This window comes from Ferrimonas pelagia (assembly GCF_039543565.1).
GTDB lineage: Bacteria > Pseudomonadota > Gammaproteobacteria > Enterobacterales > Shewanellaceae > Ferrimonas > Ferrimonas pelagia.
In genome coordinates this window covers 1-57,671 of record NZ_BAABJZ010000007.1, presented here as the reverse complement: position 1 = coordinate 57,671, position 57,671 = coordinate 1, and the positions used below count along the sequence as shown (strand labels likewise).

Sequence of the window (57,671 nt, the reverse complement as noted above, 5' to 3'; positions counted from 1 at the left end):
CTGATGGTGGAATCCGAAGCCGAAGTGCTGTCTGAAGAAGTGATGCTGGGTGCTGTGGTTTACGGTCACCAAGCTCAGCAGATCGTGATCAACGCGATCAACGAGCTGAAGGCCGAAGCGGGCAAGCCGGCTTGGGACTGGACTGCGCCAGAGAAGAACGTGACTCTGGCCGATAAAGTGGCTGAGTTGGCTGAAGCTAGCCTGGGCGATGCCTACCGCGTGACCGACAAGGTTGAGCGTGTTGCCGCCATCAATGCGGCCAAGACCGCGGCGAAAGAAGCGATCCTGGCTGCCGATCCTGAGCAAGATGGTTCCGAGATCTCCGGCCTGCTGGGTGCATTGGAAAAGTCCGTAGTTCGTCGCCGTATCATCGCCGGTGAGCCGCGCATTGACGGTCGTGACACCAAGATGGTTCGCGCCCTGTCTGTCCTGCCTGGCGTTCTGCCACGTACTCACGGCTCGGCCCTGTTTACCCGTGGTGAGACTCAGGCACTGGTTGCCGCGACGCTGGGTACCGAGCGTGACGGTCAGATCATCGATGAGCTGATCGGCGAGCGTACCGATCGCTTCATGCTGCACTACAACTTCCCTCCATACAGCGTCGGTGAGACCGGCTTTATGGGTTCACCGAAGCGTCGTGAGATCGGCCACGGTAAACTGGCGAAGCGCGGTGTTCAGGCCGTAATGCCCACCGCAGAAGAGTTCCCGTACACCGTTCGTGTGGTTTCTGAGATCACCGAATCCAACGGCTCCTCCTCCATGGCCTCCGTATGTGGTACCTCTTTGGCTCTGATGGACGCCGGTGTGCCGATCAAGGCTTCTGTGGCGGGTATCGCCATGGGTCTGGTGAAGGATGGCGACAAGTTTGCGGTTCTGACCGATATCTTGGGTGACGAAGATCACCTGGGTGACATGGACTTTAAGGTCGCCGGTACCACAGGTGGTATCACTGCGCTGCAGATGGACATCAAGATCGAAGGCATCACTCAGGAGATCATGCAGATCGCCCTGAAGCAGGCCAACGAAGCGCGTAACCACATCTTGGCTGTGATGGATCAGGCGATGCCGTCTCACCGCACCGAGCTGTCTATCCACGCACCTCGAATCACCACCATCAAGATCAACCCGGACAAGATCCGCGACGTGATCGGTAAAGGTGGTGCGGTGATCCGTGCATTGACCGAAGAGACCGGCACCACCATCGAGATCGAAGATGATGGTACCGTGAAGGTGGCTTCTACCGACGGTGCGGCAGCGAAAGATGCGATCGCACGCATCGAAGCGATCACCGCGGATGTGGAAGAGGGTCGTGTCTACAAAGGTAAGGTTGTTCGTATCGTTGATTTCGGTGCGTTTGTAAACATCCTGCCAGGTAAAGACGGTCTGGTACACATCTCTCAGATCTGTGAAGAGCGCGTCAACAACGTGGCTGATCACCTGAGCATGGGTCAGGAAGTGGACGTCAAGGTGGTTGAAGTTGACCGCCAAGGCCGTATCCGCCTGTCCATGAAGGAAGCCGCGGTTAAGCCTGCTGCCGAGTAAGGCAAACTGTGGTAAAAAGGAGAGCATTAGCTCTCCTTTTTTGTTTGATGGTGCGGGAACTCGTTTTCCTGAGGCCAAAAGGACCGAAATGACGATGAAGAAGTTATTGGCACCGGCGTTGATCGCCGGTTTGCTGTTAGGCGGTTGTGCGACTCAGCCATCGAGCGTGGGTTATGAGCCACAGTTGCTGCTGGCAACGCCACGACAAGCGGATCCTCAGGTTGAGATCCAACTGGCCAAGCTCAGCGAATTGTTGCAGGTGCCGGATCTGACCGAGCAACAGCGCGCCCGTTTCCTATATGACCGTGGCATTCGGTACGATGCGGTGGGATTGCGCACACTGGCTCGGATCGACTTTAATCAGGCGTTATCGCTGCAGCCCGATTATACCGATGTGTATAACTTCATCGGGATCTACGCTACTCAGGCGATGGAGTTCGATCAGGCTTACCAGGCGTTTGATGCCGTGCTTGAGTTGGATCCGGAATTTACCTTTGCCTATCTCAATCGAGGGATCGCGCTTTACTACGGCGAACGGGCCGATCTGGCGGTCCAGGATCTGACCACCTTTTTGCTGGAAGAGCCCAGCGATCCCTATCGCGCTATCTGGTTATATCTGGCGCAGCAGGAGCTGGACTCTGAGCAAGCCCTGATCCAACTGGCGGATCACCGCACTCGGATGGATGAGGACAATTGGGCGACCGGCCTAGTGGATCTGTTCTTGGGCCGGATCGGCGCGGGCGATCTGTTGGCCAGCAGCCGTGAGGGGCTGAGCCAGCAAGGCGAATTAGCCGAGCGCCTGTGCGAAGCCTATTTCTATTTGGGCAAGCGAGCGCGTCTGCAAGGTGACAATGGCAAGGCGATGAACCTGTACAAGCTGGCGCTAGCGACCAATGTGTATGAGTTTGTCGAGCATCGCTATGCCCTGATGGAGATGCGTCAGGTGGCCGAGAGCGCCATGGCTGAGGCCGAAGCTCGTACCCGAGACCGCGCGCCAACTTTCTGATCCCATCGATGTTCAATCGAGTAGGCGATACTGTTCGATGGCCGTAAGTAACGATTGCCCTTGCTGCTTGTAGCCGGGCAATCGGGCCATTTGGCGGTAGGCGATCTGCGCCTCGGGCCACTGGGATTCGAGCCAGTGACTCTGTCCTATCAATAGCAGGGCTTGACCTCGTGCGCGCTCTCGCTGCTGCCGCAATCTTCTTAGCTCGCCCTCAGACTCGACAGGCAGTGCTTGTGTTCCCACCTGCCACCAGGTTTGTCGCGCCAAGTGACGCTCGCCCGTGCGCTGCAACAGTTGTCCGAGTAACAGGTGATAGGCGTCCCAGTCCTGTAGGTTAGGTGTCCAGCGGGATGCGGCATCGATGCTGGCCTGATAACGCCCGGCCAGCAGGCCGAAGCGCAGACATTGCAGATTATCCTGATAGCTTAAGCACTGGCTGGCGAGATCATACGCGCCGAGGGAGGCATACAGCCCATGTAATGGCGCCACATTGCTGGGATCAAGCAACTCGCTGATCTGCAGTGCGAGCGTCGCCGCTTGCGGTTGCTGCAAGGCTAACTGTGCTTGCGCCATGAGCCGCCAGGCCGTGGCACTTTCCGGTACCTTTATGAGCCACTCTTCCGTCGTTGCCAACAACTCAGGCCAGCGCTCCAGTGCGGCCTGGCTGTGGGCCATGAGCGGCCAAATACGCTCGTTGCGCGGCAAAGGCGATAGGCTGGTTAGCGCGGCGGCATACTGCTCCCGTTGAACGTGACTGTAGGCCAAGAGGTAACGGAGTTCGTTATGCTGTGGCTCCGGGGCCGTCGCTTGTGCCAGATGTTGCTCGATCAGGGCGATGGCCTGATCAAATTGCGCGTTTTGGATCAGCGCTGTCGACAAGCCTTGCAGCAAAGCGGCATGGTGCGGGTGCGAGTCGTGACCCTGTTGCCAGCACGCCAGTGCTTCGTTCTGTTCCTGCTCGTGGGTATGCTGCTGAGCCAGCGCGTGGCAGGTGAATAGGTACAGGTTCGGGTGAGGGCGGTTTTGTTGCAGCCGAGGTTGCAGCAGTGCGATGGCATCGGAGGCACGATCCTGCTCCATCAGGCTTTGAGCACGTTGCAGGGCGGCGCGATCCAGGCTGGAAAGGGACGCGGCCACCGCCGGGCTAAGTACCGCCAGCAGCAGGCTAATTGACAGAAAAACTGAGCGGGACGTCGACATAGACACTGACTGGCCCTCCGTTGAGTTGGGCGGGTTTGAAACGCCATTGTTGGGCCGCCGTTAAGGCGGCCGATTCGAAGATCCCCTCGGGCTCGGCACTGAGCACTTCAGCGGCACTGACGGTGCCGTCGGCTTCAACCACCAATCGCAACTCCACTTTGCCCGGCAAGCGTCGTGAGCGTGCCACCACGGGCGTTCGCGGTGCCACGTAACGCAGCAGCTCCGGCGCTTCATCCACCTGGGTGAGATCGAGCAGGGCCGTGCCGAGCGACGGCAATAGGGAAGCGGACAGGGTGGGTGCCGCCAACGAGATGGCCAGTGGTGCCATCGATGGCGCGGGTGCCGTTGGCACGAGCCATTCGGTGCTGGCCAGGGCCTCAGGCGCGCTTGGCGCAAGCTCTACGGGGGCGTCATCGACGAGCTCTTTTTTGGCCGGTGGTGGCAGCCATACGGAGGGCGCCGTGGAGGCAGCCGCCGCTCGGATCTCGGTCGAGTTGAGGTTGAGCCAGGCAGGCAGAGCCAAGCTAAGCAGCACGGCTAAGGTGACGGCAAGACTCAGTCGCAAGAGAGGCATCAGGGTTTGATCCCGACCGAGGCCGCTATCGGGCTGTGCTGAATGCCGCTGCGCCGGGCAATGTCCAGCACCTCGATGGTGGCGCCCGTCGGGCAGTTTTCATCCGCCATGATCAGCAATTGAATTTGCGGGGTTTGTGCCACCAGTTGTCGCAATCGGCCCTCGAGGTAATAGACGTCGAGGGTTTGATCGTCCAAGTAGACGCGGCCGGCCGCATCAAGCACCAACAGCACGGGGGTCTGCTCCATCGACTCCGCCGTGCTGGCATGGGGACGCTCGATCTCGATCGCGGTCTGTGTGGTAAAGCTGGTGGAGACAATGAAGAAGATTAGCAGAATAAAGACCACATCCAACATGGGAGTCATGTTGATCTCGGCGTCTTGATCGACGTCAGGGCGTTCACTGAGCATTGCAGGCTCCTGGTAATTTGTCCTGTTCGTCCTGGCGGATTAAGCGACGTTGATACAGCCATCCCGCCAGCAAGCCCGGCAGGCCGATCAGCAGGCCGGTTTGCGTGGTGATCATGGCCATGGCGATCCCATCGGATAACGCCTTGGGGTTATGCAGGCCCGTATCCGAGAGGCTGGCGAACAGCGAGATCATCCCGCTGACGGTGCCTAACAGGCCCAAGAGCGGTGCGATCTTCGCCAGCAGCAAGACTCCCTGGATCCTCGAATGCCGAGCTAGGCTGCGCTGCTGCACAGCCAAGGCCTGCAGACGTTTGTCCAGTGCCGCTCGGCCCGTTGTGCTCGGTGGGGGACACTTGGGCAGTCGTTGCAGCGCCAACCCACTCAGTTGCCAGAGCATCAAGGTGCTGCACAGCAACATGGGCCACATCACCGGTCCCCCTGCTTGAAACTGGCGCACGAGGATCTCCGTCATTTTGTGCTCCGCTGGGGGTTAAGGCTCAGTGAGTGCGCCATCAACTGGGCACTGGCTTGCTCCATGTTCAGACCCAACGAGCGTGCGCGTCGCTTTAATGGGTGGTGCAACAGCATCAAGGGGACCGCGACGATCAGCCCGGCCTGGGTGGTGATCAAGGCTTTGCTGATCCCATCGGACAGCAGGCGTGGATCGGCATTGCCAAACTCGGTTAGGGCCTGGAAGGTTTGGATCATCCCGCTGACCGTGCCGAGCAAGCCCAGCATCGGCGCCAAGGCTGCCAACAGGGGCAGTAAGGTCAGGCCCCACTGGAATCGCTGCCAATGGGTCAGCATGCCGTGCTTCAACGCGTGCTCCATGGCGTCCAGATCGGCACCCTGCTTTAGGCCTTGTTGCAGTACGCTTTGGGCCGGTGTGCGGCGACAAACCGGGGCGGCTTTCAGTGCGGCGATCTCCATGAGCGCTTCGGGTAGCGGGCGCCACCAGCACAGACGGATGGCGCAGATCAATGCCAGGCTGAGGCCAAACAGCGCCAGCAGCAGAATGGGCCACAGCAGTTCCCCTCCTCGTGCGACCCAGTGCGCTAGGCCTCGTTGTGCGGTGAGGCTGTCCAGGATGGCGCCGTAGCTCAGATCCAGCGGGATGATCTGATTGGGATCCTGCCACCAAAGCGCTAACGGTTTGGCGGTCTCGCTCGATAATGGGCCGATCCAGGCTGCATGCTGCTCTTTGGGTTGTACCAAGCCAAATTGAGCATGGTGCTGAGCGGTGGCCATCAAGCCACCGATCACCCGCACCGTGCTGTCGGTCTGGGTGCCGTCGGCCAAGATCAGCGGATGCTCGGTTTGATGGACGCCTGCGGTGTAACGCAGATCGTTCAGCGCGTACGCCATCAAAGTGTCGAGCTCGGCTTGGCTAGGAAAGTGGGCTTGCTGCGCTTGATGTGCCATCCAAGCTTGACGGTTGGGGGCCAACAGGGTGGTTGGACTGGATTGCCAGCGTTGTTGCAGTCGTTGTGCCGCGTGGCGGTAGCCAGAATCGACCAGCGCCATATCTTCTTGGGCTTCGCTCAGTTGGGTCTCTAAGGCCTGACGTTTGAGCTGTAACGAGCTTAGTGTGGCTTGTTGCCGTACTAACTGTGCCTCTGCTGCCTCTTTGCGACTGAGCAATGACTGGGTTTGTCCTTGCACTTGCTGTTGTTCGTCGGTCAGCTGTGCCTGCCAACGTTGGTTTTCTTGTTGCATCTGTTGGCCCTGCAGCGCGATCATCGCTTCGAGCTCGTCACTGGCATGCGCTGCCGCTGCCGTGGCGTTGACCAAGATTAGCAGGGTGACAATGGCATGGCGGATCATAGCGTGTACCCCAAAGGCAATGGCACTAAGGTGGCGTTCTGACGTTGTGAAGCGATGGCAAACGCCTGACGAATGGCGTCATGCTGCGGCTTCGGCAGTGCTTGCCACTGCTGCGATCCTGGCTCGAACCAGCCGATGTGTTGGCCATCATAGGTTTGATAGAACTGGGCAACGCGGCCCAGCCGCAGGATCCGAACTTGCAGCGTTTGTGCCTCGACCGTGATGGCGCTATCGGAGATATGGTTGCCATAGCCCATGTCCACTTCGATCAGGAGTGCTTCAAATAACTGGCGTAGGCGTTCGGCGGTGCCGATATTGACGTCGTCCATCGCCTGACGTAGCAGTGTCAGGCGGCGCAGGCGACTCTCACGCTCAAACGGTCGGTCATTGAGAACCCAGCGCTCGAGATCGGCGTACCAGATCTCTAAGTTGGGCGCCAACTCGGACCTAACGGCGTTGATATTATCCAGATCCTGCTGCAGCTGGGCGATCTGCACCTGTTGTTGGTTGATGTAGCGCTCGGTTTGGGCTATCTGAAACTCCAACCACGCGAGCTCTGCCATGGCGGATTGCTGGGTGCCGAGCTCTTGGTTCGCTTGCTGCTGCCAGGCCAGTGCCTTTTCTCCCAATGCAATCGCGTCACTGAGAGGTGCTGCAAGTGGCGCTTGATAGTGTTGAACGGTCTCCGCTGGAGTCACAGCCAAGTGGGCCGTGAGCAGGATCATGTGGAGCATAAGACCCCCTTATTGCTGGGGTGCTGTGTCAGCAGATAGAGGCGATAAGCCACATGGATTAGTAAACTGGCGAACAGCAATCCGTAAAAGAGAAAAAAGACCTTAATTAACGGGTTATAAAAAACACTGAAAAACACCCCAGGCTGCCATTGACCATCCACTTCATGGGCAAAGACGTCGGTGATCACGACAAAGAAAGTTCCTTTGCTATAGGGGTTAAGGAAGTTTGCCTTGGCGATCTCTGGGGCACCCTGCTCATGGGTAATGACAAAACGACCGCCATGCAAACGGGGATCAAATTGTTCCACGGTGCGGCGTGTGATCCGCCCCTGTATGTGTCGGCCCTGCTCATCCAATGCCAGTCCTGACAAGGGTCCTTGATGGTACACCTCTTCTAAGGTCAGCGTCTTATCGGCGAATGTCAGGCTTTCACCGGGATGTAACCGGAACTCTTTGTGACCATGCAGAAACATCAGGTCGAGTCCGTGGCAGAGAAAAATGGTTACGGTCAAAACATGGACTGGGGCAAGTAGAATTTGATGGTGGCGCCACCGACGCTGGCGCCACATAGGCCACAGGCTTTTCCATGTACAGAGGCTTGTATTGATCACCAGGCCAGCCATCAACACAAACAAAACGAGGATCCAGCCAATCACTATTGGCGTTGCCGTCAGCGCTTCTGGCCATGCGAGCATTGGCAGCGTGTTCAGGCTTCGAAAAGCCGCTTTCAACTCTGCGCTTTGGCACAACCAAACGCCTAAGGCAAACCACAAGACCGTCAGAGCGATCAACCAAAAGCCGGCCATCATGGAAGCTAAAATACGGATCATAATATTCGATACCCCACTAAGGTCAGTGCAGTCAGAGCTAGAACTGCCGCTTGTGCCAAGTTGTGGTGAGCGCGTTTGCGCAGCACAGTGCGAGGCAGGTGAAATGCTAAGATGAGCATCAGATAGACCATGGCTGAGAACATGAAATTGTCGCTCCAGCCCCAACTGCGTCCCCAGCCTTCAAAGGCCCACCAGGCACCCGCGATCTCTCCTCCCAGAAATAGGGTCCCAGCCAACAGGGCGTAGATCTCACTGATCTCTTGAAGTCGACGATGGCGAACCGTTGCGGTGAGATAGAGACCCCAGGCACTAATTAGGGCGAAACCGACGGCCAATGGACGAGAAACAAAAAATAGGTGTGCCCATAGATAGGTCAACATGATGTTGTCGCTGCTATGGGGCACAACGAAGGTACTGATGATCAGCAAGATTGTCGCCATGGACAAAGCGCCGAGGGTGAGCCGTCTTTGTAAGGTTGGCTGACGTAATGGCACCAGAGCGCATAGGCAGATCAGCAGCGCAGCCAATTGCAGTAACACCTTTTTGTTGGAGCTGGCTAACAAGATAGCCCCGTCCAAGGTGTCGAATATCAGCCCCATCGACACCAATGCCAGAGACAGTAAGCTTAAGGGCTGGATCAGCGTAACGAGGCGATGAAAGGGCGGAGCGGCTCCGGCTGTGGATGAAGTCAGGCTCATAGGGCAACGAACTCCTTGAGTTGTGTTAGCGCATCACTGTCGGCTGCATCGATCACGGCTGCCGGTTGCAGTTGCCAGCGTTGGACCACCCGTTCAACGAGATCCGGTCGTACCACCCAGATGTGCTTACCACCGGGAAGGGCAAGCAGTGGTGCCAATGTCGAGCCATAGCCTTGCCCCTCTAACTCCATCGGACCCACTTCATCCATGATCCAGGTTGTGTCTGGATGATGGCTGGTGGGGGATAAGGCTTGCTGCCCGAGAGCCAACCCGTGTGGGTCAAAGCGAAAACGGGTGTTGGTGATGGGATCCAGCTCATCGGTGCGTTGGCCGAAAGGCCGCCGCTGACCATCCGCGAGGTTGATGATCTCACTGCTAAAGCGCCGGCCATCACGCATCGTGCCGGGGCACAGAATTCCGCGAACGGGCTGCTTTTGCTGCTGACAGTGTGCATATAGCGCCATCAAAGTCGTGGTTTTACCTGATCCTGAGGGGCCTGTGACAATAGCGATGTTCGTCGCAGAAGAGGGAGGCAGGGATTGGGGCATAAAGATCTCCTGATCCATGACGCGATGGCTACATGTCGGTAAGCCATAAAGCTGAGAAATGTTTTGGCTGGTCATTACGTCAGCGCTGGGACCGTAAGCCAAGGTGTGAGCTTGTGCCAGCATCAGCACTTGGTCGGCGTACATGCTGGCAAGGTTCGGATCGTGCAAAATCGCAATGACGGAGGTGCCGTGTTCGCGACATCGCTGTTTGACGGTATTTAGGATGTGGTAGCGGTTGCGAAAGTCCAGGTGGTTGGTGGGCTCATCGAGCAGCAGCACCGACTCGCTTTGGAGCATGGCCCGGGCCAACAAGACCAATTGGCGCTCGCCGCCTGAGAGTTGATTGAACTGACACCTGGCGAGATGGCCCGCGCCCAGCTCGTTGAGCGTTCGGCGTGCATGGTGCAGATCGGTCTGGCTGGGCGACTGAAAGGCCCCTAAGTGGGGTGTTCTGCCCATGAGTACCATCTGCTCGGCGCTAAAGGAGAACGCCACTTCCTGTTGTTGCGGCACCAGCGCGAGGGTACGGGCACGCTCGCTTCGGCTCATGCGTTCGAGTGGACAACCCTGCCAAAGCAGTGTGCCTTGGGTGATATCCGCGCTGCCGAGCAGGCAATTCAGTAAGGTGGATTTACCCACGCCATTGGCGCCGAGAACCGCCAGAAATTCGCCCGGCTTTAAGCTCAGCGATACGTCCTGGAGAATGGTGCGCTCGCCAAGGTTGCAGCACAGCTTGTTGATCTCAAGCATGATGACCTCCCTGGCTTTGGCGGCGAAACAGCAGGTACGCAAACAGAGGCGCGCCGATCAAGGAGGTTACGATCCCGACAGGCACCTCGACGGCAAACGCTGAGCGGGCAAAGCTGTCGGACAAGAGTAAAAAGGCGCCGCCAAAGAGGGTGGACAAGGGGATCAAACTGAGGTGATCGGAGCCGGTAAAGGTGCGCACCATGTGCGGGATCACCAGCCCGATCCAGGCGATCTGTCCCACGCTGGCGACGCAGGCGGCGACCACACAGGAGGCCATGGCGATCAAGCCATAGCGCAGCTTGACCGGATCCAGCCCCAAGCTTTGACTGGGGCGATCCCCCAGACAGAGGACGTTGAGGCGATAGCGATACAGATGGAACAGAGCATAACCAAACAGCGCCAAGGGCAGCACTTGTGCCACGTTTGACCAACTGGCCGCCGACAAGGAGCCCATTAGCCAGAAGACGATCGCGGGTAATTCACCATAGGGATCCGCCAGGGTTTTGAGGATCATCAGGCCGGCGCTAAACATCGATCCGACGATGATCCCGGTCATGATCAACAGCAACAAGCTGCCTTGCCCCAAACGCGCTGCGATGGTCATAGACGCAAAGGCGGCGGCGAGGCCAAACAGCAAGGCGCAAGCCTGAACCCATAACCAGCCGCCTTGAGGCCACAGCAGGCCCAGCGCCGCACCAAAGACGCAGCCCGAGGTCACACCGAGAATGTCCGGTGACACCAGCGGGTTGCGAAAGACCCCTTGGTACACGGCACCAGACAGCGCCAATCCGGCCCCGATCAGCAGCGCCAGAACGATGCGCGGCAGTCTCAGCAGCAGGAACACTTGCTGCTCCGGGGTCAGATCCTCAGGCAATGGACTTCGGCTTGCGAGGCAATAGAGCACCTCCGGCAAGCGGGCAAACGATTGGAAAATCGCCTGCACGCCAATTTCGTAACGCCCCATAAACAGCGCGAGCAGCAGCAGTGATCCCAGCGTCCACAGGGTGCAGAGGCGAACTTTAGTGGTCATGGCCACAGCGCCTTAGGCAGCAGATCGGTGCGGTTGAAGATCTGCTGATAGTAATCGGCTAATACATTCTGATCTTGCGCGGTTGCAAAGCGTTGTGGGTAGGCTTGGCTGGCCAGGTAATAGGCACCCGCCAACGCAAAGGGGGAGGGCATGGACCAGAGGCTGTCCGCCGGCAGGGTTAACTGCGGCAACTGGCGCAGCGGGACAACACCGGCATGCTGGAGCTGGCGTTGCGGACGATTGAGGCCATCATCTTCGATCACCAATAGCTGAGGCTGCCAGCGCAATAGCTGCTCCGCATCCACTTTTGGGAAAAAACCTCGAAGATCGGCGGCCACGTTGGTTAAACCGGCCAGTTGCAGCATCTGGTGCTGGTACATCTCGCCGCTGGCGGTCGAGAAAAGATCATCCCGCTTGACGTAATAGCTTCGATGTCTTGGCGCGACGCCTTGTAGGCGTTGCTCGAGCTCGTTTCGCAACGTGAGATTGGCCTGACGGACCCGCTGGGCTTGTGCCTGACGGCCGGTGGCTGTGGCGATCATGCCTAAGGTTGCGTCCACCTCTTCCAAGGTTTCGGCTTTGACCAACAACACGGCGAGGCCCAACTGTTCGAGCATGGCGGCTAGGCGGATCCCATCTTTTTTGTCGTGCATCAGTACCAGATCGGGCTGCAACGCAACGATGGTCTCCAGGTTGAGTCCCGCAGTGCGGCTGCCAACGGCGATAGGATCGTGCTCCCCTAACAGCTGATCAACAAACCGCTGTTGGCGATCGGACTGGCCGATCCCGACCAGCTGTTGTTCGAGTCCGAGGCTGAGGCTAAACAGTGTGGAGGGCAGATAGGTCGAGACGATTCGACTGGCAGGTTGGGGCAGGCTTACTTGCCGGCCCCGGTGATCGGTCAGCTCGATGGGTTGCCCCGCGGCGGTAAACGCCACGGAGCAAAGCAGAGCTGCGCATAGGAAAAGTGCGCGCATATCTAGCTCAATCTATTAGAAGCGGTAGGTGAAGCCAATGTCGAAGTAGCGGCCCCAGTTGGGTTGGCCGTAGCCTTCGTAGAAGAACTCATCCATCAGGTTGTAGACATTTGCATACACTGTCAGTTGCTGGTGTAAGAAGTCTTTGCGGACGCCCATGTCGAAGGTCAGCATGCGATCTTCCCAGACATTGCTGTCTTTGGTTGTGCTGTCATAGTCTTTGATCAGCACGTTGTTCTTGTAGCGCATCCGCACGTTGGACTGGATATTAAAGTAGGGATCGGTCCACTGCAGGATGGCACTGACCGAGTTCTGTGGCACATCGCGCAGGAAATCGGACTCGCGATCTTCCGAGGTATTGCGCGCGTGGGTGTAGGCGTAATCAACCGATAGATCGAGCGTGTCCGTTAACTGGCTGTGCAGTGCCAGTTCGACGCCATAGTACTCGGCGCTGCCGATGTTGCCGTAGATCTCGTCATCGACGGTGGCATCGTAGCCAGAGGCGATCTTGTCTTTGACGTCGTGATAAAACAGGCCCATGTCGACGTGGTTCAGCCAGTTGCTGTTCAAGTCCTTCTGCCAGCCCATGGTGTAGCTTAAGCTGCGCTCTGGATCGAGATCATGCACCTTGCCGATGGCGCGATCGTACATCTCATCGAGTGTGGCAAAACGGGTTTTCTGGGCGATAGAGCCGTACATCCGGCTACCGTCAAACAGGGCGTAGCTGGCGCCGATCATAGGATCCAGCGTGTTGCTGCTGTCATCGTCGTTGGCCGCTTCGTCTTGATCTTTTACTACGCGTTGATGGTGCCAGGCCAAGCCGGCCACCAAGGTCAAATTGCCCAGCTGTGAGGTGTTTTCGGTCGCCACTGAGAAGGTTTCCAGCTCGGAGTAAACCCAGTCGTAGGACTCGTCAGGCGCTACAAAGGCGTTGTTGTTTTTCTTGTGGACATCGTTCTTGTAGTTGAACGAGGTGCTCAGGGTATTCCAGTCGGCGAGTGCGAGATCGGCAAACAAGGCCGTGCCAATGGTGTAGTCATGGAATGAGCTTTCGGCTAAGACTTCGGCGTGATCCGGCCCTGAGAATGAGCGATAGGTATCCCGGTGCATGTGGTAGTAGGTCAATGCCCGCAGCGTTAAGGCATCGGTGACGCGGTGACTGAGGTTGATGTCCACCCCTTGGTCTTTGTATTCCGGAACCTCGGCAAAGCTGGAGAAGTCCTCAAAGACTCGGTTGGAGCGGGTGTTGTGCGGACGGCCGCGCTCGGTATCCAGGCTAAAGACGCTGATATATGCATCGGTACGATCGTCTGAGTAGCCGGCGCGGATCCAAGCATTGATCGATTCTAAGTGGGAGTTATCGCGTTTGCCGCCCTCCTCGATGATCACTTCGTTCGCCAGATCGCCATAAAACACGCGGTTGATTGAGGTCTCGGGCACGTAGTCGCTGGACAATCGATAGGCGTCACGACCTTGGTGTTCGAACGAGGCAAATACCGAGAAGCCGTTTTGGCCCCAACTTAGGCTGGCCGATTCGAAGTTCTGACCGTATTGGCCGGCGGAGGCGGAGACTTCACCGGAAAAGCCTTCCTGACCGGTGCGGGTAATGATGTTGATCACCCCGCCCATGCCGTTGGGGCCGTAGAGCACCGAGGAGGCGCCTTTGGTAACCTCGATCTTGGCAATGATGCTGGCGGGCAGTTGGTTCAGATCCAGCGCGCCGGAGTTGGTCTGGTAGTAGGGGACACCATCCAATAGCACCAGCAAGCGATCTTGCTCAAAGCCCTGCATGGTGACAAAGCGTTCGCCGCGGGAAGATTGGGCCACGTGCAGGCCGGGAATGTAGTCCAAAGCGTCTGCCGCGGTCTTGGCCCCGATCAGGCTGATGGTTTCTGCCGTCATCACATTATTGATAGCGATATCGCGTACACCACTGTCCTCACTGACGATGATCTCGCCCAGAGAAAAGGCTACTTTGTCGTCGGCGCTGGCGTGGCTGGCCAGGAGACCCGCGACAACCGCCAGGGCGATGGAGGATCGTGTGGGTAAGTTGACTGATTTCATCCGTAAAATGTCCTAAGTACGTGGCAGCAACGTTGCCAGGCGAAAAGTAGCGGCATGTTACGAGCGAATGAATGCAAAAAAGAGCCTAAAAACCAAACTACTAGAGGGCAGTCACGGTGAAATATTGTTCAAATCAAAGAGTCCGCCAAAGTCCGAGTGGGGTGGACAATGTGACCCATACCAGGCGTTTTTGGAGACGGGTTGTTGGGATCAGGCCCGATTGGGGCCGGTTTGTTGCGCATGCTGTCCTTTTACTGCTTCGGACTTCGGGTATAATGCCCGCCTTTGATTTTCCCTCGAGGCGGGTTTTTTATGTCTACGCTCCAGCAGGAAGTCGGTAAACGCCGGACTTTCGCGATCATTTCTCACCCGGATGCGGGTAAGACCACCATTACCGAAAAGGTGCTGTTGTTCGGACAGGCCTTGCAAAAAGCCGGTACCGTGAAAGGCCGGGGTGGCTCTGGTCAGCACGCCAAGTCTGACTGGATGGAGATGGAGAAAGAGCGTGGGATCTCGGTGACCACCTCGGTGATGCAGTTCCCGTACAACGATCGGCTGGTCAATCTGCTCGATACCCCGGGACACGAAGACTTCTCCGAAGACACGTACCGTACGCTGACGGCGGTGGACTCCTGCTTGATGGTGATCGACGCCGCCAAGGGTGTGGAAGATCGAACCCGCAAGCTGATGGAAGTGACCCGCCTGCGTGACACGCCGATTGTGACGTTTATGAACAAATTGGATCGCGACATTCGTGATCCAATGGAAGTGATGGACGAGGTGGAAAGCGAGCTCAACATGATGTGCGCGCCCATCACCTGGCCGATCGGTTGTGGCAAGGAGTTTAAGGGTGTCTACCACCTGCACCGCGACGAGACCATCCTGTACCAGAGCGGTCAGGGCCACACCATTCAAGATCTGAATGTGATTAAAGGTTTGGACAACCCAGAGCTGGACCAAGCCATTGGTGACGATCTGGCCGAGCAGCTGCGCGAGGAGCTGGAGCTGGTGGTAGGCGCATCCAACGAGTTTGATCTGGAGCTGTTCCTGCAAGGCGAGCTGACGCCGGTGTACTTTGGTACCGCACTGGGTAACTTCGGCGTTGACCACATGCTGGACGGCCTGACCGAGTGGGCGCCGGCGCCGCAGCCGCGCGCTACCGACGTGCGCGTGGTCGAAGCCAGTGATGAGAAGTTCTCCGGCTTTGTGTTTAAGATCCAGGCCAATATGGATCCGAAACACCGTGACCGCATCGCCTTTATGCGCATTTGTTCCGGCAAGTACAGCAAGGGCATGAAAATGCGCCATGTGCGCATTGGCAAAGACGTCAGCATCTCCGATGCGGTGACCTTTATGGCGGGCGATCGCTCCCATGCGGAAGAAGCCTTCCCGGGTGACATCATCGGTCTGCACAACCACGGCACCATTCAGATCGGTGACACCTTCTCTCAGGGTGAAGCGTTGAAGTTCACCGGCATTCCGAACTTTGCCCCTGAGATGTTCCGTCGGATCCGTCTGAAGGATCCGCTCAAGCAGAAGCAGCTGCTCAAGGGCCTGGTTCAGCTATCCGAAGAGGGCGCAGTACAGGTGTTCCGTCCGATCGATCGTAACGATCTGATCGTCGGCGCGGTGGGGGTGCTGCAGTTTGAAGTGGTGGTGGCGCGTCTGCGCACCGAGTACAAGGTGGAAGCCGTGTATGAGCCGATCAGCGTCGCAACCGCGCGCTGGGTGACCTGTGACGATGAGCGTAAGCTGGACGAGTTCCGCCGCAAAGCCGGTGTAAACTTGGCGCTGGATGGCGGCGACAGCCTGACCTACATCGCGCCGACCATGGTCAACCTGAACCTGACCATGGAGCGTTACCCGGACATCGAATTCCACAAGACCCGCGAACACTAAATACGAAAGATATCGATAGATATTGTCGACTAAAAGGCTTACACGACGATTTGGGCGTGTAAGCCTTTTTTGCATGGGGTTGTTGGGAGAAAAGGTGCGATAGCGGTTTAGAGTGAGACGGGCTTGAGTTTAACTTTATGAAAAGGGTAATATTTCAACTCATTGAACAAATGATGAGCGTGAAGGCATGGACTCGCCAAAGCACTTGCAAAAGTTTAAGCGCAAACAGTCAAAAGCATCTGCTCTGCAGGATACGGAGCAAGGGGCGCATTCTGCTGATGGCGCGCACCCTTCTAGGCGAAAATCACTGAGAGCTGTGTTATTGGTAGCAGCTATCGGGGTGTCTGTCGCTTTGTTGTGGCCTGCGGGTGGAAGCTCTGATGGTTACAGCGAAAGTGAAGTTATCCAAATGAACCAGCAATTCGAGCTTGCATTGGCTAACGGCAGCTCATTGCTTATTCCGGTTGACATCACGGATAACGCTCAACTCAAAGAAGCAAAAGCTGTGCTCGATTCCAGTGGTCTCGATTCAGCCAATCTTATTCAGCAAGCCGAAGGCGGTTATATAGCGCTGGCATGGGTGACGGTTTGGGACAACCTGGAAGAAGATGGCGACGTCATTGAAGTCAGTGCCAGTGGGGTGAGTTACACCGTTCCAATCCGTCATGCACCGACCAAGATAGTTGTACCCTACTCAATTGATACTCCTTCATTGTCACTAAAAGGCATTCGCGATGGCGGCGGTGGGATCACTGTATCGGCGAAAACTCAACAGGGAGAGATAAGCATTCCTCCTCTCACGGTGGGGCAAACTATGGATTTGAGGTTCTAGATTGTGACTAAGCAACGCATCATGAGATTGGGTATATGGGGAGTCCTCTTTCTTATTGTCAGTGTACTTTCCTACAAAGCTGCATTAGTGATTTGGCTTATCACACTCTTGCTTACAGTGGTTTTTCTTCTCACCTTTTCACAGGCGCTGAACGCTGATATGGCTGAGCTCGTGTTAAGTATCAGGAAGAAGCTGCCTTTTGCTTCTGATTCTGCCGTCTATCCAGCAGCAGTGACCGCGGAGTCCGTACGATCAGACAGTGAGCATGATCAGGAGCAACGCTCTCGCGAGTTGGCAAAGCAAGAGGTACAAGCCAAGCTTGAGCAACTTATCGGTCAGGATGAAGCGCTGGAACAGATCAATGATTTGGTTCTGCAGCTTGAAATGTCGACTCAGAGCGATGATGTGCCTTTGGGAGTCCACTCCCCTGGGATTCTTATCGTTCTATCCGGGCCATCCGGAACCGGGAAAAGCCAGATTGCCGGACTTTTGCCAAAACTGTTTTATGGGTTTGGTGGGTTAAGCAGCCCGAAGTCCATTGAGTTGGACAGAGTGCGCATTGGTGGTAATGATACTGCCGCAAGGCTGAGTCAAGAGCTTGAGGATTTTGGTCGAGGGAGCGTCATTATCGACAAATTTGATTTTCTTTTGGAATCATCTGCCTACTCTGATGAAAAACCTTTAAAGGATGCGGGCGAAGTCTTAGCGGCTTACGCCAAGCAGCATTTACATCAAACGTTGAATATATTGGTTGGCAGTCAGGCGGCTGCCGAGCATTTGCACCATGACGAAGAACAGCAAGGTTGGTTGCGGGACTTCCATTCTGTGTTTATCAATACGCGCGCTCTTAATGCTAGCGAGCTTAGTAAGATCACGTCTCAAATGTTAGCGGCTAAAGGGTGGCAGTTGGATAACGGTGTCCAGGCATTGCTTGAACGCAAAATGGGGCAAGAGATCGGCCGCGGTCGCAGTGAGTTTGATCATGGATTTGAGGCGATCAGAGTCAGTAATCAAATTACGACAGCCGCAGCGACTCGCCGGTCAACGACGAATCAGAAATTCCTTTCCAAGGATGATATTGAAGGAGTGTTGCAATCATGACGAAATTAGAGGGTTCCGGGTTTATCAAAACTTCTCGAAGTCGACAGCCCGAGTCATCTAAAAGGAATGGCTTAGAGGAAGTGCTCAAGGAGTTTGATGAGCTGGTGGGCCTTGAGAACGTCAAAGAAGAGATCAATAAGCTCATAGCCTTTGCCAAGGTGATTAAGCTGCGCAAGGATCGCGATATTCCCGTTGGGGCCATCAACCTTCATATGATCTTTTCCGGTCCCCCAGGCACGGGAAAGACAGAGGTGGCACGTAAGGTTGGGCGTGTATTAAAAGAGATAGGTCTGCTCCAGCGCGGGCACTGTGTTGAGGTTGATCGGGCCGCACTGACGGACGTCTATGTCAATTCCGGCGCGAAGCTCATCACCGACACGGTAAAACAGGCCAAAGACGGCGTGTTATTCATTGATGAGGCGTATACGCTGGCAGGAGGTGATGCGTTATCTGGCCCCGACAGTTCCGGCAAGGAAGTCATCGACACGCTATTGAAGCTGATGGAAGACAATCGAGAGCGCTTGGTGGTCATTGCAGCCGGTTACACTAATGAAATGCGGCGTTTTGTCGATAGCAATCCCGGCCTTCGTTCTAGGTTTTCGCGATTTATCGAGTTTCAGTCTTATGGTGGGGATGAGCTGTTTCAGATCTTCCTGTCGATGGTTAAACGGGGGCACTACGAACTGACACCGGACGCGGAAGAGGTGGCGCGTAAACATATCCAGTGGTTGGGCAATCAGTCCAACGATCCTGAGTTTGGCAATGCCCGAGCCATTCGTCAGTTCTTTGAAAAGATCCTACCTCTTCAGGCAGAGCGTATCGCCTTTACACCCAACTATGAATCCATGACCGACCGTGAGTTGCTGACCATTGACTACGACGACGTCGCATTGGCGACGGAGCTGGATTAATACCATGTTCAAGTCCGTAATTCAGTCTACGCAGCTCATTTACCACCAGGACAGGCTTTGGAAGCATCTGGCCGATTTTTGTATAGCGGCAACCATCGTATTGGCTCTTGGTGGGATGAGAGGTTGTTCAGGTAACTCGTCAAGCAACGCCTCTCAAGGGAGCAGTGCTGTCCCCCCCCCGGCGTTTGGCGCGAAGCAGCAGAGTTCAGGTTCAAGCACGGTAACTATGCCGGTGGATCGAAAGATCCTTGCGAGCGATCAACGGCTGAAGCGTTTCCAAGCGGACTATCAGAAGCTCCCCAAAGCCGCCAGTGATTACGCTCAGTGTCGGCAGCTGGATGGACTCGCAGCGGACATTACGGCTTATGACCGTCAGCGGGCCAAGCCGGTGCATCGGTCAATCCTCAGCCAAATTGAACAGTGCCAAAAAGATGTGGCCCAAAGTGACGCTCGGATGGCAGAATTAGCGACTTCAGCTGATCGCTACAGCGCTGACTCCTCTACCGCTTCTGTGCTTGCACTGAGTCAGTCCATGGACGCGCTGGAAGACTTTGACCAGCCCAGAGTGGATTCGGGAGTTGCCTCTTCCCATGTCGCCCTAGGGCAGCGAGCCCAAATGCTCCGTGATGCCAGTGACGCGCGACTGAATGATTTGAGAACGGTTTACAACCAATACCTCAGTGGCCCGTCATTGCAGGCCGAGAGTGAAGTAATTGAGCTGTTCGAAGCACTTGAGGTGATGGACTCGCAGCGTCAATCGGAAGCTTTAAGCGGACTTTATACCTCTGTCGAAGCCCTCGTGAAAAACGCCAAAATTCGACAAGACGAGTTTACGGCGTTGGAGCAGCTGTCGTTTTCACGCTTGTCGGATCGAGAGTTGGATAGCGCCAGTCGACGGTTGGGCGTGCTGACCGCCACTCCAAACGCGTTACTCTCCCAGTCCCAGCGCAGCAGCCTAACGCGCCTTCGTAATGAGCTGAACCAAGCTTATGGTGAGCGGGTTCAAAAAGCATTGGCAGCGCAGTTGGGTAAAAGCGACCCTCTATTGTTGCAGAGCTTGGCAGAGCGATACGCCATGGCCAATGAGCTCAAACTGGATCTTTCCAGCGTGCTCACAGCATCTGAGCAGCAGGAGCTGAAAGCGATTGCGGAGCATATGGCGAACAGTGACCGGCGGTTAGCGGCGCTGGCACAGGCGGCTGCGAAGGTGGACGCCTCGATGAACAGCGAGAACCTCAATGCATTGCTCAAGGCGCACCAATCTTTATCGGAGTTTGATCGGGAGCGGTTTAGCCAAGAGCATCATGATGCGCAAACGCTGGTGGAAAAAGCGCAAAGCGGTGTGCTGGAAAGCGATGAGCGGCTCAGCCACTACTACACAATGCAGGCTGCGTTTAGCCAATATGGTTGCACTAAGGATGGCCTTGCAAAACTTAGACGTTCGGTCAACGCATTGACCGATCTGGATCGTCAGCGCGGCGGTCAAAAGCTCAGCTCATCACTGAGCGCGATCCAAAGTGATATTTCACGCAGCTATTGTCTGCAATCTAACTCAATCAAACCAGCACTAAGCTTATAAGGATGTGCATATGTTAAAGGGAATTTTTGTGGTGGCAATGTTCTCGTTCTCCGCCTTGGGGTTGGCAGAAACGGTAAATGAAGCACCGAAGGTCTATAAAAAAGGATTGGTGGCCGACGTGTATGTTGAAGATGCCAAATCAGGAACCTGGGCAAACCCTGGCCCTACTGGAGTAATTATTGGTAGCTTCGTTGACGCAAAGCCGCCTTTATTTTCGTTTGGCAATATAAAGCAAGATGACACTGCGTGGTCAATGTTTGCAGGTAGTCACATAGGGCTCAAATGGTCTGGGTACTTTAAGGCTGAAGAAGTCGGAGATTACGTGCTCATGATTACTCGAGACGTGGTAAAGACCAACACGTATACAAATAGCTGTACGTTTGACATTTCTTTGTCTGGGTCTGTAATTAGTAAAGCAGGGTTCAAACATAGTAAAGAGTCCAGTTATTGGAATCGTGATGACACCATGAATACGACCACGCCATTGTCATTGGACAAAGGGTATTACCCCATAGAAATTTGGATGCATTGTGGCGTAACAAAAAGCTACTGGAATGAGTGGGTTAAAGATGTTGATGATATTACTTGGACGATAAAACTAAAGCGCCCTTCAGATAGAATGGTTCAGGTTGCCTCCAGTAGTTTATTTGTTTGGAACTGATGCTCCCTTTTCTGCTAAGTAAGTTATTTACGATTGGTTGGCCACTGTTGTTATGGTGGCTGGTTCGTTATTTGGCCGGTAGTTTGGCGATTGGCAGTGTTTTCTATGGAGCCGCCATTACCGCTGCCCCGGCATTGTTGTTTGCGGTAATGGCACTGGCATGTACTCTTGTTGGCAATCAACGCCAGTACATAGTGGTGTTTGGTTTAGGCAGCGTCTTATCTGGCGGCATTGCGCTTTACTTGGAAGCGGCGCGCTGGCAGCCCTACTTGTCACAAGTGGGTCTTTTTGATCTGGTCCGTCAACTGGATTGGCCGCTACTGCTGTCTGCCTCTGTGTGCTTTTTGTTACCGGCTCTGCCTTTAACGCCCGCAAATCGTTGGTTTCATCTTTGGCGAAGCCAAAAGTTAAGCCGGGGGCTGCATGGCAGTGCCCAGTGGATGACCATGGCAAAGGCCAGAGAGCGACTCAGTAACGGCTCGTTAGTGATTGGTGAAGCCTACGAGCCAAGCAAAGCTCCCAAACTGGGTGGCAAGGCACCGCTGTTGCTGGCGGACGGCAAGGGTGGACATTTACTGACAGTCGCAGGCTCTGGTAGCGGCAAGACCGTCAGCGTCGCGATGCCCAATGTTTTAAACTGGCAGGGCCCACTGGTTGTGCACGATCCCAAGGGAGAGCTGCATCAAGATTGTCACAGACATCGAATGAGAATGGGCCGTAAGGTATTACAACTGAATCCAGCGGCCTTGGATAGCGATACGCTGAATGTACTCGATTGGTTAGAGCCAGACAGTGAATCCGTGGTGGATAATTGCCAAGCCATTGCCAGCTGGCTGTCCGATGGTGAAGGCGAAGGGAAGGACCAGTACTTTGACGCAGAAGCGCAGAAGTTAGTGGTTACTTTATTGCTTTACGTGTTGCTAGAGCCCGAGTTGCCAAGTCAAAAGCGCCACCTCGGCACCGTGCGTGAGTTGCTTGTGAATGGTTATCTGGATAGAACCTTAAAGTACATTGCGGCAAAGGAGGCGGGATTTGCCTTTGGTGTGCCACAGCAGTTTGCGTCAGAGTTATATACCATCTTGACTACCGCAGAGGGGCAGTGGGCGGGAATTTTTGGTCACGCATCTAAGATGACGGCTTGGTTGACTCAGCCTCGTTTAGCAAAATTGGTTTGTGGTGATGCTGGGCGCGGCACGCTGCCTTGCAAGTCTACCGTTGGCACCGAGGTTGATGTTTTCGTTTGTGTTCCGCTTAAGACGTTAGATGCGAATCCCGCTGTGGTGCGTTTGATTATTGGAACGCTGTTGACACTGAAGTATGAAATCCCAGTACAAGCTGAGCCGATACAAACTCTGTTTCTGTTAGATGAAATGCCTCGATTGAAGCGGATGGAGCTGTTGGAAACGGCCCGTGATGCAGGTAGGGGTTTTGGGGTTTTGCTGTGGACCATCATGCAGGATATCGGACAGTTAGAGCGTTACTACCAGTCATCGGGTAGGCAGAGCTGGTTTGAGAATGCTTATATCAAGACCTTCTTCGGTATTAATGATTTTGATACGGCGAAAATGATCTCGGATTCACTAGGGACAACCACGCAGGTACAACAGACTGTCTCTGGCGGGAGGGGGCTGGGAGATTCAACGAGCTTCCAAGCGATTGCCCGACCTCTGCTGACGCCTGAAGAGGTCATGACGATGACGGTAGATGAAGACGGCAACCCGGATGAGCAGATTGTATTTGTTCGAAGTCAACCACCACTTCGCTGTGGAATGGCTAAGCACTATCGTCGAAAGGAGTTTAAGCAATGACTACCAAGCACACAGGGAAGCCAGTGGAAGTCGAGTCCCCTGCATATATCGATGCAGTAAAATCGGCCAGTAAAATCGAAGCAATGATTGTTGCTGGTCACTTAGATAATGATGAGAAGGCCAAGCAAGAAATTAAAGAAACCATCGAATCACTTCGGTCAATAAAGGACGTTGACGAAGAGTGGGAACGAAATTATGTACCGGCGATCTCTGGCGTGAAACCGTTTGTTGATGCGTCTTCGGTACAGGAGTTGGAGTGCAGGGTCATTACGGTAGTTGACAGCAGTGAGCTTCATGGCTGGGTAAAAGACGACCTCAAGGAGTACGGACAAAACTTAGCGAATGTTCATAAGCTCGACGGTAATAAAGAAAAGCAGCTTGGCGTCGGAATCTAAAATATTCCTGAGGTTCAGTCGTATGTACGATGACGCTGTGAGTTCGTTGGGCTTAGTTGCGACGAGATACAACAGCAAACGGGGACAAGCAAAGGCTGTCCCCGTTTGTTTTTGTCACTCACTTAGGTTGAGCTGGGGCTGGAATGATCGGTAAACAGTTGCCCGGCAGTCATCTGTGCAGTTGAAACTTGTATCCCCCAAAGCGCCCCGCTAACTTGGTCGCCAATGAAACTGAATGAGGGTGGTGTTCATGGAGCGGAGCACACTGAGTTATTTGCACGGTTTTGGCAATGAGCATGAAACAGAGGCCTTGCCCGGCGCTTTGCCGCAGGGTCAATTTAGCCCTCAGAGTTGTCCCTATAAGCTGTATGCGGAGCAGCTCAGCACGACCGCCTTTACCGCCCCGCGCGCGCAGAATCGCCGGAGCTGGCTCTACCGCCTGCGTCCCTCTGTGGTGATGGGGGAGTATCTGAGCGTAGATCCCGGCGGGATCCGCACCGCGCCGGACCCCGAAGGTGTGCCTCTACCGAATCTTCTGCGCTGGGATCCGCTGCCCATCGGGCAAGCACCGCAGGACTTTATCGAGGGGTTGGTTTCCATTGCAACTAATGGCGATGCGGCGGCGCAGATGGGGATGGGGATCCACGTCTATCGTGCCGATCGGGGCATGGGTCGCCGGGCATTTTACAGCGCGGACGGTGAATGGTTGCTGATCCCGCAGCAGGGCGTGTTGCGGATCGAGTCTGAGATGGGTCGGTTAACGCTGGCGCCGGGTCAGATCGGGGTGATCCCTCGCGGGGTCAAGTTTCGTATCGAGCTGGAGCAGGGGCCGATCCGAGGGTATGTCTGTGAGAACTATGGTGCGCCGCTGTGTCTGCCTGAGCGCGGTCCGGTTGGGGCCAACGGTTTTGCCAATGATCGCGATTTTGAGTACCCCCACGCCTGGTTCGAGGAGATCGACGCGCCGCATCAGCTGATCTGTAAGTTTGCGGGCCGGCTGTATCAGGCAGCTATGGCGCATTCCCCGTTCGACGTGGTGGCATGGACCGGTAACAGTGCGCCCTATCGCTATGATCTTTCTCGCTTTAATGTGATGAATACCGTCAGCTTTGATCACCCAGATCCCTCTATTTTTACCGTGCTGACCTCGCCGAGTGACACCTGTGGGGTGGCCAACCTGGATTTTGTGATCTTCCCACCGCGCTGGATGGTGGCAGAAAACACCTTCCGGCCGCCTTGGTATCACCGCAATCTGATGAGCGAATTTATGGGCTTGATCAAAGGCCGTTACGACGCCAAAGGGGAGGGATTTGAGCCCGGCGGCATGAGCTTACATAACTGCATGACGCCGCATGGCCCGGAGGCGGCGGTGTTTGAGCAGGCAACTCAGGCCCAATTGGCACCGGAGCGATATCAGGATACCTTGGCCTTTATGCTGGAGTCGCGTTATGCCTTTGCGCCGACGGCGTTTGCGATGGCCAGTGAGCACCGGCAAGCGGATTATCTGTCCTGCTGGGCAGGATTGAACAAACATTTTGATGGCAAGTTGTAAGGGATGACCATGACCAGTTTGAATGAAACCCATGATCCAGCGCTACGTAGCTGGGTCGACAGTGCCAATGCGCCTGAATGTGACTTCCCCATTCAGAACCTGCCGTTTGCGGTGTTTCGCCGCGAGGGCGGTGAAGAGGAGTGGCGCGGCGGTGTTGCCATCGGCGATCAGGTATTGGATCTGGAAGCGCTGCAGCGGCTCCGGCCCTTTATCGGCCTCGCCGCGGAAGCGTTAGAGGCGGCCAGCCTGCCTTGGCTCAACGAGTTCATGGCGATGGGCCAGTCGGCTTGGTCCGCTTTGCGCTTAGCCCTGTCCCGCGCCCTGCGTGTCGGCGCCAGTGGTGAGGCGGACTTTGTTCACTGCTTGGTACCGATGAGCGAGGTCGAATACGGTATGCCCTGCGTGATCGGTGACTACACCGATTTCTATTCCTCTATCTATCACGCGACGGCGGTCGGCAAGCTGTTTCGACCGGACAACCCGTTACTGCCCAACTACAAGTGGGTGCCGATCGGCTACCACGGGCGGGCATCTTCTATTGAGGTGACCGGACAGCGCTTCCATCGGCCGCAGGGCCAGACGAAGGCGCCGGACGCCGGGCAGCCAAGCTTTGGTCCGTGTCAGCGGCTCGATTATGAGCTGGAGATGGGGATCTTCATCGGTGCCGGCAATGAGCTGGGTGTGCCGGTAAACATGGCACAGGCGGAGAGCCATGTGTTTGGCCTGTGTGTGTTTAATGACTGGTCGGCGCGGGATCTGCAGGCGTGGGAGTATCAACCGTTGGGGCCGTTTCTGGCCAAGAGTTTTGCCTCCACCATCTCTCCTTGGATAGTGACTCTGGAAGCGTTGCAGCCTTATCGTCATGCCTTTGTTCGCCCCGAGGGCGATCCGCAACCGCTGCCGTATCTGGATTCTGATCACAACCGGCTTTCGGGGGCGCTGGATATTGAACTTGAGTGCCTGCTGCAAACGCCCGCCATGGCCGAGCAGGACCAGCCTGCGCAGCGACTGTCTCGCTCCAGCTTCCGCCACTCTTATTGGACGGTGGCGCAGATGGTGACGCACCATACCGTCAATGGCTGCAACCTGCAGCCGGGCGATCTGTTGGGCACCGGCACGCAGTCGGGCCCTGCGCCGGAGGAGGCCGGCTCACTGCTGGAGCTGACCTGTGGTGGTAAGCAGGCGATCACCTTGGCCAATGGGGAGCAACGCACCTTCTTGGAGGATGGCGATACTGTGGTGATGCGCGGGGTTTGTGCCAAACCCGGGCTACCGCGGATCGGTTTTGGCGAGGTGAGTGGCACGGTGTTGCCGCTGCGCCAGTGAGTCGGGGGGCGTATGAAACTGTATGGTTACTATCGCTCTTCGGCGGCCTATCGTGTGCGGATCGCGCTGAATTTGAAGGGGTTGGCTTATCAATCGGTGCCGGTCAATTTACTGCGGGGCGAGCAAGGCGGTGAGGATTATGCTCAGGTGAACCCGCAACAATTGGTGCCGAGTCTGGTGTTGGACGATGGCGCCGTATTAACCCAGTCCGGGGCGATCTTGGAGTATCTTGAGGCGCGCTATCCCGAGCCTGCGCTGTTGCCGACGGATCCGGTGCTCGCGGCGCAGCTTCGGGCGGCGTGTCAGGTGATCGGCTGTGACATCCACCCGATCGCTAATCTGCGGGTGCAAAACTACCTGCAGGCTGAACTGGGCGTGGAAGTGGCGCAGAAAGGGCGGTGGATCCGCCATTGGATCGGCCAGGGCTTCGGCGCTCTGGAGCGCCAATTAGCGACGAAGCCGGCCTGGTACAGTGAGCAGGCCAACCTGCTGGATCTGTATCTGATCCCGCAGATCTATAACGCGCGACGGTTTGAGCTGGATATGGCGCCTTATCCCCACTTGCTCGCAGCTGAAGCGCGTTGTGGCGCATTACCGGCGTTCGTTGATGCCTTGCCGCAGCATCAGCCGGATGCGGTATAGCTTCGCTCAGGGTTGCTGAAGTTGGGCGTCGAGCTTATCGAGGATCCGCAGCCGATCCCGGTATTCGGTGACGCTCAATACTTGCAGTAGCTCCGCCTCCCATGCCAGTGCTTCGGGCGCGATCTGGTGGTAAAGCGCCCAGCCGGCGGCGGACAGCGACAAGACGTTGGCGCGGTTGTCGCTGGGATCGAGCGCTTTGAGCAGGCAATCTTTGGCGTCGAGCGCTTTCACCCCGCGCGAGATCTTGGTTTGTTCATCTCGGTTAACGCACCGATGGCTTTGGCGTTGAGCTGCTCGCTACGGGCCAGCTGCGCCAGGCTCCGCCAATCTGCCATGGTGATCTCAAAAGGCGGCTGCTGGTCGATCTGAGCCAGCGGATGGCTGATCCTATGGGCCAAGCTAACCAAGCGGTAGGGTCGGAAATGTTGCAGCTCAGCGGTCTGGGGGGAAAAAGCGCGCAGAGGTTATCATAAAGCACCCAAAACAAAGGTTTGTCCCATTCTGTCGTCGCCGTGGTGTGCTTGTAATGGCTTTTGCCGGTGTCCGTCGTCGCTAAGCTTTACGCCACTTGCTACAGTACCGAGCGAGATCTTCGGCGATTGGGAGCAAAGATGGCGTGGTTGAAGCGATGGTGGCAACGATATTGTGATCTGCTGGATGGGCTGGGGTTGACGCCGGAGGCGCGGCGTTGTTGCGTTCCCTTGGATGAGCGGGCGCAGCAAGCGCTGAAACGAGGAGAGCGCTCCAAGGCGGTGGATGATGTTGATCGATAGCCATTGTCATCTTGATCTGCCCCCCTTGGCTGGGGAGCTCGACGCGGTGCTTGCTCGAGCGGCGGCTCAGGGGGTCAGCGGCTACCTGGTGCCTGCGGTGGATCGCGGCCATTGGCCCGCGCTTGAGTGCTTAAGTCAGCGCGATGCTTCGGTTGCCGTGGCGATCGGCTTACATCCTTGTTTTGCCCATCAGCCCGATGACGTCGAGCACATGGCTGCGCGGCTCTCTGTGCCGCACCCTTATGTCGCGATAGGAGAGTGTGGCCTGGATGCCATCGGCTCGCCGCTGCCGCTGCCGCAGCAGGAGCACTTATGCCGCGCTCAATTGAGGTTGGCGCAGCAACATGAGTTACCCGTGATCCTGCATGTGCGTAAGGCCCATAATGAACTGCTAAGGCTGCTTAATGAGATCCCGTTAAGCGCCGGCGGCGTGGTGCACGGATTCAGCGGCAGTACCGCCTTGGCGCAGCAGTATATTAAGCGCGGCTTGAAGTTGGGGATCGGTGGCACCATCACCTACCCACGCGCCGCCAAAACACGCGCGGCCGTGGCAGCGCTGCCCCTGACCTCCTTGCTGCTTGAGACCGACAGCCCAGATATGCCTATCTGCGGCCATCAGGGCGAGACCAATGAGCCGGCGCGCTTGCCTCACATATTGTCACAGTTAGCCCGGTTGCGTGGGTGCGATCCCAAAGAGTTGATCGAGCCTTTAGCATACAATGTCGCTGAGCTGTTCCCACGCTGGCAGTGTCAGCCTCAAATTACGGCCGCTAACCCTTCAATTTCTGATTAAAATTCACGCACACCCATCGCTGGGAAGTCCAACTGCTATGGTTATTCGAGTCCGTAGTGAGTACTGGATCGATCATGGGTGTGTGAATTGCTGTGAAGTGATGACGGCCAAAGCTGGCCGAATTGAATTCAAAATCGGTGGTAAGTCACAATTATTACCGTTTGTCTGAGGCTTTTTGCCGAAGTGATCAGTATAATCTCGCCGTTTTCTAGATTGATGTGCTCTACACGTCAGCGAAGTCCAAATAAAGAGGATAATGGGTCAATGAGTATTGTGATGAGTCTGGTAGGGGTCGTCACCCTGCTGGCAATCGCCTTTGGTTTGTCGTCAAACCGCAGCGCGATCAACTGGCGCACCGTGGGTGGCGCGTTTGCGATCCAAGCAACACTGGGTGCTTTCGTACTGTATTTTCCACCGGGACAGCGCATTCTTGGCGCTATTTCCGAAGCCGTTTCCTCCGTGATTGGTTACGCCAACGACGGGATCGGTTTCCTGTTTGGTGATCTGGCCCAGTTCAAAGTGGGCTTTATCTTTGCCATTAACGTTCTGCCGATCATCGTGTTCTTCTCCTCGCTGATCGCGGTGCTGTACTACATCGGTGTGATGCAGTGGGTCATCCGCTTCATCGGTGGTGCGTTGCAAAAGGCGCTGGGTACTTCTCGCCCTGAGTCCATGTCTGCTACCGCCAACATCTTTGTGGGCCAGACCGAAGCGCCACTGGTGGTGCGTCCGTTTATCCCAACCATGACCCGCTCTGAGCTGTTCGCCATTATGGTGGGCGGCCTGGCGTCTGTTGCTGGTTCTGTACTGGCCGGTTACGCCGGTTTGGGCGTGCCACTGGAGTACTTGATCGCGGCGTCCTTCATGGCGGCCCCGGGTGGTCTGATGATGGCCAAGCTGATGGAGCCAGAAACTGAAGAAGCCAACCAGGACGTACAAGATCTGGAAGAAGCTGCTGACAAGCCTGCCAACGTATTGGATGCCGCTGCTGCGGGCGCCTCTTCCGGTATGCAACTGGCGCTGAACGTGGGTGCTATGCTGTTGGCCTTCATCGGTTTGATCGCCATGCTGAACGGGATCATCGGCTGGGCCGGTGGTCTGGTGGGCTTCGAAGGCCTGAGCCTGGAGATCATCCTGGGTTACGTCTTCGCCCCATTGGCCTTCCTGATGGGTGTGCCTTGGGAAGAGGCCACCGTGGCAGGTTCGTTCATCGGTCAGAAGATCGTGGTGAACGAATTTGTTGCTTACATCAACTTGGCGCCATACCTGAGCGGCGAAATGCTGATCAACGGTGTTGAGATGACGCCTCGTACCCAGGCTATCTTGTCCTTCGCGTTGTGTGGCTTCGCCAACCTGAGCTCCATTGCCATCCTGTTGGGCGGCTTGGGCGCCATGGCTCCATCCCGCCGCCACGATCTGGCGCAGCTGGGTATGCGTGCGGTGATCGCCGGCTCCCTGTCGAACCTGATGAGTGCGACGCTGGCGGGTCTGTTCTTGGGCCTGTCCATGTAATTACTCGCTTAGCGAGCACAAACGGTCACCTTTGGGTGGCCGTTTTTTTTCGCCAATCTTTGGTACCGCGTATGGAGCAGTGGTTTTTCATCGGTTGGCGAGGTCGCATCCCATGCGCAGGAGAGCGCCATTTAGCCCAGCGAGCGACACTTCTCGCCCTATCGCCTGCTGTTCCCCTCCTTGGGCTTCCTTACTCGTACGCTTGCCGAGCCGGTGTCATGGCGCCCATCAATGGCTGCTGTGCTCGTTCTGATAGCAGCCTCCGAGGGCAACGGCTCTGTACAGAGGTTTCCTCCCCTTTTTCTGCACTAACATGGCGTTTGCTGCTGACTTGACTAAGGTTTATCAGACCATGAATGCGTTTCGATGGTTTGAAAACGTCAACGGTGACAATAAGAGGATGCAGGAGAGATGGCATGAGGATCGTACCCATTGCTTTGGCCGCGGTGGCCTTGTCTGCGCCGGTACAGGCTGAGTACCTGTATGGCTTCGCGGATGTGAACATTAACTATCTGGATTGGACCTCGGGTACTGAGCGGGATTCGGGGGGATTTAAAGAGGATTTCTACTACATCGAGTTGGAAGGTGGGGCTGGGTTTGATTGGGGCGATGTCTACGGCTTCTTCGACATGGAAAACACCTTTGAAGGCAATGACACCCAGGACGATGGTACCGACCGCTTTGAGGGCAACAGCTCGTTTCGGATCGCCGCAAAGTTTTCCGTCGGTTATAACGTCTGGAATAATTGGCAAGGCTATTTCCAGAATTACTACGCCATGGGCGGCGGATTCTATGACAGCACCACGGTGATCGGGGTGCGCTATAAGATCTTTACCGAATCCGGCTTCTGGATGACGCCGTTTCTCGGCATGAACTACACCCGAACCGACAGCTGGACCGGGGTCAATGGTGGCATGCTTGGTTGGGTGCTGGGCTACGATTTTTCGGTATCGGATCAGAAGTTTTCCATCTCTAACTGGCATGAAACCGAGTTTGGCCGTGACGATAACTACAGCGGCAGTGGCGGCGGTGGCTCGACCGGGCACAACGGTGCGCTGGCGTTTTGGTGGCATCTACCTGTGCCGGAAAACGTGACCCTCGGCCTGCAGTACCGTTATTTTGATAATAAATTAGGCCAAGCCGGATACGGTGACGCCATCATCTATACGGTCAAGTACAATTTCTAAGCAAGCCCCTCTTCTCCCCAAAAGGCCGGCGGACGTCGGCCTTTTTCATTCCCGTTGTTTCACACCCGGCTGTGAACGCTTGTTTGCCTGTGTTTTTTTTGACCGTAGTATGAGTCGCTGGCGATAAAAATGCGAAGGAGAGCACAAAAAGACACATGAAATCACATCCGTGATTGTTTCATTGGTTCATCCGAATACAATTCGTCCCGCCAGCAGGGAAGAGGGCACACAGATATTGAAGAATTGTCTTTTGAGTAGGTTGATGATGAACAAATTGAACACCCTGGCCGTTGCTGGCGCCGCCGCCCTTGCCCTGTCTGCCCCAGTTTCAGCTGAGTACCTGTATGGTTTCGGCTCAGTGTCTGCCAACTACCTGGATTGGACCGATAAAACCGAAGAGCGCGCCGGTAAAGGTGACTTCCTGTTTTTGGAAGCCGAAGGCGGTGCGGGTTTTACCTGGGGTGACGTTTACGGCTTCATCGACTTAGAAAACCCATTTGCCGGTAGCGGTCACGATGACGCAAACAAAGATACTCGAACTGCCATCAAAGGCAACGTGGGTATCAACACCCCGGTCGACAACGTGCAGTTGTTTGCTCAGGTTTACAACCTAGCTGATTCTTCCGGCTATAACGTGGTAAACCAGAAATACGGTCTGCGTTACACCCTGTTTACCGAGTCTGGTTTCTGGGCCAAGCCATTCATTGCCACTCATTACGCACACAATAGCTATGACGGTGGCGGTTTTGCTGGCCTGACTGGTGGCACCATCGGCTGGGTAGCCGGTTATGACTTCCAGGCTGCGGGTCAGAAGTTCTCCGTATCCAACTGGCACGAGACCGATTTTGCCCGCGATGAAGCCTACAACGAAGATTCTGTTGGCCACGATGGCGCGATCGCGCTGTGGTGGCATGCCACTGACAATCTGACTGCCGGCCTACAGTACCGTTACTCCCACAATAACCTGGGTAGCGCAACCTACCAGGACGGTATGATCTACACCGTTAAGTACAACTTCTAAATGTGAATATTTGCGCTGTGTCGTGCGACACAGGCGTTAAAATGCGAACACATTGTTCTCTAGGGTCTGCCAATTGGCAGACCCTTTTGTTATTCTTGACAAAATTTTGGCGGGAAAATGGATTTTTCGCGAGGATTGGCCTCTCTACGAAGAGGATCGACCTTTGATCTTCAAGGAACCAAGTCCGCGTCGCCTAGCTGTGACGAGACCGGGTTCGCTGTGCCTGAAAATCGGGCACTTCTGTGCCGTGCCGTTACGGTGCCGGTGAGTGAACTTATCTATACTGCTTACTTACTACAGAATTGGAGATCTCCATGAGCGATCTGAATGCAGCCGCCTTGCGCGCTTTGACTTTGATGGATCTGACCACCCTGAATGACGACGACACCGATCAGAAGGTGATCGACCTGTGTCATAAGGCCAAATCGCCTGCCGGAAACACGGCTGCGATCTGCATCTACCCACGCTTTATCCCGATCGCCCGCAAGACCCTGCGCGAGATCGGCGCTGAGCAAGTTCAGATCGCCACCGTGACCAACTTCCCACACGGCAACGATGACATCGAGATCGCAGTGGCTGAAACCAAAGCGGCGGTGGCCTACGGTGCAGACGAAGTGGATGTGGTGTTCCCTTACCGCGCCTTTATGGCGGGTAACGAGCAGATCGGCTTTGATCTGGTGAAGGCCTGTAAAGAAGCCTGTGGTGAGGTGCTGCTGAAGGTGATCATCGAAACCGGTGAGCTGAAAGAGGAAGCCTTGATCCGCAAGGCGTCTGAGATCTGCATCGATGCCGGCGCCGACTTCATCAAAACCTCCACCGGTAAGGTGCCCGTCAATGCGACTCTGGAGTCCGCTCGCATCATGATGGAAGTGATCGCCGCGAAAGATACCAAGGTCGGCTTTAAGCCAGCCGGCGGTGTTCGCAACGCTGAGCAAGCCAGCGAGTATTTGGCACTGGCCGCGTCCATTCTAGGTAATGACTGGGTGAGCCCGCGTACCTTCCGCTTCGGCGCGTCCAGCCTGCTGGCCAGCCTACTGGCGACCTTGGGGCATGGTGATAAGCCAGCCGAAGGCCAAGGTTACTGATCCGGATGAGGGGAAGGCTTGCCCTTCCCCTTATTGCATGGAGCTAGCTATGTTTTTACCGCAAGAGATCATTAAAAAAAAGCGTGATAACCAGCCGCTGAGTGCTGAGGAGATCCACTTTTTCTGCCAAGGGATCGCCGACGGATCGATCAGTGAAGGTCAGATCGCGGCGTTCGCCATGACGGTGTACTTTAATGATATGACCATGCCCGAGCGGGTGGCGCTGACCGAAGGGATGCGTGACTCCGGGGTCGTGCTCAGTTGGGATGATATGGGCTTTGATGGCCCGGTGATCGATAAGCACTCCACCGGCGGCGTCGGTGACTGCGTATCTTTGATGCTGGGACCGATCATCGCGGCCTGTGGGGGCTATGTGCCGATGATCTCCGGTCGTGGCCTGGGTCACACCGGCGGCACCTTGGATAAGTTGGAGTCCATTCCCGGCTACAACATCACGCCGGATAATGCGACCTTCCGTCGTGTGGTGAAGCAGGCGGGGATCGCCATCATCGGCCAGACCGGTGAGTTGGCTCCCGCCGACAAGCGTATGTACGCCACCCGTGACGTGACGGCGACGGTAGATTCCATCTCGCTGATCACCGCTTCCATCCTGTCGAAGAAACTGGCCTCTGGGCTGGACGCTTTGGTGATGGATGTAAAAGTGGGCAGTGGCGCCTTTATGCCAACCTATGAGGCATCTGAGCAGTTGGCCCAGAGCATCGTTGATGTGGCCAATGGCGCAGGGGTGCCGACCACGGCACTGCTGACCGATATGAACCAAGTACTGGCTTCCAGCGCGGGTAACGCGGTGGAGATCCGCGAGGCGGTGCGTTTCTTAAACGGCGAATACCGTAACCCCCGCTTGTTGGAGATCACCCTGGCTCAGGGGGCCGAGCTGCTGGTGCTGGGGAAATTGGCTGAGACGGTTGCCCAAGGGCGTGAGCAGATGCTGGCGGTATTGGACAATGGCGAAGCCCTCAAACGTTTTAGCCTGATGGTTGAAGGTTTGGGTGGCCCGGCGGATTTTGTCGCGCGCTACGGTGAGTATCTGCCGCAAGCGGCGGTGATCAAGCCGGTGATGGCGCAGGCAAGCGGTTATGTTGCAGCCATGGACACCCGTGCGATTGGCATGGCGGTGGTAAATCTCGGCGGTGGCCGTAAGGTGGCCAGTGACGAGATCGATCACAGCGTGGGCTTTGAGCAGCTGTGTGTATTGGGGCAAGCAGTAATGGCTGACACGCCATTGGCGCTGTTGTCGGCGCGCGATGAAGCGTCCTGGCAGCAAGCCGCGCAAGCGCTGCGCCATGCGATCACCTTGAGCGATGAGGCTCCGGCCTTGGCTCAGGAGATCTATCGGGTGATCCGCAAATAAATCGTGACGAGGAGGAAGGTATGGCTCGAGCTATCGTGCTGATGATGGATTCTTTTGGGGTGGGGGCGACCGACGATGCTGATCAATTCGGTGATGTCGGTGCCGACACCTTTGGCAGCATTGCCCGGGTCTGCGCCGAAGGCGGCGCTGAGGTCGGTCGCAGCGGCCCTTTGAACTTGCCAAACCTAACCCGGTTGGGCTTGGCTCGACTGGCGTTTGACAGTACCGGTCAGGTGCCAGCTGGCTTTAATCTGGAAGCGCAAGTGACCGGAGCCTATGGTTTTGCTGCAGAGCTGTCTTCGGGCAAAGACACTCCGAGTGGTCACTGGGAGATGGCCGGTGTGCCGGTTTTGTACGAGTGGGGCTACTTCACCGATAAGCAAAACAGCTTTCCGGCCGAGTTGACCGACAAGATCTTACAGCGTGCGGGCTTGACCAGCTTCCTGGGCAACTGCCACGCATCGGGCACCACCATTCTGGAGCGCTTGGGTGAAGAGCATGTGCGTACAGGCGCGCCGATCTTCTATACCTCGTCAGACAGCGTGTTCCAGATCGCTTGTCATGAAGAGAGCTTTGGCCTAGAGAGCTTGTACGAACTGTGCCGGATCGCCCGTGAAGAGCTTGAGCCTTATAACATTGGCCGCGTGATCGCGCGTCCGTTTGTCGGTACCAGTGCGATGGATTTTGCCCGGACGGGGAATCGTAAAGATTACGCGGTTGAGCCACCAGCGCCGACGGTACTGGATAAGTTGGTTGAAGCGGGCGGAGAGGTGATCTCCGTCGGCAAGATCGCTGACATTTATGCCCATCGTGGCATTACACAAAAAGTGAAGGCGACCGGATTGGACGCCTTGTGGGACGCGACTTTGCAAGCGGTGGATGATGCCGGTGCGCAAAGCTTGGTGTTCACAAACTTTGTCGATTTTGACTCCTCCTTCGGACATCGCCGTGATCTGAACGGCTATGCTGGAGCCTTGGAGTACTTTGATACTCGTTTACCTGAGTTGATCGCGCGGTTGAAAGAGGACGACATCGTCATCATCACCGCGGATCACGGTTGTGATCCGACCTGGACCGGGACGGATCACACCCGCGAGCACGTGCCGGTGATCCTGTTTGGACCCGGCGTGGCTGCGCGTAACTTAGGAAAACGCGATACGTTTGCCGATATCGGACAAAGCTTGGCCGCACATTTGGGCCTGGCACCGATGGACTACGGTAAATCCTTTCTGTAACTCGTCAACAAATGGGGTCTTTTGATGGCTACTCCGCATATTAATGCACCAGCGGGTGCGTTCGCTGAAACTGTTCTGTTTCCTGGTGATCCCTTGCGGGCAAAATACATCGCCGAAACCTTTCTCGAGGACGTCGAGCAGGTAACCGATGTACGTAATATGCTGGGCTTTACCGGCACTTACAAAGGTAAGCGTGTTTCTGTGATGGGCTCAGGCATGGGCATTCCATCCTGCTCTATTTACGCCAAGGAGCTGATCACCGAGTACGGTGTGAAGAACCTGATCCGCGTGGGCAGCTGTGGTGCGGTTTCCACTGACGTGAAGGTTCGCGATGTGGTGATCGGCATGGGCGCCTGTACGGATTCCAAGGTGAACCGTCAGCGTTTCCGCGATCACGACTTTGCCGCGATCGCCGACTACGGTCTGCTGAAGAACGTGGTTGATGCCGCTGACAAAGCGGGGATCCCGGTGCGCGTGGGCAACATCTTCTCTGCGGATCTGTTCTACTCGCCGGATCCAGTGATGTTCGACGTAATGGAAAAGATGAACATCTTGGGCGTTGAGATGGAAGCGGCTGGCCTGTACGGCGTTGCCGCCGAGTTTGGTGCTAAGGCGCTGTGTGTGGCGACGGTATCGGATCATATCCGTACCGGTGAAGCCACCACTGCCGAAGAGCGTCAGACCACCTTCAATGACATGATCGTAATGACGCTGGACTCGCTACTGTGAGTCGGTGACATCAGTCATTTTGTACGGGCGACTCGGTATGAGTCGCCCGTTTTTTTTGCCGTTTTGCCAGCCGCTGCTGATGGCTGTAGCTGGCACGCTTAAAGGAGAGCGCGCGGGCTAGGATGAAGCCGATCAGCCCGCTGAGCAGCAATAGCAGACCCGTTTCCCGCTGTTGGGTTTGTTGCAGATGACGCTGTTCGAGGAAAAACAGCGAATGGTTGATCCGCATGCGCAGGTAACCATACGCTTCCTGTCCATGGGTTATCGGGGTGGTCAGCGGTGAGAATTGGCGCAGGGCCAATTCCAGCTCAGCCTGTTCCGGTAGGTCGGCGTCGGGGAACAGACTTTGGGCGAAGGCCAGACGGTGGCCTTGGTAGTTAAAGATGGAGGCGGACAGCACGCGGGGATCGTCGTTTAGGCGGGTCACGACCCACTGCATCATCGCGTCGTCATCCAGCTTGAGCGCCATCGCGGCACTGTGGGCGGCGTGCTCCATCAGGTTATCGGCTAATTCCATGGCGTGCGTTGCCAATAGCGCTTGACGATGAAGCCGTTGTTGTTGCCACAACAGTTGAACCGTGATCAGTAATGTCAAGGCAATTGCGATCTGTGATAACCGGATCAGACGGTGTTGGTGCTTTCGCAACATCCTGTTTTATCGTTCCTTTAATCGGCTCCCTCCCTATAATAGAGGCGGAACTGGCTCAGAAGCAAAACAAGGAACCGTCATGATGGCTGATCAAAACCCATCCCTCATCCCTCAACTTAGCGTGGATCTGCTGCCGCCGCAGGGCGAACAGCAAACCCTGCTGCTGCTCGGCCCCTGTTTGACGGCCGAGCATGCTGCCCAGGCGCTGGCCGGTTGTGGCGTGATGACCCCTGTGCTGGCGGAGGTGGTAACCCCTTCGCTGCAGCGGATCGGTTGGCAGGGGCAGTGCGCCGGTGCGTTGCCGCCGGCACCCACTGGCTGTGAGCTTTTGATGCTGCCAACACAGACGCCGTCTCTGTCTGAGCCGGGCTTGCTGCTGATGGACATGGATTCCACCATGATCGCCATCGAGTGCATCGATGAGATCGCGCGCCGAGGCGGGGTCTATCAGCAGGTCGCAGAGGTGACGGAGCTGGCGATGCAGGGCGGGTTGGATTTTGCCGACTCACTGCGTCAGCGGGTGGCGATGCTCGAGGGGATCCCTGTGTCGGTGATGGATGAGATCGCGGCTGATCTGCCCTTGAACCCGGGATTGGAATGCTTGTGCCAAACCCTTAAAGCTCGGGGCTGGAAGATGGCGCTGGCCTCCGGCGGTTTCAATCGGATCGCCCGTGTTCTGGCGCAGCAGCTGGGACTGGATCATTTCGAGGCGAATGATCTGGCGGTAGAAGGGGAGCGATTGACCGGGCAGATCACCGGGCCTATCGTCGATGCGCAGCGCAAGGCTGCGATCTTGTCGGAGCTGGGCCAGCGCTATGGGATCCCGAGCCGACAGTGGCTGGCCATCGGCGATGGCGCTAACGATCTGCCGATGTTGGCGGCGGCTCAGTTGGGGGTGGGGTACCATGCCAAGCCTGCGGTTGCTGCACAGGCGGATGTGGCCATTCAGCAGTTGGGCCTGGATGCGGTGTTGGCCCTGCTGCAGCACGGATAGGCTGGGATCAGTCGATCGCACCTGAAACCAACGGGGTTGGCAGCAGACTTTCCAGCCCCGCGCGGCACATGAGTTCATGGCTGATGTCGTAGAGTTGGCCGCAACCTTGCACCTGCCACAACATCTCTTCCAATTCCCGCGCTCGGTGCAGCGCATGGCCGCTGATCGCCGCCAGGTCTTGTTGCAGATAATCCAGATCCGGCTTACCGGTTGGCACCAACTCCAGTCGAAGGCCGATAAAGCGCTGACGTACTAGGCCATCCACAATAAATTGGCGTAACTGCGCCGGTTGATGTGGTAGGTAAAGGCAACGGGCGGATTCGGTTTCGGTCGGCAGGATCGCCGCCAATTCCAGTACCACCGGCTCATTGGGGCGTGCCTCGCTCAGTTGCTCTAGCAGTGCTTTGATCTGCGGTTGCAGCAGGAGCCAGCTTAAGTCGGCGTGTTCACTGGCCTCGCTCATTAGCCGGCGGTGCAATGGGCTGGGCTCGGCGCTCGCCCCGATCAGAGTAAACTGCAAGCGGCGATGGCGCTTATGGACAAAGAGCGGCAGCGCCTGTAACTGACGTAACGCGAAGTTTTTCATCCCTTCGGTGAGTTGGAGATGATGGTGCGACGAGCCGAGCTCGGTCAGCTTATTGTGGTTTTTGTTGAGTAGGTGCGACAAGAACACCACCCCGGCATGGGAGTGGCTGTGGGTCGCTTTGAGTCGCAGGGTTCGGTTGTCGGCATGGAGTCCCACGATCTGATAGTGCATCCCGCTGAGTTTTAACTTGCCCGCCAGCGGCTGCATCTTGGGCAGGGCGAGTACCAAGGTATCCCCTTTGGCAAACGTGCCGGGGGCGTCCAGTTGCAGTTTGAGGCCGCGGGGGGAGACATCCAGAGTGTTGCCGGCGAAGTGTTTGCGGCCTTGGCTTAGGATACATGGGGTGTTGAGCTGGAAACGGGACTCACGCCGGCGATCGTCAAATTTCAGTAGCAGCGGGCGGATGGGATCCTTGTTGACTCGGCTCATGCCGTAGCGTCGCAGTTGGTCGGGATCGATATTGAGCGTTCGATGCTGGTAGTGGGCGCCCTGCGCACCGGGCAAGGGCTGCAGCTGCAATAAAAGGTTGGCTTCTTGCAGCTGTTGGCACACCAGCGGCTCGAATGCCTGAGAGTTTATGGGGTTGCGCAGTGCCCGGCGGATATCGGTTGGACTGAGCTGTTGAAAACTCAGTTGGTGTACGCGGAAGCTGTCTTGCTGCGCGGCCAGATGAAGGAAGCTGTCGGCATGGCCATTGTGCATCAGTTCACTGAGTGTGGCGGTAAAGAACAGCAATTGTTCACGCTGGCGGATATGGAAGCTATAGAGCAGGGCATGGGCGCCGTTGTCGGGCTCTTGCAGCAGGCGGCTGATCCGGGAATTGCTGAGCGCGGCAGAGAGTTGATTGACCCCTTGTTCATTCAGCCAGTAATGCCAGCTGGCTTGGTTGGCTTGGGTCTGCAGCAGCATCAACGGGCGATAGTGGTTGTGATCATTGGCTAGGGCAATGGCAAGCGTGGTCAGGTTGGGCAGCAGGTGGCGTTCATAGCCGTGGCTGCGGGTGGTGGCGATCAGGTGGTTGAGCTCCAGCGTTGAGCGTAGGGCGCTTGCCTGGAGGATCCGCGCAAGCTCCCGGCTTTGTGCGTGCTGCTCTCGATCACGCTTAAGGCGTAGGTGAAGAAAGCCCTTCTGCGGCTGTTGTGATAGCAGCTGATAGGGGACACCTTGGTCTAACGCCGGAACGATATACTCCTTACTCAGGGCGATAAAGTGGATCAGCACTGGCTTGTCCGGATCCAGCCGGGTGGCGTTGTCGATCCGTACCCGACAGCCCCCCACAGACAGATCCAGTGTCAGGGCGTCGATGGGCTCCCCCCCTTGGCTTAACGAGATCTCGGTGGCAAATGAGCGGCGCGGCTCTTGGCGAACCACATAGTGACCCAGCGGCAGCAGCTCGCACTGACCGGGCGGAAGCTCGGTGGGCAGATACACCTCATCGATCGGCTGAGGTGAGGAGACATGGCTCAGACAGGCTTCGATGGCACCGATGGTGAGGCGATCGCCATACAGCTTCACCGACTGACGCAGGTGCTGGGCTTTACTGCGAGGGAGGAAATGGGTGACGCCTCCGATCTCCACCGCGTCACACGGCTCTTTGACGCGGCGACGTAGGTCCAGCGACTGACGGGTGGGTTGATTGAGTCGGTTGAGCTCCATCTTGAGCAAGAAACGCTCGGTTGCCGAAAGATCGGCACAAAGTAGAGCCATGGACTGATCAAAGTCAGGGGCTTGTAATAGGGGAGTCAGTTGGGTGATCAGGGCGGTGTGCTGTTCCATGCCAGGCTCGGTAGATAATCTGCTGGCGGCCATTGTAACCCCGATCTCCCATCGGTGATAATGGCTCATCTTGTTGAAAAATATTGGTCTGTTCATGGCAAAAGTAAAATCAGCCTACGTCTGTAATGACTGCGGTTCGGATCACCCACGCTGGCAGGGCCAGTGTAACGCCTGCGGCGCCTGGAATACCTTGACCGAGGTTCGACTGGGGGCAGGCAGCAAGAGCCGAAATACTGAGCGGCTCAGTGGCTATGCTGGCGCGGGCAGCTCGGGTGTGCAAACGCTGGCGGAGATCGATCTGACCGAGGTGCCGCGTTTTTCCAGCGGCTATAACGAGCTGGATCGGGTGCTCGGCGGGGGCGTGGTGCCCGGCGCGGCGATCTTGATCGGCGGTAATCCTGGGGCGGGTAAATCGACTCTGCTGCTGCAGGTGATGTGTCGCCTGTCACAGCAGATGAATGCCCTGTACGTGACGGGCGAGGAGTCACTGCAGCAGGTGGCGATGCGGGCCAATCGCCTGTCACTGCCGACGGACAAGCTGAAGATGCTGTCGGAAACCTCGGTAGAGCAGATCTGCATGATCGCCGAGAAGGAGAAGCCCTCGATCATGGTGATCGACTCCATTCAGGTGATGCACATGGCGGATATCCAATCGGCGCCGGGCAGCGTAGCGCAGGTGCGGGAAAGTGCCGCCTACCTGACCCGTTTCGCCAAGCAGAATAACGTCGCCATCTTTATGGTGGGCCATGTCACCAAAGATGGCACGCTGGCCGGCCCTAAGGTGCTGGAGCACTGCATCGACTGCTCGGTGATGCTCGATTCCATGGGCGACAGTCGCTACCGCACCATGCGCTCGCACAAGAATCGCTTTGGCGCCATCAACGAGCTGGGCGTGTTTGCCATGACCGGTCAAGGCCTCAAAGAGGTGAGCAACCCTTCCGCCATCTTCTTGTCTCGCGGTGAGGAGCCGTCGGCGGGCTCGGTGGTGATGGTGGTGTGGGAGGGCTCGCGGCCCTTGCTGGTGGAGCTGCAAGCGCTGGTCGATCAAAGTCCGCTGTCCAACCCGCGTCGGGTCTCGGTCGGGCTGGAGCAGAACCGATTGTCCTTACTGCTGGCGGTGCTGCACCGTCATGGTGGCTTGCTGATGTCGGATCAGGACGTTTACGCCAACGTCGTCGGCGGCGTGAAAGTGGCCGAAACCGCGGCCGATCTGGCGTTGCTGCTGACCATGGTCTCCAGCTTCCGCGATACGGTGCTGTCACAGGAGTTGGTGGTGTTCGGTGAGGTGGGGTTGTCCGGTGAAATTCGTCCGGTTCCTAACGGCCAGGAGCGCCTGAGTGAAGCCGCCAAACACGGCTTTAAACGGGCCATCGTGCCCAAGGGCAATGCGCCACGCCAGCCGATCGAAGGGATGGAGGTGACGGCGGTGTCCAAGCTGTCCGAAGCGCTGGACGCGATCTGAGCGGTTTAACCAATAGAAACGGCAGCCAAGCGGCTGCCGTTTTGTTTGGCTTAACGTGGTTTAGCGCGTGCGTCGACGCAGACCGAAGCCGGCCAGCAACAACAGCGCGAATCCACCGAAGGAGCCACTGCTAGAGCTATTTGAGTCAGGTTCAGGCTCAGGCTCTGGCTCAGGTGTGGGCTCCACACCGTCTGAGTTGACGGTCAGCATGAAGCTTGTGCTGGCCATGTCGCTGGAATGAACCGAGTCACGCACGATCACGGTGATTTCCGTTTGGCCGTGGAAGTCAGGGTCAGGCATCAGATCGAAGGTGGCGCCACTTTCATGGCCATGCACCGTCGCTGTCACGTGTTCACCGCTGACTTCGATGGTATTGGGGTAGGTGTTACCGTCGGTGTAGAACACCTCGATCCCTGCCAATGCCATATTCTCGTCGGTGGTCTGATCGGCGATCGTCGCTAACTGGAGATTGCCGGAGACAGCCACACTGTGGCTTTCAGTGACCGCTGAGCTGCTGCCGAACTGGTGAGTCAGGCTAACGGTTTGCTCTGTGGATGAGGCATCCTCATGGACACGAACCTTGAACTTCAGTTGCATGGCGGTGCGCTCTGGTCCGTCGTAGTCGTAGCAGACCACTAGGTCGTCCTGTAGGACTTCATCCAGGTTATCCAGGCCGAATATGTCATAGAAGGTCCCTTCTGAGCCGCCACCTTCGCCCCAGAGATCCCAGGCGCCAGCGTAGCCGATGGTCCCGATGATCCCGCGGGCCATATCGCCGGTGATGTTGTTATAGGCGAAGGTCAGCTCTGGGTGGTTGGGGCGGAAGTCCAGGCCGCTGCGCAGGATTGCCTGAACATCGATCTGACCACCGGTTGAGGTGTCCACCAGGTTATCGAATTCCAGAATGGCCACGTCGCCCAGATCTGGGTTGTCCTCTTCCCAGAGGCTGATGATGGTCAGCCCTTGCGGATCTTCCCAATGACGCTTGTAGGTAGTTTCGAAGGCGTCGTTAAACAGTGGCGCAAACGCACTCTGGAACATGCCGATGGCCATGCCGTAGTGCCAGCTGTAGTACTCACCGTCTGCGAGATTGAACAGACCCGCGGCAGTCATCTGGACGGTGCCGGTGCTGGGACGACCGTACAGCATGATGTCAGCCGGCTTGTAGAACAGGTAGTCGATGGGCACGTTAAACACGGAGTTGGCATCGCCTTGCATCCATTCTTCCCAAGGCTGCAGGCCAAACATGCTGTGTAGATCGATATAGCCACCGTGCCAGTCTTCGACCAGGTCTGGTGTCATACATTGTGGGTTGTCGAAGTTGGTGCTGACGTTGTACTTGCGTTCAACCTCGGCGCTGCTGGGCTGTACGCCACTAATGATAAAGCGTCCATCTTCTTGGTTCAGTAAAGCACCAAGTTGATCGTCATACTGAACGCTGTCGGGGATTAAGGTCAATCCTTCTGGTAGGGTGACATTGATATTTAGTTCCCGATCCGTTGCTTCGAGGTTTTGTCGGATATCAAGTGCAAAATCAATGATATCACCAGCATTTGCCGTGCTCTGACTTTGACTTATATGAATGTCGTTAACATCCCGCTCTAAGCGCAAGCCACTAAAGCCAAACCCAGCCGGAGCACTGGCTGATGGGCCCATGTTGACTGCGCCGTAGAGCACATCACCGGGCTGGCTGTCGGGCCAGTTCCAGCCAAAGTCGAGACTCAATGGGCTAACACCGTCATGGCTGGCGGGGCCGGTCAGGCTTAACATCCCTTGGCTATCGCTGGTGATCACCGCGGTGGCGAGATCGATCTCTATCTGTCCTTCGTGCTGCCAGCTGTCGTTGATGTTGTGAACGACGATCCAGTAGGTGCCGGGTGCCGGGGTGTTAAAGGCGCAGTAGTTGCCTTCGGTGGCGTGCTGACTGATACAGAGGATCTCTGGTCGGGCGGCGTCGATGCCGACTGGCGGAATGCCACTGCCGTCGGCGCTGCGACCAACAATCAAGGTTGGTTGACGAATATAGAGGTTCTCATAATCGTACGCTTCGGCCTTGAGGACCTCGGCCACAAAGCGTTCTGTCCCCTCTTCAATGGTGATGCTGGTGTAGGCGGCACCATCGGTAATGTCATCAAAGGGGTTGAGCCAGTAGGTATCGGCTGCAACGTGGAACTGCTCAATGCTTGGCGCAACGGGACCGAGGAATTGGGCGGTAAAATCGTTGAAAGCAGGCAGTTGTATGCCATTGATCGCGCTATAGCCTTCATCTCGGCCGACCGTCATGTTGAGTTCGACGGGGGCGTCGCCACGGTTGTAGCCAGCGATAGCTTGCATGGTACTGACCGGAATGGCACCGTTGTCGGCGATTAGCGCTATGGTACCGAAGTAATGGACGTATTCGTTGTCAGCGGACTCGCCTTCCCAACTCTTGGAGTAGATATCCTCGTTGATGGTGGCGGTGATCTCTAGCACCTGGCTTTCACCGGCTTGCAGAGAAAACTGTGCGGGCGATACGGTGAAGGTGGCGCCTTCATAGCCTTCCCATGCTGCCGCCTCGCTGGTCCAGCTGCCTGAGGTAGTAGCTTTCACGGTACGCAGCCAGCTGCATTGCTTGCGGCACTCCATTTCGACCATGTTGGGGGTGTTGAGCCGGTTTACGTAGCCACCGTTGTTGGGGTTGGCGGCCAGGTACTCGTCGACCGGAATGTCCATCACCAAGCCTGCATTGGCTGCTGCTGCGACGTCCATGCGGCCGGAGCCGACGTAATAGGGAGCATCCAGATCGAGGATGTTTTCATAGATCTTCCGCTTAACGCCTTGGTTGGCGGTCAACATAATGGCGGATTGGATCTCCGCTGGCGACCAGTCTGGACGAAGCCCTGCAAGCAGGGCCATCCCGCCGGCAACATGAGGAGAGGCCATTGAGGTGCCGGAGATCGCGGTGTAATCCGCAGTCATGGGCACAGTGCTGAAGGGTTGATCATTGGTCCATGCGGCGTAGACGCTGACACCCGGTGCTGCGATGTTGGGTACCAGATAGTTTGCGTTGGTCCAGCTGGGCCCGCGTGAGGAGAAGTCAGCGATAAAGTCCGCATTGGCTGGATCGACTAAGCGTTCCGGGCTGGCGGCCGTGATGCTGGCGCGGTGATCGCTGCCATCCGCGAGCCAAGTCTTGATCTGATCGCCGTCACGACGACTGATGTGGATCCCGGGAATGACAAAGGGGTCGTCAACCAGCGTTGCGCTGTCACCGGACCAGTCCATATTGGCGTGGATAAGCCCCCCAGCGCCACCGGCCTGAACGTTGACCGCCTTTTCCAATCGGGCCACTTCACCGCGATAGCACAGCACGATAGGCGCATCGCTGAGCGGATTGCCGTCTTTATCAGCGCTGAAGGTATCGGCCGGGAAAGGTGCCGCACACAGCTCCGGGGCGAGGTCAGAATTGGGATTGTCGTAATCACCGGCATAGACCACAGGCGCCGTGATCGCCCCGGAGATACTGTTACCACTATATTCATCGCTTGATGGCAACGTGGTACCACCACTGAAGCTCCCGACGGTCTTTTCTGGCACGCTAAACACACGCTCATGCGTGGTCGCTGCTACGGAGGTCAGCCAAGGGGAGGTATGATCGGTGCTGAAGAAGTAGGGGCCGGAGTTGCCGGCCGCCGCAGCGACGTTGATCCCAGCTTCACGTGCTGACAGGAACGCCAGTTCAACCGCATCCTCCCAAGGGAAGCTCTCACCGCCACCAATGGAAAAGTTGATCACATCAACCTGATCCATAATGGCCTGCTCGATGGCCGCTAACAGCGCGGTTTCCGGGCACCCCGAGAAGGGATCGCCGGCGCCACCAGGATAACAGACTTGGTAGGAGATCACGTTGGCGTTGGGCGCCATGCCACTGATCTGGGGGATATCAAGATCGGTTGACGTCCCGTTGGAGGTCACCTCATTAGCGGGGATCTGATAGGGCACATCCGTTAACATGTTGCCCGCAACGGTGCTGGCTACGTGGCTGCCATGGCCATTGTAATCTTCCCCGTTGGCGGGGCGTAGCGGATCGGGCGTTTGCCAGACGGGCACCTCGGGCTGAAACACCGGATCGGCATAGGCTTCGGTGATCTCGTCAAAGCTGTAGACGCCGATCAACTTGTTGTTACAAAGGCTAGCGTCTTCAACACAATCCCCCAGGAACACGCCGTCCCCTAATGGGTTGTCGATCCCATTGGCGCTAAAGGAGGCGTGTTGGGTGTTGATCCCGGTATCGATGATCCCAACCACCACGCCGTCGCCCTGATAAGCCATGCCACCGGCTGTGCCCTGCCAGATCTGATCGGCGCCGACGAAGCTCGGGCCGTTGTCTGATAGCAATTCGAGTGTGCGTGCACGGTAGATCTTGCGGATCCCGGATTGTTGGGCCAGAGCCATAGCGGCGTTTTGGTCCATATGCGCAACGAGACCATTGATCCCCAGTGCGTATTGACGCTTAACATTCAACGCAATGCCTTTGGCCTGTACCTGGCTTATCCAAGTACTTTGTTGCTGGAGCGCTTGGGTGCGCACCGCTTGTAGGTTTGCTGAAGAGGTCGTGGCCGAAGCGGTTTGCGTCAATGCTTGCTGGACGACAACCGAATGATCTTCGAGGATCACGATGTAATCGTGCTCACCATATAGGTCTTGTTCTGGCGCGAATATTTCAGTGGGATCGGCCGGCGCAACATGCAGGTTTCGCTTGTTGTCGTTGTTGTACAGGCTGTTTGGCGCTGATTCGATGGTGGGCGGTGTGAGTGTGATGGCGCGGAAGGTTCGGTGGCCTTCATGGACCGTTGCGCTGGCGCTGCTGGAGTTGGCCTGAGCGCCCATACTGGCGAGTAACGCCACTGAGCAGGCGAGTGAGACATGACTCAACCGCCGTGTTCGTTGTTCTGACATCCTGTTTTCCCCTGTTCCATGATAGTGGTTATCTACTTATGTCTTTTGTGTATGAGTTATAACCGATGGTGCTTTTAGATCTATATCATGATTTGTTGGGTGTAATGCAGTGGCGTTTTGTTTACACCGATAGGTGTGCTGCTGGGCTGCATTACAGAAGGAGAGTTACCTTACCCGGCATGTTCTTATTAGCGTCAAAGGGAGGAGGGGGGTTGGTATTTTGCTTGAAATGATTGGGTGGCGGTGTCAGTTGTGTTGACACTAGAGCAAGGCCGTCCTGTGGACGGCCTTTGTGATTTGGGGAGCGGTTACCGACGGTAGTAGCGGATCCCCATCAGCACAGCGATGCTGAGGACGATCAATGGCCATTGGCCGGTCAGGTTAAACAGGGTTTGCCCCCGCACCAGTGCAACATCGGCGCGCAGCACGCCCTCTTCAAACTGCGGCAGTACCTCGGTGATCGCGCCGTGCTCATCGACGATGGCAGTGATGCCGTTATTGGTAACGCGAAGCAAGGGCCGGCCCAGCTCCAAAGCGCGCATCTGGGCGATCGCCATGTGCTGTTTGGGGCCGATGGAGTCACCAAACCAAGCATCGTTAGACACGGTGAGTAACACGTCTGTGTCGGCATGGGTATTTTTGCGCACCAGCTCTGGGAATGCGATCTCGTAGCAGATGGCCGGGGCCAGTGTGACGTTGCCCGCTGCCAGATTGGTTTGCAGGGCAGCGCCGCGCTGGAATGAGGACATCGGCAGGTTAAACAGCGGGGCCAGCGGCCTGAGCAGATCCTCGAGAGGTACAAATTCGCCGATGGGCAGCAGTTGGTGCTTGTGATAACGGCCGGGCTCGGAGGGCAGCAGCGGCACGCCGTCGGGGTTTTCGCCCAAGGTCAGCAGTGAGTTATAGAATTGCTGCTGGGGATCCATGCTGATTATCCCGCTGATCAGGCCGGTGCCGCTCTCTTTAATGCCCCGATCCAGCTGCAGCAAGAAATCGCTGACCATGGCCTCTGGCGCCGGGATAGCGGCTTCCGGCCAGATGATCAGATCAGCATCGAAATGCGGCTTGCTCAGATCTTGGTACTTGATCAAGGTCGGCCAGAGGTTTTCCGGCTCCCACTTGAGGCTCTGGGCGATGTTGCCCTGTACCAGTGCCACATCCAGTGTTCGGCCATCACGTTGCACGCTTTGGGTTTGACCGGCAACCAGGCTGAGAACGGTAATAACGAGCGGGATCGCCAGCAGTGACCAGCGTCGGCGCAGGAGTTCTGGCAGGATCACGGCGATAATGCTCAAGCACAGGCCGATCCCCAATGTGCCTATCAATGGGGCCAGTGAGGCCAGCGGCCCTTCGAGCTGGCTGTATCCGGACCACAACCAAGGAAAACCGGTCAACACCCAACCTCGGGCCAACTCGGTGAGTAGCCACAGCGCGGGGAAGGCCAGCAGCCGAGCGGCCAGTGTCTGGTTAAAGAAGCGGTTGAGCAGGTAGAGACAGAGTGCCGGGTAGAGTGCCAGATAGAGCGACAGCAGGGCCATCAGGCCGACGGAGGCCACCAGTGGCAGGCCGCCGAAGTTGTCGATGCTGACGTGAACCCAGCGCAGGCCGAAGGCGAACAGGCCAAAGCCCCAAACCAGGCCCAGCTTGGCTGCGACTTTGGGCGTTGAGTCACGGCTGAGACCTAACAGTAGGGCGAGGCTCAGCGGCAACAGCGGCCAGACGTCATAGGGGGCGAAGGCCAGATGGCTGAGTGCGCCGGCGATAAAAACCAGCGGATAAACAAAAGCGGGGCTGAGCCCCGCTTTAGAATGATTGAATAACTTCACGCGGCTGAGGAGTCCTTACAGCTTTGAGGCGTGGTCGTTTTGACCTGCAGTTGGACTAACCTGCGGGTGTCAGCACTGACCACTTTAAACTCAAAGTCGTCCAATACGATGGTTTCGCCCCGCTCCGGCAGGTGGCCAAAGGCGTGGCTGATCAGTCCGCCGACGGTGTCGTACTCTTCATCGGAGAACTGGCTGTTAAAGTGATCGTTAAATTCGTCGATCGGGGTGAGCGCCGCGACGGACCAAACCTTGCGGCTGATCTTACGAATGCTGTCCTGATTGTCCTCTTCCACATCGGTTTCATCTTCGATATCGCCGACGATGGCTTCTAGGATGTCTTCGATGGTGATCAGGCCGGACACGCCGCCGTATTCGTCCACCACCATGGCCATGTGGTAGCGCTCGGAGCGGAACTCTTTGAGTAACACGTCCACTCGCTTGCTTTCTGGCACAACGACGGCGGGGCGCAATACCTTGTCGAGGGTCAGCTCGGCGGTGTTGCCAAAGCCCCATGCCAGCAGATCTTTGGCCAGCAGGATCCCTTCGATATGGTCTTTGTCCCGATCGATCACCGGAAAGCGGCTATGAGCGGAGTCGATGACCGTGGGCAGAAACTCCGCCACACTCTGATTTTTCTCAATGGCGATGATCTGGGAGCGTGGGATCATCAGATCTCGCACCCGCAGCTCGGCGACGTCGAGCACGCCATTGATCATCTCTTTGGTGTCGGAGTCGATCAGTTGGCGCTCTTGCGCGTCCTGGATCACTTCCACCAATTCCTGTCGATTTTGGGGTTCACCGGTAAACAGTTGGCTCAGGCGGTCTAACAGGCCCGGCTTACTCTTGCTACCGGTGTGTCTCGACGGAGGTTGGTCTTCGTTCATGTTGTCTCTTTTCGTTGGGAATTCAGGCTCAGATTACCGCTCTTGATACGGATCGGCAATGCCCAGTTTTGACAGCAGTTCACGCTCAAAAGTTTCCATCTGCTCGGCATCATTATCTTCAATATGATCAAAGCCGATCAGGTGCAAACAACCGTGGATCACCATGTGGGCCCAGTGATCCATCGGCGCTTTGTTTTGCTCCTCGGCTTCACGGGCGACGACCTCGGCGCAGACCACGAGATCGCCCAGCAGCGGCAGCTCGATCCCCGGCGGGGCTTCGAACGGGAAGGACAGCACGTTGGTCGGCTTGTCTTTGCCACGATAATCGCGGTTGAGTTGTTGGCTTTCGGCGCTGTCGCAGACCCGGATGGTCAGCTCGCTGTCGGCGTCGCGACCGCTCAGTGCGGTGTCGATCCACAACTGAAACTGCTCATCGGTGGGCAGGCGGTTGTCGTCGACGGCGATCTGCAGATCCAGTTCATTGTTCATCTTTGGACTCCGTGCGCTGGGTTGGCTCGGTGGTTGACGGGTTGGTCTGGGCGTCGTCTTGCTGCACCAGTTGAGCCTGAGCGGCTTGTGGCTGGGCTGTGGCAGCGGCGACCAGGGCTTCACGCTCGGCTTTACGCTCTTGCTCGATCCGCGCCTTGTTGGCGGCTTCTTTGCGCTCGAAGCTCTCGTACGCTTCCACCACCCGGGCCACCACAGGGTGACGCACCACGTCCTGAGACTGGAAGAAGTTGAAGCTGATGCTCTCAACGTTGCGCAACACTTCGATGGAGTGACGCAGGCCGGAGCGGGTGCCGCGAGGCAGATCCACCTGGGTGATGTCGCCGGTGATCACCGCGCGGCTGTTAAAGCCGATGCGGGTCAGGAACATCTTCATCTGCTCGACCGTGGTGTTCTGACTTTCATCCAGAATGATGAAGGCGTCGTTGAGCGTGCGGCCACGCATGTAGGCCAGTGGCGCGACTTCAATGACGTTTCGCTCGATCAGGCGCTCGACGCGCTCGAAGCCGAGCATCTCAAACAGGGCGTCGTACAGTGGGCGCAGGTAGGGATCGACCTTTTGGCTCAGATCGCCGGGCAGGAAGCCGAGCTTTTCACCCGCTTCCACCGCTGGGCGGGTCAGCAAAATACGGCGGATCTCCTGGCGCTCCAGCGCGTCCACCGCGGCTGCTACCGCTAGGTAGGTTTTCCCGGTACCGGCTGGGCCAACACCAAAACAGATGTCGTGGGCGATGATATTGCGGATGTACTGGGCCTGATTGGCGTTGCGCGGTTTGAGCACGCCTTTCTTGGTCTTGAGGAACACCTCATCGCCCATGGCGCTGAGATCTTCCTGCTCCAGGGCTACGGCTTCCTGGATGGCCAGATGCACTTGCTCTGGCTCCAGATCCGGCTGTTGGCCTTTGACCGCGGCGGTTTCAACGTACAGGGTTTTGAGCAGATCGATGACGCTCTTGGCCTGTGCGGGCTTGCCCACCACGATAAATTGATTGTTGTGATAACTGATCTCAACACCCAGACGGCGTTCAATTTGCTTCAGGTTATCGTCAAACGGCCCGCACAGGGCAGCGATCCGCTGATTCTGTGCAGGCTCCAAGTAGACCTCGAGGGTCAGCAGTTTGTTACTCAATCTCTGTCCTTAGGGGCAACCACTAAAACGTTATCGTTAGGGTTGGAAAGTTGCCACACCCAGTTCGTCCGGGGTGTTATGCGGGCGCTTCTTCAGGATGTCGGATGGGCGCAGGTTACGGCGCAGATCCATTTCATCCTCGGTGCGGATCAGCGTAGCACGCAGCGAGTTCGGGAACACCTCGGTGATCTCAACATCGACGAAGGTGCCGATCAGATCCGGCTGGCCTTCGAAGTTGACCACTCGGTTGTTTTCGGTGCGGCCGCGCAGCTCCATGACGTTTTTCTTGGAGGTGCCTTCCACCAGGATGCGCTGGACGGTGCCCTGCATGCGACGGCTATAGGTCATCGCTTGCTGGTTGACGCGCTCTTGCAGGATGTACAGACGCTGCTTTTTGGTCTCATCATCGACGTCATCCACCATGTCCGCCGCAGGGGTACCCGGGCGCGGGCTGTAGATGAAGGAGAAGCTCATATCAAAGTCGATGGCTTTGATCAGCGTCATGGTGTCTTCGAAGTCCTGATCGGATTCGTTGGGGAAGCCGACAATGAAATCCGAGCTGATGTGGATATCCGGACGGACCTTGCGCAGGCGACGGATGATGGATTTGAACTCCAGCGCGGTGTGGTTGCGCTTCATCATGGTCAGGATGCGGTCGGAGCCACTCTGTACCGGCAGGTGGAGGAAATCCACCAGCTCAGGCACATCGGCGTAGGCGTCGATGATGTCCTGGCCAAACTCCATTGGGTGGCTGGTGGTGAAGCGCAGACGATCGATGCCATCAATGGCGGCAACAAAGCGCAGTAGATCGGCGAAGGAGCAGATCTCACCGTCGTGGGTTTCGCCGCGATAGGCGTTGACGTTCTGGCCCAGCAGGTTGATCTCACGCACGCCTTGCTCGGCCAGTTGCGCGATCTCGTACAGCACGTCGTCCAGCGGACGGCTGACTTCGTCACCCCGGGTGTAGGGCACCACGCAGAACGAGCAGTATTTGTTGCAGCCTTCCATGATGGAGACAAACGCGGTGGCGCCTTCGGCGCGAGGCTCCGGCAGACGATCGAACTTTTCGATCTCTGGGAAGGAAACGTCCACCACGCCTTTTTCACCGGCTTGGATCTTGGCGATCATCTCGGGGATGCGGTGCAGGGTTTGCGGGCCGAAAACGATATCCACAAACGGGGCACGTTCGCGGATGGCGTCACCTTCCTGCGAAGCCACACAGCCACCCACGCCGATCACCAGCGAAGGCTTGGCCTCTTTGAGCGGGCGCCAACGGCCCAATTGGTGGAACACCTTCTCTTGGGCTTTCTCACGGATGGAGCAGGTGTTCAGCAGCAGCACATCGGCTTCTGCAGCGTCTTCGGTCAGGGTGTAGTTGCCGAAAGAGTCCAGCAGATCCGCCATTTTGGACGAGTCATACTCGTTCATCTGGCAGCCCCAGGTCTTAATGTGCAGTTTTTTGCTCATCAATTCACGTCGCTCAAAGTTACAGGCAGGAAAAATTTTAGCCGTGCATTTTAGCGTGCAGCGCCTGCAATGACTAGCGTTTGCGCAGGTTTGCGCGGCGAGAAGTCGCGGCAACGGCAGCGAGGTTTGGCTAACCAACTCTGCTTGTTTGAAAATTGCGCAGGATGGTGGAGGGGAAAATTGTGCTGAAATGCCGTCATAAGCAGTCGCTTTGGTGTGCATTACTGCCTAGAGGGGGCGGTTTGCCGTAGAATTGGCCCCAGGTTTAATGAGCAGCGCAGGCAGACATGGAAAAGTACGATCTGATCATTGTGGGCGGTGGCATGGTGGGCGCCGCCGCGGCGTGCGGCCTGGCCCAACACGGTTTTCGCATTGCCCTGATCGAGGCGCAGGAACCGCAAGCGTATGAACACGAGCAGCCGATGGATCTGCGGGTCAGTGCCATCAGTGCCGCCTCAGAGCGACTGCTGCGGGATCTGGGCGCGTGGCAGCATGTTGAAGCGATGCGGGCGGCGCCCTATGACACCCTGGCGACCTGGGAGTGGCAACGGGCTGAGGTGTCGTTCGAGGCGGCACAGATCGACCATTCGCATCTGGGCCATATCGTTGAGAACCGCGTGGTGCAGTTGGCCTTGTGGCAGGCTTTGGCCCAGTATGACAATGTTGACTTGAGGGTTGGTCAGCGACCCGAGCGCTTGTGGCAGGACGAAGCCGGGGCTTATCTGCAGTTGGGTGAGGCAACGCTGGCGGCGGAGTTGATGCTGGGATGCGATGGCGCGCGCAGTGGTGTGCGTCAGGCGGCGGGGATCGGGCTGACCGGTTGGCGCTATCGCCATTCATGTCTGGCCATTAACGTGAGCACCGCCCTGCCCCAGCAGCGGATCACCTGGCAGGCTTTCACGGCCGACGGCCCTCGGGCATTTCTGCCCTTGACCGGCGCGCGAGGCTCGCTGGTGTGGTACGACAGTCCCGAGCGGATAGAGCAGCTAATGCGATTGGATAAGGCGGCGCTGAAGCGGCAGGTCCAAACCCATTTCCCGCAGCGGCTCGGTGATTTTGAGATCGAAGCGAAAGCGGCCTTTCCCCTGACTCGACAGCATGCTCAGCACTATTATCAAGGTCGGATGGTGCTGTTGGGCGATGCTGCGCACACCATTAATCCGTTAGCGGGGCAGGGGGTTAACCTCGGCTTTAAGGATGTGGCCGCACTGGAGCATATCCTGGGACAGGCCCGGCAGAAGGGCGAGTCCGTGTCGGCGCCCGAGGTGTTAAGTCGTTATCAATGTCAACGCCGGGCGGATAACCTGGCGATGCAAACGGCCATGGACGTGTTTTACCACGCCTTTTCCAATGACTGGCTGCCGCTCAAGCTGGGTCGCAACTTGGCCCTGACCCTGGCGCAGCGCAGCGGCCCGGTGAAACAGCAGGTGATGCGCTACGCGATGGGATTGTAAGTATCAACGATGGCGACAGACGGTGTACGCGGCACTTTGGCCACTAGGGGAGTCGATTGAATAAGGCGTTCTGGTTTAATCCGCACATTAACAATGCATTGCGTCTGTCACTGGGACTCCTATTGGCACAAGCCCTGGGATTTGCGCTGGGGGAGATGGAGCGGTTTGCGCTTGCCATGTTGGTGTTGCCCGCGATCTTGGTGTCGGCGTTGGATCAGCCTTCGCCCTACTGGGGACGGCGGGTTGCATTGGGCGTGATCGGCTTTGCCGTTGCCAGTTTGTCGACCGCTGTCGTGGCGCTCCATGCCCCAGAACGGCTGCCGCTGTGGTTTGCCCTGTTGGGCGTGATCATGGCCAGCTTTGCTGCTTGGGGGGAGTTATCTGGCCGGTTAGGTATGGGCGTGCTGACCATGGCGGTGATCGGGCTGGCGACCTCGACGCTGTATCCTCCCTGGCAGATCGCGCTGGGGTTTGCTGTTGCGACCGCGTGGCTGATGTTGTTCAGTGCCGTGTGGTACCGGTTGTGGCGGCAATTGCCCTTGCGTCAGGCATTGGCGCAGATCTATCGCCGGCTGGCTGAGCTTATGGAGCGGCGTCCCGAGCAGCTCTTGGATCAAACCTTGCCGGTCTACTTTGATGACACGTTGGGTCAGTACCTTGCGATGGCTCGACGGCAATTGGCCGCCGTCGAAGGACAGAAGGGCGTTGCCCCGCTGCGTAATGCGCTAATGGCCGCGGTGGATCTGCAGGAACGGCTGCAAGCCATCCCGGAGCCGCATTTGGCGCGTGACGTCTTGGTTAGCACGGAAATGCTGCCCCTTTACCAGAACTGGACGCGACTGGTCGCCGCGCGGCTATTGCGGATCAGTCAGGATCTCAAGCACAACCGAACCCTTAAAGGCAGCGACAGCGTCGATGTCGCTGGACGAGCGCTGTCCGATGCGCTGATGGCACAGGCTAAGGCGGATCGCAAAGGAATGGTTGCGCACTATATGGCGGCGAATGCCGAGCGGATCACCCGGCTGGCCGGACGTGCGGGTCCCTTGTATCAGCGTGCGATCTTGTCGAGCGGTACTGAATCCTGGTGGCGGCAGTGGCTCAAGATGATGCGCTGGTCGAGCCCGGTTCTGCGGGGCGGCGTGCGGCTGGGTCTTATCCTAGGCGCTGCGATGGCGATCGCCAGCGTCATGCCGCTGGACAACGGTTATTGGATCTTGACCACCATCATCATGGTACGACAAAGCAGTTACGTCGCGACACGAAGCCGGGTATGGCAGCGGGCGGCGGGCACCTTGGGGGGCCTGCTCGGCGCCGGAGCGCTGATCGCGCTGGGTGTGCACGATGAGTTGGCGCTACTGCTGGTTTGCTTACTGCTTCCCTTGACGTTGACTTTGGTGCAGATCCACCACGGCTGGACAACCGCAGGGGCCACCTTGGTGCTGATGTTGGCGTTTGAATACTTGGGGTTGGCCAGTCACGAGGTGTTGTTGGCGCGTATGCTGGATACCTTGATCGGTTGTTCGCTGATCTTTCTGGCTTATCGCTTTCTGTGGCCACAATGGCAAGGCGGTCGTCAGGCTCAGTTACGGAAAACGGCGCTGGCGTATCTGCATCGATATTTACAGTTGTTGCTGGCCCGGTTGGCTGGTAGGCCGGTCGAGCCCGTTCACTTGGCCCGAAGTCGCCGGTTAGCGTATGAACAGGGCGTGGCCTTAACCGCCAGCCTCACGCAAATGAAACAGGAGCCTGGCTATGGCGATGCTGAGCACAGTACCGCCTTATTGGCTTTATATAAAAGTGGGATGGGGCATCTCAATGCCATCTTGCCGCAAAGCCAAAAAGATCCCATTTTCAGTTCGCTTGAGAGTCAGCGGTTGGAGGCACTGTTTGACAGTGCCTATGGCCAGCTAAGCAGCGCTATGAGCGGAGGAGAGGAGGGTTGGAGCCAGGAGTTGGTCGATGGTCAGCAGTGGTTGCACGGCTTGTTGCAAGAGTGCGTGGCAGATAGACGGGGCTTTGCGGTCTACCAGCTATCCCTGTTCTTGGAGCGCTATCAGGCGATACACGGCATTGTCAAAACGGTGCCACCGAAAAGTCGGTTGGGCGCTTCGGGTTAGCTTGTTGCGGGTGAGTATCGGAATGTGGCGGTGCCTCAGAGCTTGGTTAAGGGCCGGGTGGTTTTGAGCGCAGGCAAGATCTGCGCAGCGGTTTTGAAGCGCTACGCCTGACAAGCGATCAAGCTGCTCCGCTGTGGTGGTTTGGCAGAGACCAATAAGCCAACCGTGAGGTTGGCTATTTCGCTGAATGTGGTTGCGGGAGCCTGCTCTTATGGAAAGAGTGAACCAACGATCTTCGCCACTTTTATGAAGCGCTGAGCCCCCGACGAGCGACTAGGTTGCTTCATTGAATGTGGTTGCGGGAGCCTGCTCTTATGGAAAGAGTGATCCAACGCCCTTCGTCGCTTTAATGAAGGCTGAGCCCGATGAGCGATCAGGTTGCTTCGTTGTGGTGGGATCGCAAAGACAAAAAAGCCAACCGCGAGGTTGGCTTTTTCGTTGAATGTGGTTGCGGGAGCTGGATTTGAAGGAACGACCTTCGCGGCTTTTATGAAGAGCTGAGCCCGACGAACGACCAAGCTGCTTCATCCCGAAACAAATTTTCCATTTACTTCGGAAACGAAGTGCAAAGTCGAGTTATCGCCTTTGCTGAAAGTGGTTGCGGAGACCGGATTTGAACCGATGACCTTCGGGTTATGAGCCCGACGAGCTACCATGCTGCTCCACTCCGCGTCCGAGTGTCTTATTTTACTTCTAAGAGGGAAGGCTCGAATCAAAGTAAATCAATTCGATGAGAAGTGGTTGCGGAGACCGGATTTGAACCGATGACCTTCGGGTTATGAGCCCGACGAGCTACCATGCTGCTCCACTCCGCGTCCGAGTGTCTTATTTTACTTCTAAGAGGGAAGTATTAAATCGGCCAAGGCCCATTCAATAGGAAAGTGGTTGCGGAGACCGGATTTGAACTTCGGGTTATGAGCCCGACGAGCTACCATGCTGCTCCACTCCGCGTCCGAGTGTCTTATTTTACTTCTAAGAGGGAAGCATTAAGCCAAAAATACATCGACTTAAAGGAAAGTGGTTGCGGAGACCGGATTTGAACCGATGACCTTCGGGTTATGAGCCCGACGAGCTACCATGCTGCTCCACTCCGCGTCCGAGTGTCTTATTTTACTTCTAAGAGGGAAGCATTAAATCGGCCAAGGCCCATTCAATAGGAAAGTGGTTGCGGAGACCGGATTTGAACCGATGACCTTCGGGTTATGAGCCCGACGAGCTACCATGCTGCTCCACTCCGCGTCCGAGTGTCTTATTTTACTTCTAAGAGGGAAGCATTAAGCCA

At 56.8% G+C, this 57,671-nt stretch carries 47 protein-coding genes and 5 tRNA genes (1 of these 52 running past the window's edge); 26 read left to right on the top strand and 26 right to left on the bottom strand.

Annotated elements, in window-relative coordinates:
* Positions 1 to 1,542: the 3' portion of a polyribonucleotide nucleotidyltransferase gene (gene pnp / locus ABEA08_RS03595; protein ID WP_345333398.1), read on the top strand. The gene continues 555 nt to the left of window position 1, outside the view; only the last 1,542 of its 2,097 coding nucleotides appear in the window; its start codon lies off the left edge, out of view; the stop codon is at positions 1,540 to 1,542.
* Between the two features lie 94 nt (positions 1,543 to 1,636).
* Positions 1,637 to 2,548, top strand: coding sequence for a lipoprotein NlpI (gene nlpI, locus ABEA08_RS03590; RefSeq protein ID WP_345333397.1), 912 nt, complete (start codon positions 1,637 to 1,639; stop codon positions 2,546 to 2,548).
* Between the two features lie 12 nt (positions 2,549 to 2,560).
* Here the strand turns inward: nlpI and ABEA08_RS03585 are convergent, their stop codons facing one another.
* The 12 genes from ABEA08_RS03585 to ABEA08_RS03530 are packed head-to-tail and all read right to left on the bottom strand — an operon-like array spanning position 2,561 to position 14,187.
* The gene (locus ABEA08_RS03585) at positions 2,561 to 3,748 is read right to left on the bottom strand and encodes a CDC27 family protein (RefSeq protein ID WP_345333439.1); all 1,188 of its coding nucleotides are present in this window, start codon (positions 3,746 to 3,748) and stop codon (positions 2,561 to 2,563) included.
* Positions 3,714 to 4,322 carry an energy transducer TonB gene (locus ABEA08_RS03580; RefSeq protein ID WP_345333395.1) on the bottom strand — a complete coding sequence of 203 codons (609 nt, stop codon included), beginning with the start codon at positions 4,320 to 4,322 and terminating at the stop codon, positions 3,714 to 3,716. The genes ABEA08_RS03585 and ABEA08_RS03580 overlap by 35 nt, the downstream gene beginning before the upstream one ends.
* Entirely contained in the window at positions 4,322 to 4,732 is a 411-nt protein-coding gene (locus tag ABEA08_RS03575; RefSeq protein ID WP_345333393.1) for an ExbD/TolR family protein, read from the bottom strand. Before ABEA08_RS03575 ends, ABEA08_RS03580 begins: the two co-directional genes overlap by 1 nt.
* On the bottom strand, positions 4,722 to 5,204 hold the full coding sequence (locus ABEA08_RS03570; protein ID WP_345333391.1) for a MotA/TolQ/ExbB proton channel family protein: 483 nt from the start codon (positions 5,202 to 5,204) through the stop codon (positions 4,722 to 4,724). The genes ABEA08_RS03575 and ABEA08_RS03570 overlap by 11 nt, the downstream gene beginning before the upstream one ends.
* Positions 5,201 to 6,556, bottom strand: coding sequence for a MotA/TolQ/ExbB proton channel family protein (locus tag ABEA08_RS03565; protein WP_345333389.1), 1,356 nt, complete (start codon positions 6,554 to 6,556; stop codon positions 5,201 to 5,203). The genes ABEA08_RS03570 and ABEA08_RS03565 overlap by 4 nt, the downstream gene beginning before the upstream one ends.
* Positions 6,553 to 7,290 carry a DUF3450 family protein gene (locus ABEA08_RS03560; protein ID WP_345333387.1) on the bottom strand — a complete coding sequence of 246 codons (738 nt, stop codon included), beginning with the start codon at positions 7,288 to 7,290 and terminating at the stop codon, positions 6,553 to 6,555. The genes ABEA08_RS03565 and ABEA08_RS03560 overlap by 4 nt, the downstream gene beginning before the upstream one ends.
* Positions 7,278 to 8,120 (bottom strand): hypothetical protein, encoded by an 843-nt coding sequence (locus tag ABEA08_RS03555; RefSeq protein WP_345333385.1) that lies wholly within the window; start codon positions 8,118 to 8,120, stop codon positions 7,278 to 7,280. The genes ABEA08_RS03560 and ABEA08_RS03555 overlap by 13 nt, the downstream gene beginning before the upstream one ends.
* Positions 8,117 to 8,818: a hypothetical protein gene (locus ABEA08_RS03550; RefSeq protein WP_345333383.1), complete on the bottom strand. Its 702-nt coding sequence runs from the start codon at positions 8,816 to 8,818 to the stop codon at positions 8,117 to 8,119. Before ABEA08_RS03550 ends, ABEA08_RS03555 begins: the two co-directional genes overlap by 4 nt.
* The gene (locus ABEA08_RS03545; RefSeq protein ID WP_345333381.1) at positions 8,815 to 10,116 is read right to left on the bottom strand and encodes an ATP-binding cassette domain-containing protein; all 1,302 of its coding nucleotides are present in this window, start codon (positions 10,114 to 10,116) and stop codon (positions 8,815 to 8,817) included. The genes ABEA08_RS03550 and ABEA08_RS03545 overlap by 4 nt, the downstream gene beginning before the upstream one ends.
* Positions 10,109 to 11,146, bottom strand: a complete 1,038-nt coding sequence (locus tag ABEA08_RS03540; RefSeq protein ID WP_345333379.1) for a FecCD family ABC transporter permease — start codon at positions 11,144 to 11,146, stop codon at positions 10,109 to 10,111. The genes ABEA08_RS03545 and ABEA08_RS03540 overlap by 8 nt, the downstream gene beginning before the upstream one ends.
* On the bottom strand, positions 11,143 to 12,123 hold the full coding sequence (locus tag ABEA08_RS03535; RefSeq protein ID WP_345333377.1) for an ABC transporter substrate-binding protein: 981 nt from the start codon (positions 12,121 to 12,123) through the stop codon (positions 11,143 to 11,145). Before ABEA08_RS03535 ends, ABEA08_RS03540 begins: the two co-directional genes overlap by 4 nt.
* A gap of 15 nt (positions 12,124 to 12,138) precedes the next feature.
* Positions 12,139 to 14,187, bottom strand: a complete 2,049-nt coding sequence (locus ABEA08_RS03530) for a TonB-dependent receptor plug domain-containing protein (protein WP_345333375.1) — start codon at positions 14,185 to 14,187, stop codon at positions 12,139 to 12,141.
* A 312-nt stretch (positions 14,188 to 14,499) separates the two neighbouring features.
* Here ABEA08_RS03530 and prfC point away from each other — a divergent pair, with 312 nt between their 5' ends.
* The 11 genes from prfC to maiA all read left to right on the top strand — a co-directional run bounded on the left by prfC (position 14,500) and on the right by maiA (position 26,893).
* On the top strand, positions 14,500 to 16,086 hold the full coding sequence (gene prfC, locus ABEA08_RS03525; protein ID WP_345333373.1) for a peptide chain release factor 3: 1,587 nt from the start codon (positions 14,500 to 14,502) through the stop codon (positions 16,084 to 16,086).
* Between the two features lie 187 nt (positions 16,087 to 16,273).
* Positions 16,274 to 16,918 (top strand): hypothetical protein, encoded by a 645-nt coding sequence (locus tag ABEA08_RS03520; RefSeq protein ID WP_345333371.1) that lies wholly within the window; start codon positions 16,274 to 16,276, stop codon positions 16,916 to 16,918.
* Between the two features lie 3 nt (positions 16,919 to 16,921).
* Positions 16,922 to 18,019 carry a hypothetical protein gene (locus ABEA08_RS03515; RefSeq protein WP_345333369.1) on the top strand — a complete coding sequence of 366 codons (1,098 nt, stop codon included), beginning with the start codon at positions 16,922 to 16,924 and terminating at the stop codon, positions 18,017 to 18,019.
* A complete protein-coding gene (locus ABEA08_RS03510) occupies positions 18,016 to 18,930 on the top strand; it encodes an AAA family ATPase (protein ID WP_345333367.1) in 915 nt (304 codons plus the stop codon). The genes ABEA08_RS03515 and ABEA08_RS03510 overlap by 4 nt, the downstream gene beginning before the upstream one ends.
* A gap of 226 nt (positions 18,931 to 19,156) precedes the next feature.
* Positions 19,157 to 20,509, top strand: a complete 1,353-nt coding sequence (locus tag ABEA08_RS03505) for a hypothetical protein (RefSeq protein ID WP_345333365.1) — start codon at positions 19,157 to 19,159, stop codon at positions 20,507 to 20,509.
* A 10-nt stretch (positions 20,510 to 20,519) separates the two neighbouring features.
* Positions 20,520 to 21,170 (top strand): hypothetical protein, encoded by a 651-nt coding sequence (locus tag ABEA08_RS03500; RefSeq protein ID WP_345333363.1) that lies wholly within the window; start codon positions 20,520 to 20,522, stop codon positions 21,168 to 21,170.
* Entirely contained in the window at positions 21,170 to 22,978 is a 1,809-nt protein-coding gene (locus ABEA08_RS03495; protein WP_345333437.1) for a type IV secretory system conjugative DNA transfer family protein, read from the top strand. Before ABEA08_RS03500 ends, ABEA08_RS03495 begins: the two co-directional genes overlap by 1 nt.
* Positions 22,975 to 23,373: a hypothetical protein gene (locus tag ABEA08_RS03490; protein WP_345333361.1), complete on the top strand. Its 399-nt coding sequence runs from the start codon at positions 22,975 to 22,977 to the stop codon at positions 23,371 to 23,373. Before ABEA08_RS03495 ends, ABEA08_RS03490 begins: the two co-directional genes overlap by 4 nt.
* A 250-nt stretch (positions 23,374 to 23,623) precedes the next feature.
* The gene (gene hmgA / locus ABEA08_RS03485) at positions 23,624 to 24,925 is read left to right on the top strand and encodes a homogentisate 1,2-dioxygenase (RefSeq protein WP_345333359.1); all 1,302 of its coding nucleotides are present in this window, start codon (positions 23,624 to 23,626) and stop codon (positions 24,923 to 24,925) included.
* Between the two features lie 9 nt (positions 24,926 to 24,934).
* Positions 24,935 to 26,251 carry a fumarylacetoacetase gene (fahA, locus tag ABEA08_RS03480; protein ID WP_345333357.1) on the top strand — a complete coding sequence of 439 codons (1,317 nt, stop codon included), beginning with the start codon at positions 24,935 to 24,937 and terminating at the stop codon, positions 26,249 to 26,251.
* Positions 26,252 to 26,263: 12 nt separating this feature from the next.
* Complete coding sequence (gene maiA, locus ABEA08_RS03475; protein ID WP_345333355.1) at positions 26,264 to 26,893, top strand: maleylacetoacetate isomerase; 630 nt, start codon at positions 26,264 to 26,266, stop codon at positions 26,891 to 26,893.
* Between the two features lie 6 nt (positions 26,894 to 26,899).
* Here the strand turns inward: maiA and ABEA08_RS03470 are convergent, their stop codons facing one another.
* Positions 26,900 to 27,124, bottom strand: coding sequence for a MarR family winged helix-turn-helix transcriptional regulator (locus ABEA08_RS03470; RefSeq protein WP_345333353.1), 225 nt, complete (start codon positions 27,122 to 27,124; stop codon positions 26,900 to 26,902).
* Between the two features lie 380 nt (positions 27,125 to 27,504).
* Between ABEA08_RS03470 and ABEA08_RS03465 the strand changes: the two genes are divergently transcribed.
* The 9 genes from ABEA08_RS03465 to deoD all read left to right on the top strand — a co-directional run bounded on the left by ABEA08_RS03465 (position 27,505) and on the right by deoD (position 36,600).
* Positions 27,505 to 27,666 (top strand): hypothetical protein, encoded by a 162-nt coding sequence (locus ABEA08_RS03465; protein ID WP_345333351.1) that lies wholly within the window; start codon positions 27,505 to 27,507, stop codon positions 27,664 to 27,666.
* A complete protein-coding gene (locus tag ABEA08_RS03460) occupies positions 27,650 to 28,459 on the top strand; it encodes a TatD family hydrolase (RefSeq protein WP_345333350.1) in 810 nt (269 codons plus the stop codon). The genes ABEA08_RS03465 and ABEA08_RS03460 overlap by 17 nt, the downstream gene beginning before the upstream one ends.
* Before the next feature lie 264 nt (positions 28,460 to 28,723).
* Positions 28,724 to 29,971, top strand: a complete 1,248-nt coding sequence (locus tag ABEA08_RS03455) for a NupC/NupG family nucleoside CNT transporter (protein ID WP_345333348.1) — start codon at positions 28,724 to 28,726, stop codon at positions 29,969 to 29,971.
* A gap of 416 nt (positions 29,972 to 30,387) precedes the next feature.
* The gene (locus tag ABEA08_RS03450; RefSeq protein ID WP_345333346.1) at positions 30,388 to 31,158 is read left to right on the top strand and encodes an outer membrane protein OmpK; all 771 of its coding nucleotides are present in this window, start codon (positions 30,388 to 30,390) and stop codon (positions 31,156 to 31,158) included.
* A 262-nt stretch (positions 31,159 to 31,420) separates the two neighbouring features.
* A complete protein-coding gene (locus ABEA08_RS03445) occupies positions 31,421 to 32,179 on the top strand; it encodes an outer membrane protein OmpK (RefSeq protein WP_345333344.1) in 759 nt (252 codons plus the stop codon).
* A 314-nt stretch (positions 32,180 to 32,493) separates the two neighbouring features.
* Entirely contained in the window at positions 32,494 to 33,264 is a 771-nt protein-coding gene (deoC, locus tag ABEA08_RS03440) for a deoxyribose-phosphate aldolase (protein ID WP_345333342.1), read from the top strand.
* Positions 33,265 to 33,313: 49 nt separating this feature from the next.
* Positions 33,314 to 34,636 carry a thymidine phosphorylase gene (deoA, locus tag ABEA08_RS03435; RefSeq protein ID WP_345333340.1) on the top strand — a complete coding sequence of 441 codons (1,323 nt, stop codon included), beginning with the start codon at positions 33,314 to 33,316 and terminating at the stop codon, positions 34,634 to 34,636.
* Positions 34,637 to 34,656: 20 nt separating this feature from the next.
* Positions 34,657 to 35,871, top strand: coding sequence for a phosphopentomutase (locus ABEA08_RS03430; protein ID WP_345333338.1), 1,215 nt, complete (start codon positions 34,657 to 34,659; stop codon positions 35,869 to 35,871).
* 24 nt (positions 35,872 to 35,895) lie between these two features.
* Entirely contained in the window at positions 35,896 to 36,600 is a 705-nt protein-coding gene (gene deoD / locus ABEA08_RS03425) for a purine-nucleoside phosphorylase (protein ID WP_345333336.1), read from the top strand.
* A gap of 10 nt (positions 36,601 to 36,610) precedes the next feature.
* On the opposite strand, the gene ABEA08_RS03420 is transcribed toward deoD, so the two are convergent.
* On the bottom strand, positions 36,611 to 37,249 hold the full coding sequence (locus tag ABEA08_RS03420) for an AhpA/YtjB family protein (RefSeq protein ID WP_345333334.1): 639 nt from the start codon (positions 37,247 to 37,249) through the stop codon (positions 36,611 to 36,613).
* A 79-nt stretch (positions 37,250 to 37,328) separates the two neighbouring features.
* On the opposite strand from ABEA08_RS03420, the gene serB reads away from it, so the two are divergent.
* Positions 37,329 to 38,243: a phosphoserine phosphatase SerB gene (serB, locus tag ABEA08_RS03415; RefSeq protein WP_345333332.1), complete on the top strand. Its 915-nt coding sequence runs from the start codon at positions 37,329 to 37,331 to the stop codon at positions 38,241 to 38,243.
* Between the two features lie 7 nt (positions 38,244 to 38,250).
* On the opposite strand, the gene ABEA08_RS03410 is transcribed toward serB, so the two are convergent.
* Positions 38,251 to 40,605, bottom strand: a complete 2,355-nt coding sequence (locus tag ABEA08_RS03410) for a PilZ domain-containing protein (protein ID WP_345333330.1) — start codon at positions 40,603 to 40,605, stop codon at positions 38,251 to 38,253.
* 94 nt (positions 40,606 to 40,699) lie between these two features.
* Here ABEA08_RS03410 and radA point away from each other — a divergent pair, with 94 nt between their 5' ends.
* Positions 40,700 to 42,067: a DNA repair protein RadA gene (gene radA / locus ABEA08_RS03405; RefSeq protein ID WP_345333328.1), complete on the top strand. Its 1,368-nt coding sequence runs from the start codon at positions 40,700 to 40,702 to the stop codon at positions 42,065 to 42,067.
* A 60-nt stretch (positions 42,068 to 42,127) separates the two neighbouring features.
* Here radA and ABEA08_RS03400 read toward each other — a convergent pair whose 3' ends face one another.
* The 6 genes from ABEA08_RS03400 to miaB all read right to left on the bottom strand — a co-directional run bounded on the left by ABEA08_RS03400 (position 42,128) and on the right by miaB (position 52,818).
* Positions 42,128 to 47,005, bottom strand: coding sequence for a S8 family serine peptidase (locus ABEA08_RS03400; RefSeq protein ID WP_345333326.1), 4,878 nt, complete (start codon positions 47,003 to 47,005; stop codon positions 42,128 to 42,130).
* Between the two features lie 308 nt (positions 47,006 to 47,313).
* A complete protein-coding gene (gene lnt / locus ABEA08_RS03395; RefSeq protein ID WP_345333324.1) occupies positions 47,314 to 48,831 on the bottom strand; it encodes an apolipoprotein N-acyltransferase in 1,518 nt (505 codons plus the stop codon).
* Positions 48,828 to 49,715, bottom strand: coding sequence for a CNNM family magnesium/cobalt transport protein CorC (corC, locus tag ABEA08_RS03390; protein WP_345333322.1), 888 nt, complete (start codon positions 49,713 to 49,715; stop codon positions 48,828 to 48,830). Before corC ends, lnt begins: the two co-directional genes overlap by 4 nt.
* A 33-nt stretch (positions 49,716 to 49,748) precedes the next feature.
* The gene (ybeY, locus tag ABEA08_RS03385) at positions 49,749 to 50,204 is read right to left on the bottom strand and encodes an rRNA maturation RNase YbeY (RefSeq protein ID WP_345333320.1); all 456 of its coding nucleotides are present in this window, start codon (positions 50,202 to 50,204) and stop codon (positions 49,749 to 49,751) included.
* Complete coding sequence (locus ABEA08_RS03380; RefSeq protein WP_345333318.1) at positions 50,194 to 51,351, bottom strand: PhoH family protein; 1,158 nt, start codon at positions 51,349 to 51,351, stop codon at positions 50,194 to 50,196. The genes ybeY and ABEA08_RS03380 overlap by 11 nt, the downstream gene beginning before the upstream one ends.
* 36 nt (positions 51,352 to 51,387) lie before the next feature.
* The gene (gene miaB / locus ABEA08_RS03375) at positions 51,388 to 52,818 is read right to left on the bottom strand and encodes a tRNA (N6-isopentenyl adenosine(37)-C2)-methylthiotransferase MiaB (protein ID WP_345333316.1); all 1,431 of its coding nucleotides are present in this window, start codon (positions 52,816 to 52,818) and stop codon (positions 51,388 to 51,390) included.
* A 287-nt stretch (positions 52,819 to 53,105) separates the two neighbouring features.
* On the opposite strand from miaB, the gene ABEA08_RS03370 reads away from it, so the two are divergent.
* Together ABEA08_RS03370 and ABEA08_RS03365 are read left to right on the top strand one after the other, a co-directional pair.
* A complete protein-coding gene (locus ABEA08_RS03370; protein ID WP_345333314.1) occupies positions 53,106 to 54,272 on the top strand; it encodes an FAD-dependent oxidoreductase in 1,167 nt (388 codons plus the stop codon).
* Between the two features lie 56 nt (positions 54,273 to 54,328).
* The gene (locus ABEA08_RS03365) at positions 54,329 to 56,389 is read left to right on the top strand and encodes an FUSC family protein (protein ID WP_345333312.1); all 2,061 of its coding nucleotides are present in this window, start codon (positions 54,329 to 54,331) and stop codon (positions 56,387 to 56,389) included.
* A 595-nt stretch (positions 56,390 to 56,984) separates the two neighbouring features.
* On the opposite strand, the gene ABEA08_RS03360 is transcribed toward ABEA08_RS03365, so the two are convergent.
* From ABEA08_RS03360 to ABEA08_RS03340, 5 genes are all read right to left on the bottom strand, one after another.
* A tRNA-Met gene (locus tag ABEA08_RS03360) sits at positions 56,985 to 57,061 on the bottom strand.
* Positions 57,062 to 57,127: 66 nt separating this feature from the next.
* Positions 57,128 to 57,204: transfer RNA gene (locus ABEA08_RS03355), tRNA-Met, on the bottom strand.
* Positions 57,205 to 57,271: 67 nt separating this feature from the next.
* A tRNA-Met gene (locus tag ABEA08_RS03350) sits at positions 57,272 to 57,340 on the bottom strand.
* Between the two features lie 67 nt (positions 57,341 to 57,407).
* A tRNA-Met gene (locus ABEA08_RS03345) sits at positions 57,408 to 57,484 on the bottom strand.
* A gap of 67 nt (positions 57,485 to 57,551) precedes the next feature.
* Positions 57,552 to 57,628: transfer RNA gene (locus ABEA08_RS03340), tRNA-Met, on the bottom strand.
* Positions 57,629 to 57,671: the final 43 nt, after the last annotated feature.

Bases quoted from the DNA above. Each gene is read 5' to 3' on its own strand.
- ABEA08_RS03400 (WP_345333326.1), bottom strand. From the start codon at position 47,005: ATGTCAGAACAACGAACACGGCGGTTGAGTCATGTCTCACTCGCCTGC.
- ABEA08_RS03520 (WP_345333371.1), top strand. From the start codon at position 16,274: ATGGACTCGCCAAAGCACTTGCAAAAGTTTAAGCGCAAACAGTCAAAA.
- ABEA08_RS03580 (WP_345333395.1), bottom strand. From the start codon at position 4,322: ATGCCTCTCTTGCGACTGAGTCTTGCCGTCACCTTAGCCGTGCTGCTT.
- maiA (WP_345333355.1), top strand. From the start codon at position 26,264: ATGAAACTGTATGGTTACTATCGCTCTTCGGCGGCCTATCGTGTGCGG.
- ABEA08_RS03535 (WP_345333377.1), bottom strand. From the start codon at position 12,123: ATGCGCGCACTTTTCCTATGCGCAGCTCTGCTTTGCTCCGTGGCGTTT.
- ABEA08_RS03465 (WP_345333351.1), top strand. From the start codon at position 27,505: ATGGCGTGGTTGAAGCGATGGTGGCAACGATATTGTGATCTGCTGGAT.
- ABEA08_RS03490 (WP_345333361.1), top strand. From the start codon at position 22,975: ATGACTACCAAGCACACAGGGAAGCCAGTGGAAGTCGAGTCCCCTGCA.
- ABEA08_RS03545 (WP_345333381.1), bottom strand. From the start codon at position 10,116: ATGCTTGAGATCAACAAGCTGTGCTGCAACCTTGGCGAGCGCACCATT.
- ABEA08_RS03585 (WP_345333439.1), bottom strand. From the start codon at position 3,748: ATGTCGACGTCCCGCTCAGTTTTTCTGTCAATTAGCCTGCTGCTGGCG.
- deoC (WP_345333342.1), top strand. From the start codon at position 32,494: ATGAGCGATCTGAATGCAGCCGCCTTGCGCGCTTTGACTTTGATGGAT.
- ABEA08_RS03510 (WP_345333367.1), top strand. From the start codon at position 18,016: ATGACGAAATTAGAGGGTTCCGGGTTTATCAAAACTTCTCGAAGTCGA.
- ABEA08_RS03460 (WP_345333350.1), top strand. From the start codon at position 27,650: ATGATGTTGATCGATAGCCATTGTCATCTTGATCTGCCCCCCTTGGCT.
- ABEA08_RS03445 (WP_345333344.1), top strand. From the start codon at position 31,421: ATGATGAACAAATTGAACACCCTGGCCGTTGCTGGCGCCGCCGCCCTT.
- ABEA08_RS03560 (WP_345333387.1), bottom strand. From the start codon at position 7,290: ATGCTCCACATGATCCTGCTCACGGCCCACTTGGCTGTGACTCCAGCG.
- ABEA08_RS03450 (WP_345333346.1), top strand. From the start codon at position 30,388: ATGAGGATCGTACCCATTGCTTTGGCCGCGGTGGCCTTGTCTGCGCCG.
- ybeY (WP_345333320.1), bottom strand. From the start codon at position 50,204: ATGAACAATGAACTGGATCTGCAGATCGCCGTCGACGACAACCGCCTG.
- ABEA08_RS03575 (WP_345333393.1), bottom strand. From the start codon at position 4,732: ATGCTCAGTGAACGCCCTGACGTCGATCAAGACGCCGAGATCAACATG.
- ABEA08_RS03495 (WP_345333437.1), top strand. From the start codon at position 21,170: ATGCTCCCTTTTCTGCTAAGTAAGTTATTTACGATTGGTTGGCCACTG.
- ABEA08_RS03505 (WP_345333365.1), top strand. From the start codon at position 19,157: ATGCCGGTGGATCGAAAGATCCTTGCGAGCGATCAACGGCTGAAGCGT.
- ABEA08_RS03370 (WP_345333314.1), top strand. From the start codon at position 53,106: ATGGAAAAGTACGATCTGATCATTGTGGGCGGTGGCATGGTGGGCGCC.
- ABEA08_RS03555 (WP_345333385.1), bottom strand. From the start codon at position 8,120: ATGATCCGTATTTTAGCTTCCATGATGGCCGGCTTTTGGTTGATCGCT.
- serB (WP_345333332.1), top strand. From the start codon at position 37,329: ATGATGGCTGATCAAAACCCATCCCTCATCCCTCAACTTAGCGTGGAT.
- ABEA08_RS03410 (WP_345333330.1), bottom strand. From the start codon at position 40,605: ATGGAACAGCACACCGCCCTGATCACCCAACTGACTCCCCTATTACAA.
- ABEA08_RS03570 (WP_345333391.1), bottom strand. From the start codon at position 5,204: ATGACGGAGATCCTCGTGCGCCAGTTTCAAGCAGGGGGACCGGTGATG.
- miaB (WP_345333316.1), bottom strand. From the start codon at position 52,818: ATGAGCAAAAAACTGCACATTAAGACCTGGGGCTGCCAGATGAACGAG.
- ABEA08_RS03430 (WP_345333338.1), top strand. From the start codon at position 34,657: ATGGCTCGAGCTATCGTGCTGATGATGGATTCTTTTGGGGTGGGGGCG.
- ABEA08_RS03550 (WP_345333383.1), bottom strand. From the start codon at position 8,818: ATGAGCCTGACTTCATCCACAGCCGGAGCCGCTCCGCCCTTTCATCGC.
- prfC (WP_345333373.1), top strand. From the start codon at position 14,500: ATGTCTACGCTCCAGCAGGAAGTCGGTAAACGCCGGACTTTCGCGATC.
- ABEA08_RS03455 (WP_345333348.1), top strand. From the start codon at position 28,724: ATGAGTATTGTGATGAGTCTGGTAGGGGTCGTCACCCTGCTGGCAATC.
- hmgA (WP_345333359.1), top strand. From the start codon at position 23,624: ATGGAGCGGAGCACACTGAGTTATTTGCACGGTTTTGGCAATGAGCAT.
- ABEA08_RS03500 (WP_345333363.1), top strand. From the start codon at position 20,520: ATGTTAAAGGGAATTTTTGTGGTGGCAATGTTCTCGTTCTCCGCCTTG.
- radA (WP_345333328.1), top strand. From the start codon at position 40,700: ATGGCAAAAGTAAAATCAGCCTACGTCTGTAATGACTGCGGTTCGGAT.
- ABEA08_RS03565 (WP_345333389.1), bottom strand. From the start codon at position 6,556: ATGATCCGCCATGCCATTGTCACCCTGCTAATCTTGGTCAACGCCACG.
- fahA (WP_345333357.1), top strand. From the start codon at position 24,935: ATGACCAGTTTGAATGAAACCCATGATCCAGCGCTACGTAGCTGGGTC.
- deoA (WP_345333340.1), top strand. From the start codon at position 33,314: ATGTTTTTACCGCAAGAGATCATTAAAAAAAAGCGTGATAACCAGCCG.
- nlpI (WP_345333397.1), top strand. From the start codon at position 1,637: ATGAAGAAGTTATTGGCACCGGCGTTGATCGCCGGTTTGCTGTTAGGC.
- ABEA08_RS03420 (WP_345333334.1), bottom strand. From the start codon at position 37,249: ATGTTGCGAAAGCACCAACACCGTCTGATCCGGTTATCACAGATCGCA.
- ABEA08_RS03530 (WP_345333375.1), bottom strand. From the start codon at position 14,187: ATGAAATCAGTCAACTTACCCACACGATCCTCCATCGCCCTGGCGGTT.
- corC (WP_345333322.1), bottom strand. From the start codon at position 49,715: ATGAACGAAGACCAACCTCCGTCGAGACACACCGGTAGCAAGAGTAAG.
- ABEA08_RS03540 (WP_345333379.1), bottom strand. From the start codon at position 11,146: ATGACCACTAAAGTTCGCCTCTGCACCCTGTGGACGCTGGGATCACTG.
- deoD (WP_345333336.1), top strand. From the start codon at position 35,896: ATGGCTACTCCGCATATTAATGCACCAGCGGGTGCGTTCGCTGAAACT.